Here is a 55975-nt window from a genome sequence, read left to right on the forward strand (position 1 = left end):
TAACAATCAGGGGAGCACGTCAGCGTTGTTCCGGCATATGGAGCGGCTTGTTGTAGCCGATCGCGTCAAAGATGGCTTTTTCGAAGGTGACAAGGCTGACGTTGACGGATTTCTGTCCTTCTCGCTGAGCGTTCAAAATCGCCGTAAGTCGCGGGCGGGATATGCCTTCGCCCACCATGTAGAAGCTCTGCTTGTCGCATGTGACGTTCGCTACAAGCGCGAAGCGACCACTGAAAAGCGCAATGCAGCGGACTTTTTGTTTCCTGGCGAAGCCGAATATGCCGACCTTGCTTTCGCTCCCGAGAAACTCCGTATGCTCGCGGTGAAAACCACCTGCAAAGACCGGTGGCGTCAGGTGCTTGCCGAAGCGGACCGCATCCCCCTGAAGCATCTGCTTACGCTTGAGCCGTCAATATCGCGGGCGCAGACGGACGAGATGAAATCTCAGCTGTTGCAGCTCGTAGTGCCGGCCGGCATCCACGAATCCTATCATGCTGAACAGCGTGAATGGCTCATGGCAGTGCGTGATTTCGTAGATCTGATAAAAGAACGATCCTGATTGGATCCTATTTGTCTTGCCAGTTACCACTACTGAATAAAGACGGATTCACGTAAACTCGAGAGACCGGAGATTTTAATGGCCAAACGGCTCGTTATGGACGCAATGATTCTTCGTGCTGATTTCTGGCAGAAGGGTACAGATCAAAACGTCGGAAATTCGGCGAGCGCCCGGCTCGCAAGCTCGATCACCTTTGAAAATCTGAGATCAGAGTCGGCATTTGTTCTCTCGCTACGCAAGCCTGATTTCCAGCGTGAGACTAATCAGTGGTCGCCTGCGCAGGCCGTGACCTTCATCCAGAGCTTCATCGACGGGGACCTGGTCCCGTCAGTGATTTTGTGGCAGTCTGACGAAGGCTACATTTTCGCAATCGACGGCGCACACCGGCTTAGCGCCCTGCGCGCTTGGATCGAAGATGACTATGGTGATGGTGCGCGATCGATTTCCTTCTTTGCGGGAGAAATCCCGGAGGAACAGAAAAAGACGGCCAAAGCGATGCGTACCGCCGTCGAGAAACAGGTGGGCAGTTACAAGTCGCTCATGGACAAACTCGCCGCCCGCGCAAATCAGCCTGATATCGAGTACGATGTGAAGACTACCAAGCGGTTGAAACATTTGGGTTCGCGCCAGCTCGATCTGCAATGGGTCACCGGTGATGCTGAAGTTGCTGAAGCATCGTTCTTTAAAATCAACACGCAAGGAACCCCGCTCGACAAAACCGAAGAGGAATTGCTTCGCAACAGGAGCCGCGCGCCTGCAATTGCAGCCCGGTCCATCGTGCGCGCTGCGACCGGTCATAAATATTGGTCTAAGTTCGACGAACCGACGAGGAAGCGCATTGAAAAGCTCGCTTCGGAGGCCAATCAGCTCCTATTTCAGCCCGAACTGAGCACCCCCATAGACAACGCTCGGACGCCGTTTCTTCTCTCTGGCCTGATTGATGACGAGATTGCGGGCAGCGCGGAACAAGTAGGCTTCGGGGTTTTCCACTCTCTCGAATGCTCCGCAGCGCAGCATCCCGGTAAAGGCTTGCTGGACGAGATCGGGCGCTTCCTCGCGACCGACCCTCCTCCTGAAATAGTGGAACAGACGGCGGTTCTGGGACCGATAGAATTCGTCGAATGAGGCGAACGAACCGGTGCTGGTCATGGCCGCGCCTCCCGACGATCTCGGGTGGGGAGGGGCGTTGGAAGCTATTCAGTTCCACATTCACGGAAATTCATGCATCGGCAGGGTGCGCAGGAAATTGTTGAATGCGGGATATATCCCGGCATGTATTTTCTCGATGCGGCTCTCGCCGAAGCCCTCGCCGCTGAGCAGTTCCTTCTTCCTTTCGAATGTCAGCCCGTCGAACTCGGGACGTCGCAACGCGACGATAATCTGGACCGCCTCGCAAAACGAACGGGCTCGGGGAGTGGGCTGCTGGGCGTGCGAGAGCAACCACTCGATGCGTCGGTCGAACAGTTCCGGGTCGGGCGTGTCCAGCAAAACGCGTGAAGTGACCAAGGCCGGGGCTACCCGTCCGCCCATGCGAACCCATAAGGAACTCATCGGGATCGGTCGGCGCGGGATGCATTGCCAGAGGGTTTGGTCACGGCTCAAGATGAGGAGCGTGCCGTGGTCGGCGGCAAAGGCGCTAAGAGCCGTTGGCGCGACGGGTTTGAGAGTGCCATCGGGCAATCGCTCCGCGCACGGAATGTCGCCGCTGGCGATCAGATTGCGGAAATCGTCGAGAGCACGCAAATTGCGTTCGAGGGTCGCGTCCGGCCCAGCAACGACTTCGTCGATCTCCGGTTCGTCTCTTATTTTGGACCGGTTGTGCGCTCCGATAAATCCCACACCACCGATCAACAACATGCCAATGCCGATGATCATGGGGTTCACTGCCACGCTGACGATCGCGCCAACCGAGGCGACGATGGCCGAAGCGATCCGTAAGACATTGAGCAACCTGCGGCGCTTGCGGCCCCTGCGCGCTGCATCTGTCATCGCCGCCAACGCGTGGGGCGGGATCACCGCGTCGATTGCGGTTCCGGCAGGCTGCTTCAGGAACGCGATATAGCCGTCCCAAACTCTGACCAGATCGGACGGGCGGAGAGGCAATTGCTGCTGCATGCCAACCGAATCTTAGGTGCGGTGACGCGCCTCTGCAATTCGGAATGACGCCTCCTGCACGTTCAAAATGGATGCGTTCTGTCGCTTTTGTTCCCAGAAAGTTCTGGCTTGCTTGCACCACCAGTGCACCACCAGAGGGCAAAAAGGGGCTTGACCCCTTATCGACCGACCCGCAGGCGCCTCGTAAGTATCTGAAAATACTTGATAAATTGGTCGGGACGAGAGGATTCGAACCTCCGACCCCCACACCCCCAGTGTGATGCGCTACCAGGCTGCGCTACGTCCCGACCGGCCCTCTCGGGCAGGCGAGGCCCCTAGCGCGGCTTTGCTGGCGATGCAAGCGGCGATGGCCATTTGGCGGTGTTTCTTTCGGCGGGCTTGATCGCGCCGTCGTCGACCCCATCTGGCGGGGGCTTGCCGTGGGGGAGGGGCGCAGCGACGGTTGCGCGGGACGCCCCTGCGTGATAGGCGCCGCGCTTATTTTTGCGTGGTCCTTCCATGGGGAAAGGCCGCGCCACGGTAACGGAAAGTCTTTCATTCATGTCGACCCAATTGCTTCTGACCCAGGCGGCCGGATCGGGGGGCGGGGCAGCCGGCTTCATCATGCTGGTGCCCTATCTGTTGATCTTCGTCGTATTCTGGTTCTTCCTCATCCGCCCGCAACAGGTGCGCATGAAGGAGCATCGCGCCAAGATCGCATCGGTGAAGCCGCGCGATCAGGTCGTCACCGGCGGCGGGATCGTCGGCAAGGTGACGCGCGTCGACGATGATTTCGCCGATGTCGAAATCGCCCAGGGCGTGAAGATCAAGATCGTGAAGTCGACGATCTCCGACGTCCTCCAGCCGGGCGCCAAGCCCGCCAACGACTGACGCGCCGGCGTCGGGGAACCGGCGCCGCCCAGACCATCGGAACCCCGTCATGCTCGATTTCCCGCGCTGGAAAGTCATCGGCATCAGCGTCATCCTGGCGCTTGGTGTCATCTTTTCCATTCCCAGCTTCCTTCCCCAAAAGCAGTTCGAAAGCCTGCCGTCCTTCGCGCAGATGAAGGTCAATCTGGGCCTCGACCTTGCCGGGGGCAGCCACTTGCTGCTCGAGGCCGATCTTGGCGACCTCCAGAAGACGCAGCTTGCCAATATGGAAAAGACCGTGCGCACCGCGATGCGCGGCGAGCGCGGATCCGATGACGATATCGCGATCGGCGAATTGTCGACCGCGGGCGGCAAGATCAGCTTTCTGGTCCGCGATCAGGCGCAGCTCGACGAAGCGCGCGAGCGGCTATTCCGCGAGACGCAGGGTGCGGGGCTGACCGGCCAGCGCGACTGGACGATCGATGTCGTCGATACGACGCGCATCGTGATGACGCCGACCAAGGCGGGGCAGGCGCAGGCGATCAGCCGTGCGATGGATACCGCCCGCGACATCATCGACAAGCGCGTCAACGCGCTCGGCACACGCGAGCCGACGATCATCCGTCAGGGCGACGACCGCATCGTCGTGCAGGTGCCGGGCCTTCAGGACCCGCAGCAATTGAAGGATCTGATCGGCAAGACCGCGCGGCTCGAATTCCGCATGGTCGATACCAATGCCGATCCCAACCAAGTCGCCGCGGGCCGCGTCCCGGTCGGCAGCGAGGTCGTTCCCTATTCGCCTGACGCCGGCAATGGTGTGCCGTTCGAAGTGTTGCGCCGCCAGGTCATGATCAGCGGCGACCAGCTTATCGACGCCAAACAGAGCTATGATCCGCAGAGCGGTCTGCCGGTCGTCACCATCCGCTTCGATTCGGGCGGGTCGGCGACCTTTGCCAAGGTGACGGCGCAGAATGTCGGCAAGCGCTTTGCCATGGTGCTCGACGGCCGGGTGCTGTCGGCGCCGTCGATCAACGAGCCGATCCTGGGCGGTAGCGCGCAGATTTCGGGCAATTTCACTGTCGCAAGCGCAAATGCGCTGGCGATTTCGCTGCGATCGGGCGCGCTGCCCGTCAAGATGGCGGTCGTCGAAGAGCGGACGGTGACGCCCGAGCTCGGCGCCGATTCGATCCGCAAGGGCGCGATCGCCGGGATCATCGCGACGGTCGCGGTGCTGGCGTTCATGATCGTCGTCTATGGCCGCTTCGGCATCTACGCGAACGTCGCGCTCTTCTTTAACATCTTCCTCATCGTTGCGATCATGGCCGCCTTCAACGCGACGCTGACGTTGCCCGGTATCGCGGGTTTCGTGCTCACGATCGGCGCCGCGGTCGACGCCAACGTGCTGATCAACGAACGTATCCGCGAAGAGTTGAAACGCGGTCGACGCGTCTTTCAGGCGGTCGAGCTGGGCTACAAGGAAGCCAGCCGCGCGATTTTCGACGCCAATATCACCAACGTCATTGCCGCCGCGCTGATGTTCTGGTTCGGCACCGGGCCGATCAAGGGCTTCGCGGTCGTGCTGACCATCGGCATCGTGACCAGCGTCTTCACCGCGGTTACCGTGACCCGCATGTTCGCCGCGCACTGGCTGCACAAGACGCGTCCGGCGTCGCTGAATATTTGATAGAGGGACCGAACCCATGCGTCTGCTGAAACTCGTCCCCGAAGACACCAACATCCATTTCCTCAAGTGGCGCAACATCGCCATGGGGATCAGCTTTCTGATGATCGTCGCGTCGATCGTGCTGGTCGCGGTGCGCGGGCTGAACCTCGGCGTCGACTTCGTCGGCGGCCAGTCGGTGCGCGTCGAATTTTCCGGCACCATGCCCAAGATCGACGAGATCCGCGAAAAGGTCGACAATATCGGCCTCGGCGAAGCGACGATCCAGCAATTCGGGTCCGACCAGGCGGTGTCGATCCGTACCGCGCTGCCCGAAGGCGACAAGGCGGCCGCCGACCGTGCGGGCAAGCAGCTTGTCGACGGCATCCACAAGGCGTTTCCGACCGCCAAGACCGGGTCGGTCGAAACCGTGTCGGGCAAGGTATCGGGCGAGTTGCTGCGCACCGGTGCACTCAGCCTCGCGCTCGCGATGATCGCGATTTCGATCTACATCTGGATCCGCTTCGAATGGCAGTTCGGGGTCGGGGCGCTGTTCGCGCTGTTCCACGACGTCATGCTGACCTTCGGTTTCTTCGCGCTGACGCAGATGCAGTTCGACCTTAACATCGTGGCCGCGCTGCTGACGATCATCGGCTATTCGCTGAACGATACGATCGTGGTCTATGACCGCATCCGCGAAAATCTGAAGAAATATCGCAAGATGGAGATCATCCCGCTGCTCGACCTCAGCATCAACGAGACGCTGGCGCGCACGGTGATGACCAGCTTCACGATGCTGATCGCGCTCGCGGTGCTGCTGTGGGTCGGGCCGGACGTGATCTTCGGCTTTACCGCTGCAATGCTGCTCGGCATTTTCGTCGGCACCTATTCGTCGATCTATATGTCGGCGCCGATCCTGGTGTGGCTGAAGGTCGGTCCCGACAGTTTCGTGCCGCGGACCAGCGCCGCGACGCAGGGCGCCGAGCGCGTGACCAGCAAAGAGGACGACGACGGCGCTGTCGTCTGATCGCTCAGCAGCCCGCGCAGCGACGGAGATGTTCCGCCAGCTCGCGGCCGTTGCGGTCCCAGTCGAAGCGGCCGGCAAGGCTCGCCGCGACCGCATCCGGCGCAGCGGGCGCCGCCAATAGCGCGCGCACCGCATCGGCGATCGCCGCTGGTGTGCGCTCGACGATCCGTCCTGCCGCCGGCGACGTCACCAGTTCGGCCGCGCCGCCGGCATCGCTGATGACGATCGGGGTGCCGCAGGCAAGCGCCTCGACCCACGCATTGGCGAGCCCCTCGCTGACCGACGGCATGACCACGGCATCGACCGCGCGGTAGAGCTGCGGCAAGTCGGCGTTGGCGACGGGCCCCATCAGGTGAACCCGGTCGGCGACGCCGAGCCGCTGCGCCAGGGCGCGATATCGCGCTTCCTCTTCGCCCGCACCCGCCAGCCAATAGTGGACTCCCGGCAGGGCAGGCAGCGCTTCGATGACGAGCGCCTGGCCCTTGCGGGGGATCAGCGCGCCGACGGTCGCGATCGCGGGCGCGTCCCCCATGCCGAGCGCCGCGCGGGCCGCGGTGCGGTCGCCGGGATGAAAGCGCATGGTGTCGATGCCCGTATAGTGGACCATCGTCTTGCCCGCATCGATGCCGATCGCCGCCATGTCGCCGCGCATCGCCTCCGACACGGCGAGCAATCCGGCGGCGCGCTCGGCGGCGGCGAGCAGTTGCGGGCGAGTCGCCGGATCGTGGCCGAAATGGCTGATGTCGGCGCCGCGCGCCTTGATCGAAAAGGGAAGGCCGAAGGCGTCCGCGATACGCATTGCGGCGGGACCGTCGGGATAGAAGAATTGGGCATCGACGACATCGAAGTCGCCTTGCCGCGCAATCGGCAACACGGCGCGCGCGATCGCCGCCGGATTGCGCGCTGCGCCGAATTTCGGAATCAGCGTGAAGCGCGGCCGATGGACGGTAAGGCCCCGCCACGCCTCGCGCTGTGGCAATCGGCGCAGCGCCCGATATCGTGGATGGAGCGAAAGCGGGAAGGGCGGAAGGCCGACGGGAGCGACGACGGTCAGCATGACGCCCGGCTGCGCGGCGAGCGCAAGCAGGCTCTTTTCGACGAAAAGGCCGAAATTGGGGCGCGCCGCATCGGGAAAGAGCGTGGCGATCGACAGGATGCGAAGGGGCTTCATTTCCGCCTCATCGCGCCATCAAAGCGTCCGGATGAGGCGGACCGCGACCGCGGCCCATGACGGGTTGCTCACGACCTGCTGGCGCTGACCGGCTCCAAGCGGCAGCAGGTGCAGCTTTTCGCCATCGATGTTGAGCAGCCGCGCAAAGATGAAGCGACCGGCGGGGCGCGGCACAAGCAGGTCGCGATTGAGCGCGCTGGTCCAGTCGCCCTCGACCTTGCGGCACCATATCTCGTCGCCCGCGCGATAGTCGCCGATCGACGAGGTGACGCGCATGGCGATCATGTCCTCGGTCGGACGCGCGGTCAGCGCCTGTTCGACGCGCGTCGGCGCATGGGCGCCATCGGCGCCGAGCAGCGCGGTAATCGCAAGCTGGGTATCCTGGGGTAGTTGGACGAGATCCGCGGCATCGACGCCGAGCGCCTTGGCGATGCGGTTCATCCAGCCGAGCGACAGGTTGCGCGTTCCCGTTTCGAGGCGTCCGATCGTCTGGGCGGTCGTCGGCGGGTCGCAGCGCTGCGCAACCTCTTCGAGCGTCAGTCCCTTGGCGCGGCGCACGGCGCGGATGCTGTTGATCATGACGAACCTCCGATAACCAAATCGGTTTCTTCTTTCCTACAAAATATTCCAATGTCAAGCCGACACTCCCAGCAAGGAGAATCGCATGACGACGCGCCATTTCGTAACCCGCCTGCATCCTGACGATCGGGTTGATCCCGGCAGGGCGGGGCCGCAGGTGATGCGGCATGTCACCGTCAATGTCGCGGAAAGTCCGCTGGCATGGCTCGCGGCGCGCAGGATGGTCTCGGACGCGCAGTATCGCGCCGGCGAGCGGCTGCGGACCGATTATGAGCGAGCGGGGCTGGCGGGACGGGTGACGATGCGCTGGGACGCGGCGCCGCCGTCGAAAAGCCGCGGAGGCGGCCGCGCTGCCGATGCCTCGCTGGCGCGCATCGACGCGCATCGGCGTTTCCACGCTGCGGTGGAGCATGTCGGGCCGGGATTGGCCGACATCTGCTGGCGCGTGATTTGTGCGGGTGAGGGGATCGGCGGCGCCGAAAAGGCGCTGGGATGGCCGTCGCGATCGGGCAAGCTGGTTTTGACGCTGGCGCTCGATCGGCTGGCGCGCTTCTATGGAACCGGCTGAACGGGGCGGCGCAACTTCTCGCTGGACCCTCGCGCACCGCACCGCCTATAGGCTTCGCCGATGTTTTCGCCCGAACGGGCAGGGGAAGGACAAGAGCATGAGCGTAACGACGGTTCCATTGCGCCCGGTGAGCAAGGGCGGGCTGTGGCTGCTGTGGATCGGCCTGATCGCGCTGTTGGGCATCGGCGTCGCGTTCGCCCTGACGCACACGCCGCGGATCGGCTTCGAGGTCGTCAAGGAAGGCAGCGGGCCGAGCCCGACCAAAGCCGACATCGTCCTCATCAAATATGAAGGCAAGCTCGACGACGGCACCGTGTTCGATTCGAACGAACAGGCGCCGCTCCAGGTATCGCAGGTCGTCCCCGGCTTTGCCGATGCGCTGACCCGCATGAAGAAGGGCGGTAAGTACAAGGTCGTGATTCCGCCGGCGCTGGGCTATGGCGACCGCGCCGCCGGGCCGATCCCCGCGAACAGCACCTTGCACTTCGATATCGAACTGATCGACTTCCGCAGCGAAGCCGAAGTGCGCGCGATGCAGCAGATGATGCAGCAGCAACAGATGATGCAGGGCGCCCCAGGCGGCGCACCCGCAGCGCCGGGCGCCGCGCCGCAGCCCTGATCGGGATTTTCCGTTTTGAAGAAGCGGCGGTGAGCTAGGCGCTTGCCGCCGCTTTTTTCTTGGGGGCGGCGCCCGCGTTCCGCTCGGCCTCGCGCTCCAGAGCGACCTTGATCATCGCGACGATCGGGTCGGCGAGGAACAGCCCCATGATACCGAGCAAGGTGCCGAGCAGGATCTGCGCGCCGAGGACGAGCGCCGGGGCAAGGTCGACCGTCTGCTTCGCGACCATCGGGACGATGAGATAGCCGTCGACGGTCTGCACGAAAAAATAGATGCCGATCGCCCACAGGCCGGTATCGGTGCCCGCCGAAAAGCCCACGAGAACGAGCAGCACGCCCGACACGATCGCGCCGATGTTGGGGATGAAGGCAAGCAGGCCGGTGAGCAGCCCCATGAGTGCCGCCATCGGTATTCCCACCGCCATACAAGCGAGCCAGGTGCCGACCCCCTCGACCGCCATGCCGAGCAGGCGCCCCGCCATCAGGCGGCGCAGCGTGAAGGCCATGCGCGCGGTCGTCACGTAGAAATCGTCGCGGTTCTTCATCGGCAACAGCCAGGCGATGCCGCGTTCATAGAGTCGCGGTTCGATCGCAATGAAGATGCCGAGCACGACGACCATGACGAGGCTGGTGAGCGCGCCGAGCACCGACCCGACCGCCGCGGTGACGCGCCCGACGGTGCCTGCGAGATTCTCGGTGATCGTCTTGGTGTCGATGTCGATCGTGCCCATGCCATGCTCGCTCGCCCAGTTGGCGGCGCGCTCGACCTGGCTCATGATCACCTTTTGCAGTGTCGCCGCCTGATCGGCGATCTGTGAACCTGCGAACATCACGGTCCAGGCAAGAAAGGCGACGAGCGACAAGCAGATGATCAGCAGGCGCCAGCCGCGTCCGATCGGCAGCACGCGGCCAAGGAGGCGGGTGCCGCCATCGAGCATCGCCGCCATCACGATACCGGCAAAGATCAGCAGAATGGGCTGGATCAGGATGACGCAAACGCCGACGAGCAGCGCGACGCCGAGCCACACGCTGGCCTTGAGCAGTTCGGTGCGAACGAGCTGGCTGCGGATCTCGGTCGGGCCGGGGGCTTCGATCCGCGTTTCCATGTCGGCCATCGCTTCGCTTCCCCGCTCTTGCGCCTCAGTTCTTGCTGGCCTGACGCTCCGGTCGGAGATTGGTTCCGGCGCGGCCGGGGCGCAGCGCCTCGAACCAGCTCAGCGGATTATACCATTCGGCGGTGCCGTCGGTCGAAAAGCTGATGATCTCGGCCCGGCCGGCAATGGCGTCGAAAGGTACCGGGCCGCCCAGGCCCTTGCGGTCGACCGGCACCCGGCTGTCGGCGCTGCCGTCGCGATTGTCGCCCATCAGGAACAGGTGGTCGGCGGGCACCGTGATCGGCCCGTAATCGTCGGTCAGATAGCCCGGCCCCATGTCGATCGTGTCGAAGGTCGCTCCGCCGGGCAGCGTCTCGCGCACGATCGGCAGTTCGAGAACTGCCTTGCCGACCGCGTCGCGGGTGACGAAGCGGCCGAGGCTGCTGTCCGAACCCGGCATATTGGCATCGACGGGCACCGACAGCATCGGCTGCACCTCGCGCTTGATCGGCTTGCCGTTGATGATCAGCGCGCCGCCACGCAGTTCGATCGTGTCGCCGGGCAGCCCGATGACGCGCTTGATATAGTCGACGCGCGTCACGGGATGTTCGAGCACGACGATGTCGCCGCGTTCGGGCAGCTTGCCGAACCAGCGCCCCGGCTTCTTGGGTGCGAGGTGAAAGCTGACCGAGGCGTAGGACCAGCCATAGGGATATTTGCTGACGATCAGCCGGTCGCCGTTGCGCAGGATCGGCATCATCGAATCGGACGGGATGTAAAAGGGCTTGGCGACGCAGCTATGGATGCCGAGCACCAGAATCAGGATCACCACGATGTCGCGCAGCAGTTTGAGCATGCTGCCTTCGTCCGCGGCCTTGGTCTTTGCCGCCTTGTTCTTTGCCATGGTCAATCCTTGATGGCTTCGATGATGACGAACGCCTGCGCCCAGGGATGGTCATCGGTGAGCGTGAGGTGGATGCGTGCGCTATGACCGTCGGGCAGCATCGCGGCGAGCCGCTCGGCGGCGCCGCCGGTGAGGGCCAGTGTCGGTGCGCCCGAAGGGGCATTGACGACGCCGATGTCCTTCATGAACACGCCGCGCTTGAAGCCGGTGCCGACCGCTTTGGAGAAAGCCTCCTTGGCGGCGAAGCGTTTGGCGTAGGTGCCGGCGCGGGTGAAAGGCCGCCGCGCCGCCTTGGCCCGCTCGACCTCGGTGAAGACGCGCAGTTCGAAACGCTCGCCGAAACGGTCGAGCGAAGCCTGGATGCGTTCGATGCTGCAGAGATCGGAGCCCAGGCCGATGATCATGACGACCCCGAAAAGCCGTCATCGCGTGGAGCCGAAGGCGACGCGGCGATCTCCAGCCATCGGCCTCGCGCAAGGCGGAGGGCTCGAGATTGCTTCGCTTCGCTCGCAATGACGAAATTCTTCATCCCCGCGCCTCGTCCATCAGGTCGCGCATGCGGCGCACCGCAGTTTCGAGTCCGGTGAAGATCGCCTCGCCGATCAGATAATGGCCGATGTTGAGCTCGGCGAGTTGCGGGATGGCGGCGACAGGGATGACATTGTCATAAGTCAGGCCATGGCCGGCGTGCGGCTCGATCCCGTTCTTCCACGCCAGCGCGGCGGCGTCGGCGAGGCGGCGGAGTTCGGCGGCGCGTTCCTCGCCCTCCACATGCGCATAGCGGCCGGTGTGGAATTCGACGACGGGAGCCTTCAGCCGCATCGCCGCCTCGATCTGGCGCGCGTCGGGTTCGATGAACAGGCTGACGCGGATGCCCGCGTCGGACAGGCGCGCCACGATCGGGGCAAGATGGTTGTGCTGGCCGGCGGCGTCGAGCCCGCCCTCGGTCGTGCGCTCCTCGCGCTTTTCGGGGACGATGCAGGCGGCGTGCGGCGCATGGCGCAGCGCAATCGCCAGCATCTCGTCGGTCGCCGCCATTTCGAGGTTGAGCGGCAGGTCGGTCGCGGCCTGGATGCGGGCGAGGTCGTCATCGCGGATGTGGCGGCGGTCTTCGCGCAGATGCGCGGTGATGCCGTCTCCGCCGACCGACGCGACAATCTCGGCCGCGCGTACCGGATCAGGATGATCGCCGCCGCGCGCGTTGCGGATCGTCGCGACATGGTCGATGTTGACGCCCAGGCGCAGCCGCCGAGGGGAGGGCGCGCTCAATTCGCGCGGCTCCCCGGCTTCATCGCTGGCGTCGCGGCGAGTTCGGGCGGCAGTTCGTCTTCGGCATAGGTCGGAAAATTGATCGCGACGAGCGGGTAGAAGGGAACGCCGAGGTCCACGCTGCCCGCCGAACGATCGACAAGGGCGGCTTCGGCGATAACGTCGCCACCCGCGGCACGGACCGCCTCCATCGCTTCGCGCGACGACAGGCCGGTGGTGACGACATCCTCGACCATCAGGATTTTGGCGCCGGCCGGGATCGCGAAGCCGCGGCGCAATTCGAAGGTGCCGGTCGGTCGTTCGACGAAGATCGCGGGCTTGCCGAGCGCGCGGCCCATTTCATGGCCGATGATGACGCCGCCCATCGCGGGCGAAACGACCATGTCGATCGCCGCGCGCAGGTCGCGCGGCAGCTTGGCGGCGAGGGCGATCGCCAGCCGTCCGGCGCGTTCGGTGTCCATCAAAACGCGCGCGCATTGCAGATAATATTCGCTGTGGCGCCCCGAAGAGAGCAGGAAATGCCCCTGCAACAGCGCGTCTGCGGCGCGGAATTCGGCCAGAATTTCGTCGTCAGTCATGGGAGGTTCGGTCTTTTGTCCATCAAGTCGCCCGCGTCGGATGAGCGGGTTTCGGGCACGAAGATTATCGTGCTGCAAAATAGTGTTAGAGATGCTTGAGGCAAGCGGCAAGCGGGTCTATAGCCCCGGCGAGTTTCAGCCTGTTCGCGGGCTGTCCGGGCCTGTGCCCGGCTGCCGAGACGGAGAGGTTGGGGGATCGAGAACAGCAACAGGCAACGGGCGGCACTATCCTTATGAAGAGCTTGAAAACCCTTGTAATTGCGGCGGCTTTGTCGCTCGGCACCGTGGGCGCGGTGCAGGCGCAGGCCCCGGCGGCAGCTCCCGCTGCGGCGCCGGCCGCGACGACGAACGCGACTCCGGCCGCGGCGACCAGCGATGCGGCGGCTCCCGCCGGCGACAAGGCTGCGGTGCCGGCCGGCGATGCGACCTATGTGCCGATGAAGCCGACCGCAGGCATCGGTCAGCCGGTCGAGGGCGGATGGAACTTCCAGGAACAGGAAAGCCCGATCGGCAAGCGCGCTTATTGGTTCAACCATTATATGCTGCTGCCCGTCATCACCTTCATCTCGCTGCTGGTGCTTGGCCTGCTGCTGTGGGTCGTCGTGCGCTACCGCGCTTCGGCCAATCCGGTGCCGTCGAAGACGACGCACAACACCTTCATCGAAATCATCTGGACCGCGATCCCGGTCCTGATCCTTGCGGTGATCGCGGTTCCGTCGATCCGCCTGCTCGCGGCGCAATATGAGCCGCCGAAGAAGGATGCGCTGACGATCAAGGTCACCGGCTATCAATGGTATTGGGGCTATGCCTATCCCGACCAGGGTATCGGCGAATATGTCTCGAAGATGCTGCCCGAGGACAAGGCCGTCGCCGCTGGCGAGCCTTATCACCTCGCGGTGGACAATCGCATGGTCGTCCCCGTCGGCAAGCAGGTGAAGCTGATCATCACCGGCGCCGACGTGATCCACAGCTTCGCGGTTCCCGCGCTGTGGACCAAGATGGACGCGGTTCCGGGCCGCGCCAACGAAACGACGTTCACCGTCGACAAGCCCGGCGTCTATTACGGCCAGTGTTCGGAACTGTGCGGCGTCGACCACGGCTTCATGCCGATCGCGGTCGAAGCGCTGCCGATGGACAAGTGGAAGGCGTGGGTCCGCTCGAAGGGCGGCAATCCCGACGGCGCCCAGGCCGCCGCCGCGGCAGCGCCCGCCGCGGCCGCCCCGGCGCCGACCGGCCCGATCCCGGCGACGACCGTCCCCGCCGCCGACACGACCACAGCGGCTCCGGCTGCGGCGCCTGCCGCCGCGCCGGCCGCCAAGAATTAATCAGGGGGTCCGACAGATGACCGATATCGCAGCGACTGCACCGGCGCATGGCCACGACCATGCGCACGACCACGACCATGACACGCCCAGCTTCTTTGTCCGCTGGTTCATGTCGACGAACCACAAGGACATCGGCACGCTTTACCTGATCTTCGCGATCATCGCCGGCATCGTCGGCGGTGCGCTTTCGGGGATGATGCGTCTCGAACTCGCCGAACCCGGCATCCAGTATCTTCCGGGCTGGGCGCATATGCTCGGTGGCGCGGCGGACGCGACCGCGGGCAAGCATTTCTGGAACGTCATGATCACCGCGCACGGCCTGATCATGGTCTTCTTCATGGTCATGCCCGCGATGATCGGCGGCTTCGGCAACTGGTTCGTCCCGCTGATGATCGGTGCGCCGGACATGGCCTTTCCGCGCATGAACAACGTGTCCTTCTGGCTGACGGCGGTTGCGTTCGTCATGCTGTGCGGATCGATGTTCGTTCCGGGCGGCAGCGGCCTCGGCGCCGGCACCGGCTGGACCGTCTATGCCCCGCTGTCGACCAGCGGGTCGGTCGGCCCGGCGGTCGACATGGCGATCTTCTCGCTCCACCTTGCCGGTGCGGCGTCGATCCTCGGTGCGATCAACTTCATCACCACGATCTTCAACATGCGTGCGCCGGGCATGACCCTGCACAAGATGCCGCTGTTCGTCTGGTCGGTGCTCGTCACCGCCTTCCTGCTGCTGCTCGCGCTGCCGGTCCTTGCCGCCGCGATCACCATGCTGCTGACCGACCGTAACTTCGGCACCACCTTCTATGACGCCACGGGCGGCGGCGATCCGCTGCTCTATCAGCACCTCTTCTGGTTCTTCGGCCACCCCGAAGTGTACATCATGATCCTGCCGGGCTTCGGCATCGTCAGCCAGATCATCTCGACCTTTAGCCGCAAGCCGGTGTTCGGCTATCTCGGCATGGCCTACGCCATGGTCGCGATCGGTGTCGTCGGCTTCATCGTGTGGGCGCACCACATGTTCACCGTCGGCATGAGCGTGAACCTGAAGATGTACTTCACTGCCGCGACGATGGTCATCGCGGTCCCGACCGGCATCAAGATCTTTTCGTGGATCGCGACGATGTGGGGCGGTTCGATCAGCTTCAAGACCCCGATGGTCTGGGCGATCGGTTTCATCTTCATGTTCACCGTGGGCGGCGTGACCGGCGTCGTGCTCGCCAATGGCGGCGTCGACACCAACCTGCACGACACCTATTATGTCGTCGCGCACTTCCACTATGTGTTGTCGCTCGGCGCGGTTTTCTCGCTGTTCGCGGGCTTCTATTACTGGTTCCCGAAGATGTCGGGCCGGATGTACAACGAGTTCCTCGGACAGCTGCACTTCTGGATCTTCTTCATCGGCGTGAACGTCCTGTTCTTCCCCCAGCACTTCCTGGGCCAGCAGGGCATGCCGCGCCGCTATCCCGACTATGCGGAAGCCTTCGCCTATTGGCACTATATCTCGTCGTTCGGCTATGTGATCATGGCCGTGGGCATGATCTTCTTCTTCGTGAACATCGCCTGGTCGCTGTTCGCGGGCAAGAAGGCCGCCGACAACCCGTGGGGCGAAGGTGCGACGACGCTCGAATGGACGCTGTCGAGCCCGCCGCCGTTCCACCAGTTCAACGAACTGCCGCGTATCGCCTGATTACGCTGTGCCCCCTGCTAAGAGCCTTGGCAGGGGGCGCCCCGCTTTCCGGCCTGGAGTTAGCATGGCGCAGAGCCTGACCCACGGCGAGATGTCGCTTCCTGCAGATTGGCGCGACCTGTTCGCGCTGACCAAGCCGCGCGTGATGTCGCTCGTCGTCTTTACCGCGCTGTGCGGTTTGCTCGCGGCACCGGGCAGCGTTCATCCCGTGCTTGCCTTTTCGTCGATCCTCGCGATCGCGCTCGGGGCAGGCGCATCGGGGGCGCTCAACCAATGGTATGAAGCAACGATCGACGCGAAAATGAAGCGGACGGCGAACCGCCCGCTGCCCGCCGGTCGTCTCGACCGCCAGACGGCGTTGCAGTTCGGGGTCGGACTCGCTGCCTTTTCGGTCTTTCTCATGCTGTTCGCCGCCAATTGGCAGGCGGCGGTACTGCTGACCGTTTCGATCCTGTTCTACGTCTTCATCTACACAATGTGGCTCAAGCCGCGGACGCCGCAGAATATCGTGATTGGCGGCGCGGCGGGGGCATTCCCGCCGCTGATCGGCTGGGTCGCGGCGACGGGCAGCGTCGCACCACTGCCGATCGCGCTGTTCCTGCTGATTTTCCTCTGGACCCCGCCGCATTTCTGGGCGCTCGCGCTGTTCGTGCGCTCGGACTATGCCGCAGCGGGAATTCCGATGATGCCGGTGGTCGCGGGCGAGCGCGCGACGCGCCACCAGATCCTGCTCTATGCTGTGTTGATGGCGGTGGCGGCGATCGCGCCGTGGCCGCTCGGCTACACCGGCGCGCTCTATGGCTGGACCGCGACGATCCTGTCGGCGCTGTTCGTGCTGCTGTCGGCGCAGGTCGGCTTGCGCAGCGCGGGCTCGGACGACCGGATGCAGCCCGAAAAGCGCCTCTTCGCCTTTTCCATCGCCTATCTTTTCATCCTCTTCGGCGCGGTGGTCGCCGATCACTGGTTGCCACTATGACCGACGAAAATCCGCAACAGCCGTTCGACGAAGCCGAGTATCGCCGCCGCCAGCGCGTGCGCGCCAACCTGATGGGCTGGATCCTCGGCGGGCTCGCTTTCCTCTTTTTCTTCATTACGATGGCGCGCATGGTGGTGCCGACATGACGGACGAAGCGACACGCCGGAAAAATGGCCGCACTGCGGCGCTCGCGGCCTTGCTCGCGGCGGCGATGGTCGGGCTGGGTTTCGCGGCGGTGCCGCTCTACAATCTTTTCTGCCGCGTCACCGGTTTCGGCGGCACGACACAGCGTTACGACCCGGTCGCTGCGGCCGAGACCCCGAAGGTATTGAGCGATACCGTCTCGGTGCGCTTCGATGCCAATGTGTCGCCCAAGCTGCCGTGGAAATTCTATCCCGAACATCCCACCGATACGGTCAGCATCGGCGCACGCGACATGGCAATCTTCATCGCGCAGAATAATTCGCCGCACCCGATCACCGGCACCGCGACCTTCAACGTGACCCCCGACCAGGCGGGGAAATATTTTACCAAGATCCAGTGCTTCTGCTTCACCCAGCAGACGCTGAAGCCGGGCGAACAGATCCGCATGCCGGTGCTGTTCTTCGTCGATCCCAAGATCAAGGACGATCCCGACGCGCGCGACATTCAGGAAATCACCCTCAGCTACACCTTCTACCCAGTGGACGAGGGCAAAAAGGCGAGCTAAGGCCGCAACCAATAGAGTCTTACCAAGGACCGGCAGATGATGGGGATCATCGCGCTGGGGCAAAAAACGGGAACTGTGACATGGCCGGTGCCAAACATCATGATTATCACCTCGTAAATCCCAGCGTCTGGCCGCTTTTCGGCTCGGTCGCCGCGCTGGTGATGTTCTTTGGCCTCGTCATGGCGATGCACGCCGACCATTTCGGCGGTGCCGGCAAGTGGGTGCTCGGCCTCGGTTTCATGGGTGTGATCGCCACCTTCTTCAGCTGGTGGGGCGAGGTCATCAAGGAAGCGCATGCCGGCGATCATACGCCGGTGGTTCAGCTGCACCTGCGCTATGGCATGATCCTGTTCATCGCATCGGAAGTCATGTTCTTCGTTGGCTGGTTCTGGGCCTGGTTCGATTTCTCGCTGTTCCCGGCGCCGGTCGAGATCGTCGACGGTGCGGTGACCTCGCTGTTCGGGCAGGAAGGTGCCGTGGCCGCGTCGATCTGGCCGCCGAAGGGCATCCATGTCATCGACGCCTTCTCGCTGCCGCTGCTCAATACGCTGATCCTGCTCTGCTCGGGCACGACGATCACCTGGGCGCACCATGCGCTGATCCATGGCGATCGCGAAGGGCTCAAGAAGGGTCTGTGGCTGACCATCATCCTGGGCCTGACCTTCAGCTGCATTCAGGCTTATGAATATGCCGAAGCGCCGTTCCCCTTCGGCACGATTAACTATACCTCGGCCTTCTTCATGGCGACCGGCTTCCACGGTTTCCACGTTCTGGTCGGCACGATCTTCCTGATCGTGAACCTCGTCCGCGTCTACAAGGGCCATTTCACGCCGACGCAGCACTTCGGTTTCGAAGCCGCCGCTTGGTACTGGCACTTCGTCGACGTGGTGTGGCTGTTCCTCTTCATCATCGTCTATGTCTGGGGTGGCTGGGGCGCACCGGTCGCCGCGCACTAAATTGCCGGACAGCGAACAGCATCAAAAGGGGCAGCCGCCGGTCTGGCGCGCTGCCCTTTTCGGTCTCTGCCCCGAATGCGGCGCGCCAACGCTGTTCGACGGGCCGACCAAATTCGCGCCGCGCTGCCGCGCCTGCGGGCTGGACTACTCGACCTACAATGTCGGCGACGGGCCGGCGGCGTTTCTGACCATGATTATCGGTGCGCTGATCGTTGCCGCGGCGATTGCCGTCGATTTCGCATTCGAGCCGCCGTTGTGGGTGCATGTGCTATTGTGGGTGCCGATCACGGCCGCCGCGGTCGTCTACGGCCTGCGGGTTGGCAAGGCCGCGCTGCTCGCGAGCGAACATCAGCGCAAGGCGGCGGAAGGGCGCCTGGTGGATCGGCATGACGACGACGCCTGACGCTCCTTCGCCCGGCGAAGCCGTCGCGCCGCCGCGCGGCTGGCCGGTGATTCCGACGATCCTGGTTCTCGCCGCCGTGGCGACGATGATTGCGCTTGGCATCTGGCAGTTGCAGCGCAAGGGCGAGAAGGAAGCGCTGATCGCGCTTTACGAACGCAACGGGGCGATGTCGGCGACGGTGACCTATCCGAAGCTGCCGCCGGTTCCCGACGCGATGCTCTATCGCAAAAGCAGCGTTATCTGTCTCGAACCGGTGCGCTGGGATCCGCGCAGCGGCACCGATCGCAAGGGCGGAGGCGGTATTCGCATGATTGCGGATTGCCGCACCGGCGCCGAGGGACCGGGCGTGCTGGTCGACATCGGTATCGCCGACGATTTCACGCCGCCCAAATGGACGGGCGGCACGGTTCAGGGTACGATCGTACCGGGGCCCGAGCAGCCGAGCCTGATCGAGCGGCTGACCGGCCGTGCCGTGCCGGCGCGCGCGATGCTGGTCGCCGACCAGCCCGCCGCGGGACTACGGCCCAGCGCGGTGCCATCGGCGGCGGACATGCCCAACAACCACCTCGCTTACGCCGTGCAATGGTTCCTGTTCGCGGCGATCGCGCTGATTATCTATATCATCGCGGTGCGCCGCCGCTTGCAGCGGTGACGGTGCGCCGCTAGGCGCTTTTCCGTCATGGACTATATCAGCACCCGCGGCTCCGCGCCGACCCTCGACTTCCGTGCCGCCACGCTCGCCGGCCTTGCGAGCGACGGGGGGCTCTACGTCCCGGCCGCCTGGCCGCAGATGTCGGCGCAGGATATTCGCGCGCTCGCGGGGCTCGACTATGCCGAAACCGCGGTGCGCGTGATGATGCCCTTCGTCGCCGGCGTGCTCGACGAGGCCGAACTGCGCGAATTGTGCCGGGCCGCCTACGGCCGCTTCAGTCATGATGCGGTGACGCCGCTCGTCCAGCTTGACCATCGCCACTGGCTGCTCGAGCTGTTTCACGGTCCGACCCTGGCGTTCAAGGATGTCGCGCTGCAACTGCTCGGCCAGCTGTTCGAAAAATTCCTGAGCGGCGGCGATACCGATCTGACCATCGTCGGCGCGACGTCGGGCGATACCGGATCGGCGGCGATCGAGGCGGTCGCGGGGCGCGAGCATATCCGTATCTTCATGCTCCACCCCGAAGGGCGGGTCAGCGACGTGCAGCGCCGCCAGATGACGACCGTGTTGGCGCCCAACGTCCACAACATCGCGATCGACGGCAGCTTCGACGACGCGCAGGCGATGGTGAAGCGGCTGTTCGGCGATGCCGAGGCGCGCAGCGCGCTGACGCTGTCGGCGGTCAACAGCATCAATTGGGCGCGCCTGATGGCGCAGGTAGTCTATTATTTCTATGCCGCAGTCCGCCTCGGCGCCCCCGACCGCGCGATCGCGTTCAGCGTGCCGACGGGCAATTTCGGCGACGTGTTCGCGGGCTATGTCGCGGCGCGCATGGGGCTGCCGGTGGCGCGGCTGGTCGTCGCCACCAACGTCAACGATATCTTGCACCGCGCGCTGTCGAGCGGCGATTACAGTGCGGGCAGCGTGACCGCGACTGCTACGCCGTCGATGGACATTCAGGTGAGCAGCAATTTCGAGCGGCTGCTGTTCGACCTCGCGGGTCGCGACGGGGCTGCGATCGATGCGATGATGGCCGAATTCGACCGCAGCCGCGCGATGACGATTCCCGAGGATATGCTTGCCGGCGCCCGCGACCTGTTTTCGAGCGCGCGCGTCGATGCCGACGGCATGACGCTCGCGCTGCGCTGGGCGCAGGAACATGGCGGGCAGATCATCGATCCGCACAGTGCGGTCGGGCTGGCCGCCGCGCGCGCGCTCGATATCGATGCCGACGTGCCGGTGGTGACGCTCGCGACTGCGCATCCCGCCAAGTTCCGCGATGCGGTCGAACGCGCGACAGGCGTCCGCCCGGCGCTGCCCGCCCGCCTCGGCAATCTGTTCGACCGCGAGGAGCGCTATGAAAAGCTGCCAGGCGACTATGACGCGGTAAAGGCCCATATCCTGCGCGAGGCGGCCCGTGGCTGATCTGCTGCCGCTCGCGACGCTCGTCGGCGAGGGGTGGGACGATTACGGGTTGGTCGACAGCGGCGGCGCGCGCAAGCTTGAACGCTATGGCCCCTATCGTTTCATCCGTCCCGAACCGCAGGCGATGTGGCAGCCTGCGTTGGCCGAAAGCGAATGGGATGCCGCCGACGGCGAATTCATCCCCGCGTCGGACGAAGATGGCGGCGGCCGCTGGTATTTTCATCGCCCCGTGCCAGCCGAAGGGTGGCCGCTCGCATGGCGCGAAGCGCGCTTCACCGCGTCCTGCACCCCGTTCCGCCATCTCGGCTTCTTTCCCGACATGGCGCCGGTGTGGGACTGGCTGCGCGGCTGCGTTGCCGACAGGGCCGATCCCGCGTTCCTGAATCTGTTCGGCTATACCGGCGTCGGCAGCCAGGCGCTCGCCGCGGCGGGCGCGGCCGTCACGCATGTCGATGCGTCGAAGAAATCGGTGGCGCAGGCGCGCGACAATGCCGCACTCGCGGGCATGAGCGACCGGCCGATCCGCTGGATCGTCGACGATGCCGGCAAGTTCACCGCGCGCGAGGTGCGGCGCGAGCGGCGCTACGATGCGATCCTGCTCGACCCGCCGAAGTTCGGACGCGGTCCCGGCGGCGAACGCTGGCAGATCGAGGAGGGGCTGGCGCCGTTGCTCGCCGATTGCCGCCAGCTCCTCGATGCCGACAGCCGCGCCCTGTTCCTCACCGTTTATGCGGTGCGCATGTCGGCGCTGGCGATCGGCGAACTGCTGGCGCAGATTTTGGCCGATTTGCCGGGCAAGGTCGAATGCGGCGAGCTTGCGGTGCGCGAAGAGGCGCGGGGGCTACTGCTGCCCACGGCCATTTTCGCGCGCTGGAGTCGCTGACTCTCGATTGGTGATCGATGGGCAGGGGGCGTCAGATCCCCGCCAGCTCGATCCGGTTGCGGCCGCTTTCCTTGGCGCGGTAGAGCGCGTCGTCGGCGGCTTTCAGCGCGTCGCGCGCATTATTGTAACCGAAAACGTCGGCGACCCCGCCCGAGAAGGTGATCTGGCCGAAGGGCTCGTCGGTCTTGCGGTTTATCAGGCGGCGGCCTGCGAGTTGTTCGCGTGCTTCGTCGAGACGCGCGGCGGCTTCGCTGGGCGGCAGGCCGCGGAACAGCATGACGAATTCCTCGCCGCCGTGCCGCGCGACATGGCAATGGTCGTTCGAGATATGCGCCAGCGTATCGGCGATCAGCTTGATGACGCGGTCGCCCGCCTCATGGCCGTGGGTGTCGTTGACCAGCTTGAAATTGTCGATGTCGCAAAAGGCAACACTCAGCGGCTCGCAGCTCGCGCGCGCTTCTTCATAATGGCGCTCGAGCAGCACCTCGAAGGCGCGGCGGTTCGGCAGGCCGGTCAGATAGTCGACCTCGGCATCGCGCTTGGCGCGGGCGAGGCTGCGGCGCAGCGATTTCGCTTCATCCTCGCTGCGGCGCATTTCTTCTTCGGCATGGCGCGTGCGGTCGAGCATCGCCTTGGCGAGATCGGCGAGATGGGTGACGAGTTCGCCGGTGACCTGCACCTGCTGAAGGTCGGTCACATGTTTTTCGAGTTTGACGCCATAATCGCTCGTCGCGTTGCGCGCGGCCTTGGTGTTGGTCTGGAAGGTGTCGAGGTTGGTTTCGAGGCGGGTGACGAGGCGATCGAGTTCGGCGCGGTCGGGCTGGATCGGTTCCTGCTGCGCCAGTTCGTCGAGCCACTGCTGGGTGATTCCGTCGGCGGTCTGCGATCGCGTCGCGATCTGCCGCGCAAGCCTTGGATTGATCCCCGAAAAGGCACTGTGCGCGATCAGGAGATTGGCCGCCGATACATCGAGATCATGGTCGAGCAGGAAGGAAGCGATCGCGCCGACGAGCTGCTGACGGGCTTCCGTCACCATGTCGCGCGGGGTACGCCCCCCGGGCGATGCCGCGTCTCCTGCCTGGGCGCCGGTTTTTCCGTGGCGGAGCCCCAGCCAACCAAGGAGCCGCCCTACCGGCTCGTTCGATGATGTAGCATGTGTGGTCATACCCGCTTTAACGGGCGCCGGCGTCGGCCTTTAAGGTGGCACGGCGCGTCTTTTGTACCGGTACGGACAAAAAATTTCAGGGGATCACGCGGCCGTCGTCGCGGCGCGGCATCGGGGCGATGAGCGGGAGCAAAAGACCGGTAAAAGTCAGCCATCCGGCCGCGGTAAAAAGCGCCGTCGGCAGGTCGGTCAGATCGGCGAGCGTCCCGAGCAGCCAGGCGCCAAGCGCCATCGCGCCGAAGGTGACTGCCTGATAGATCGACAGGCAGCGGCCCAAAATCTCTTCGGGCGAGCGGAGTTGCATGGCCACGTTGAGCGTGGTCAGTGTCGAAACCCAGGCCGCCCCGGCGACAAAGGCGGTCGCCAGCAGCGGCGGCAGCGTCAGCGCCGTGGCCGCCGGCACCATCGCGGCGGCAAAGACCAAGGACGCGATGCTGACAACCCGGTCGCTGCCCCAGCGTTTCCGGGCTTCGCCGACCCAGAGCGCCGCGAAGATCGATCCTGCGCCGAACGCGGCGAGGCAGAGGCCGTAGATGATCTCGGTTCCGTGCAGCCGATCGCGGACGAGCGAGGGCAGCAGCGCCGAAAAGGCAGCGCCGGCGATGCCGAAGGCAAAGCCGCGCGTCAGCACGCGGCGCAGCGGGCTCGAGCGGGCGCAATAGCCGATGCCGATCGCGATCGCGCCCAATATGGGGGTGCGCCGCGGCGGCGTGACTTCGGGGTGCCAGCGCAGCAGGACGACGATCAGCGCCAGATAACTGAGCGCATTGATCCCGAAGGCGGTGGCGGGGCCGGTCAGCGAGATGAGCAAGCCGCCAAGCGCCGGGCCGGCGCTGCGCGCGAGGTTGAAAGCGACGCTGTTGAGCGTGATCGCCTGTGGTAGATCCTTCGGCCCGACCTGCAATCGCACCGATGCCTGCCATGCAGGGCCGTTGAGCGCGGTACCGCACCCGACCGCGAGCGTGAAGCCGAGCAGCAGCAGCGGCGTCAGCGCCCCCATCCAGGCCGTGACGGTCAGCGCCGCCGACACGATCAGCATCGCGCTTTGCGCCGCCAGCATGATCCGGCGGCGATCGAAATTGTCGGCGATTGCCCCGGCAAAGACGCCGAGCAGCATGATCGGGATCGTCGCGCTCGCCTGCACCAGCGCGATGAGCAGGTGCGAACCGGTGAGTTCGGTCATCAGCCAGGCGGCGCCGACCGATTGGATCATCGACCCGATATTGGACGCCAGATTGGCGATCCAGATCGCGCGGAACGCAGGATAGCGAAAAGGCGCGAAGGGAGAGGATGCCCGGGGTGTCGTTGGCGCGTTCACCCCTCCGCGCTAGCTTTTGCGGCCGCGAGACGCAATATGGAGGCGATGCGGATGTTCGATTCCGACCTGCGCCGCCGTGTTGGCGTCTTTCTGGCGTGGCTGGCGCTCGTTGCGCTCGGCGCGGGCGGCCTCGTGCGTGATGCCTCAGCCCCGGCCCGGCTGGTCGATCAAACCGCCGCCGCCATCGCGGGAGCGCCCTATGATGGCGGGCATCCTTTCGTCCGTGCCGGCGGCCTTACGCTCAGCGCGCATTATCGCGCCGGCGACGATGACCGGCATCCGGTGGGCGGCGATCCCGCCACGCTGTCCGCCGCGCCGCCAGCATTGCCCGCCGTCGGACTGTTCCGGCCCGACTTCGGCCGGGTCGCCGCCGGCTGGACGCGCAGTGCTGCTGCTACGCCCTATTCGGCGCGCGCACCGCCTATGTTCGCCATCTGATCGACGGGCCGTGCGCCGCCGTGCGCCGGCCGATCCTTGCCCCCAGTGCGGAGGGCGATCATCGATGGAATTTGAACATGACCGAACCAATTGCCGCTGGGCCTCCGCTCGGCGCCGACGCGCTGCGCGCCGAGGATATATTTCGCCGTTATCCCGATGTGTCCGAAGAGGAGGTCGCGCACGCGCTCGCCTTTCTCAAGACCGGACGTCATCTCGAGGTCGGACGCGTCACCGGAACCCCTGATCTGCGCGCCAATGTCGCGGCCTTTCGCGCCCGGTACGGTGCGAAGCTCACATTGGGCGTTGCCGACTATCTGAAGTTCGCGGTCGGCGTGACGCTGTTTATCGGCGGGCTCTTCCTCGTGCTCGGGCGCTGGTAGGGGTAGGGCGGCGGGGGTGCGGACTGTCAGCCGCAATCCCGCCGCCTTTTCGCGCCGCTGACCGGCGCAAATATTCCTGCGCCGCCCACTGGCGCGCCGGGAATTGACTGGTTACATGGGCCGCCACCGAACGAATCGCGTGTGCCGCCCGCCGCCGCGGGGTCAGGCGCCGCCCGCACCAGAAAGTGGCACCCATGGAAATCTTCACCGGCCTGACCTTCGACGATGTGCTGCTGGTGCCGGGCCCGTCGGACATTCTGCCCTCCGACGCCAATCTGTCGACCCGGCTGACCAGCGAGATCAGCCTCAACATTCCGATCCTGTCGTCGGCGATGGACACGGTTACCGAGGCCGACATGGCGATCCTGATGGCGCAGATCGGCGGCATCGGCGTCCTCCACCGCAATCTGACCGTCGAGGAACAGGCCGCGGCGGTGCGCCAGGTGAAGCGCTTTGAAAGCGGGATGATCGTCAATCCCATCACCATCACGCCCGACGCCCCCTTGTCCTATGCCACCGCGCTGATGGCGCAGCACCGTATTTCGGGGATTCCGGTGGTCGAGACCGGCGGGAAGCTGGTCGGCATCCTCACGCACCGCGACGTGCGCTTTGCCGATAATCCGGGCCAGCCGGTGCGCGAATTGATGACCGCGGAGAATCTGGCGACGGTCCGTGCGGGCGTCAGTCAGGAAGAGGCGCGCAAGCTGCTCCACCAGCGGCGCATCGAAAAGCTACTCGTCGTCGACGAGGATTATCGCTGCATCGGCCTGATCACCGTCAAGGATATGGAAAAGGCAGTCAACTTCCCCGATGCGACCAAGGACGAGAGCGGCCGGTTGCGCGTTGCCGCGGCGACCAACACCGGCGACACCGGGGTCGAACGGGCCGAGGCGCTACTCGATGCCGAATGCGATCTGATCGTCGTCGATACCGCGCATGGTCACAGCAAGATGGTTGGCGCGACGGTCGAGAAAATCAAGAAGCTGTCGAACCGGGTCCAAGTGCTGGCCGGCAACGTCGCGACCGGTGAAGCGACGCGGGCGCTGATCGACGCCGGCGCTGACGGGGTGAAGGTCGGCATTGGTCCGGGATCGATATGCACGACGCGGATCGTCGCCGGGGTCGGCGTGCCGCAGCTCACCGCGATCCTCGACAGTGTCGAAGTGGCCTCCAAACATGGCGTTCCGGTCATCGCCGACGGCGGTCTGCGCACCTCGGGCGACATAGCCAAGGCGCTGGCGGCCGGGGCGTCGAGCGTCATGGTCGGATCGCTGCTCGCCGGCACGGCCGAGGCGCCGGGCGAAACCTTCCTTTACCAAGGACGCACCTACAAGAGCTACCGCGGCATGGGCAGCGTCGGGGCGATGGCACGCGGCAGCGCCGACCGCTATTTCCAGCAGGACATCAAGGACCAGATGAAGCTGGTTCCCGAAGGCATCGAAGGCCAGGTACCGTTCAAGGGCGCGGCGAAAGATGTCATCCACCAGCTCGTCGGCGGCGTGAAGGCGGCGATGGGTTATACGGGCAGCCGCACGCTGCCCGATTTCCGCGAGCGCGCCAAATTCGTGCGCATCACCAATGCGGGCCTGCGCGAAAGCCATGTCCATGATGTGTCGATCACGCGCGAGGCACCGAATTATCCGGCGGGCTGAGGCCATCGCATGACCCCCGCCGCGCGCGTCCAGACCGCGATCGAGATTCTCGATACCATCGCTGCCGCGGCGCGCGAGGGCGGGGCGCCCGCCGACGCCCTGTTTGCCGAGGCTATGCGGGCACGGCGCTATGCGGGATCGAAGGACCGGCGCGCGATCCGCGGCCACGTCTATGACGCGATCCGCGCGGTGCGGTCGGTGCCGGTGTCGGGGCGCGCGGCGATGCTCGCGCTCGCCGACCGCGATCCGGCGCTCGCGGCGCTGTTCGACGGATCACCTTACGGGCCCGCGTCGATAGCCAGCGACGAGCCGCGCGCCGAAACCGGCCTCGCCGCGCCGGCGCTCGCCGAATTGTTCGATCCGCTGATCGATGATGCGGAAGAGGCGGCGATGCTCGAACGCGCGCCGCTCGACTTGCGCGCCAACCGCCTGAAGGCGTCGCGCGACGGGCTTGCCGACCTTTTCCCCGAAGGGGCCGCCATCGACGGCACGCCCGACGGCTGGCGTCTGCCGCCCGAAACCGCGGCGATCCAGCATCCCGCCTACGAAGGTGGCACGTTCGAGGTGCAGGATGCGGCGAGCCAATATGCGGCGGCGGCGCTGGGTGCCGAAGCGGGCGCACGCATCGTCGACCTGTGCGCCGGGGGCGGCGGCAAGGCGCTCGCTATTGCGTCGTTGACCGGCGATGCCGCCGACATATTGGCATGCGACGTCAATCGCGCGCGGCTCCAGCAATTGCCGCCCCGTGCGGAGCGGGCGGGGGCAACGCGGATCGAGACGCGCCTGCTCGATCCGGGGAAGGAAGCGGCGATGCTGGCCGATTGGTGCGGCAAGGCGACGCATGTTTTCGTCGATGCACCCTGTTCGGGCAGCGGCACCTGGCGGCGCAGCCCCGAACTGCGCTGGCGGCTGACGCCGGCGCGCCTCGACCGCCATATGGCCGATCAGGCGAACCTGCTCGCCATCGGTGCCGATCTGGTGGCGCCGGGCGGCAAACTCCTTTATGCTGTCTGCTCGATCATCGCGCGCGAGGGGCGGGCACAGGTGCAAGCGTTTCTGGACGGACATCGGGGCTGGACCGCCGACAGTGGCTATTTGCCGGACGGCATCGCGCGCGCCGCGGGCGCGGGCTATCTGTTCACCCCGGCGCACGACCGATGCGACGGCTTTTTCCTCGCACGGCTGACCGCGCCATGTTAGCGTCGCCGCAAATGAAGCGATGGGAGAATGCGATGCGCATCAGTTTACTGGCCCTTGGCGCCGGTCTCGTTCTGGCCAGCCTGCCTGTAGCCTCCGATGCGCAGCGTGCCGACAATGATATCCTGCCCCAATCCGTCGCGCTGATGAACCAGGGCCAGGCGGCGCAGGCGAAGGGCGATCTCGACGCCGCGATCGACGCCTATGAATCGGCGCTTGCCGCCGACCCGCGCAACCGCTCGGCGATCATAGCGCTTGCGCAGGTCGCGCGCGCGCAGGGCCTGCCGGGCAAGGCCATCGGTCTTTATCGCGAGGCGCTGCTGCTTGAACCCAACGACATCGCCGCGCTGGCGGGGCAGGGCGAAGCGCTCGCCGACAAGGGCGCGATCGAACTGGCGCGCGAAAAGCTCGCCGACGTCCAGCGGCTGTGCAAGGATAAATGCCCGCAGGTCGCGGCGCTCGAAAAGGCGATCGCCAATGGCGACACGAAGCGCGTCGTCGCGGCAGAGGCGATCACGCCCAAACCCGTCGTGGCAACAGTGACGCCCAGCCAAAACTAAGGCAGCCAGAACTGGGCGCGGCGCGCCGCTTGCGCTCCCCTATTTATAGATGCACGCGTCCAGGCCATCGCGCCGGACCTGACCGATGCGCGCCGCGATCATATTGCCGTAACGGCGCGTGAAGCCCGACGGACTGATTGCCTCGCGCTTTTTGGGGAGCGGCAGGATCGCGGCAATGCGCGCAGCCTCGGCCGGGCTGAGGCGGTTCGCACCATGGTTGAAATAGCGCCGGGCGCCCGCTTCGACGCCATAAGTGCCGATCCCCGTCTCGGCGACGTTCAGATAGACTTCCATGATCCGCCGCTTGCTCCAGAAGGTTTCGATCAGGAAAGTGAACCACACTTCCGGCACCTTGCGCAGATAGCGGGTCCAGCCGCTGCCCTGCCACAGAAAGACATTTTTTGCCGCCTGCTGGCTGATCGTCGACCCGCCGCGCAGCCGCTTGCCCTTGGCGTTGCGCTCGATCGCATCTTCGATGGCTTCGGTGTCGAAGCCGTTGTGGGTGCAGAATTTTCCATCCTCGGCGGCGATGGCGGCGCGGACCATGTTGCGGTCGATCGCCGAAAGGCTCGTCCAGTCCTTGGTGATGCCGTTGCTGTCGGCGAGCATGGTGAAGGTGACGGGCGGCGGCACCACCGCATAGACGAGCACCCACGCTGCCGACACTAGGGCGAACCATAGGAGCCATTTGAAGGGCCGGAGATACCAGGGGAGCGTGCGCTTTCTTGCGCGGGATCGGGATGCCATGCCGGGCAAATTAACCGCTCGCGCGCCTGAGGCAAGCGCGCGATGGGAACAAAACCGCTAACCTCGCCCCCACCGGGGCGGGAGCAAGGAAAAGCGTTCAGGCGCCGATAAGGCGGCGTTCGCCGGCAAGCTTGAGCATCGCCTTTTGCAGCTTTTCGAAGGCGCGGACCTCGATCTGGCGGACACGTTCGCGGCTGACGTCATAGACCTGGCTCAGATCCTCGAGCGTTTTCGGGTCGTCGGTCAGGCGCCGTTCGGTCAGGATGTGACGTTCGCGCTCGTTGAGCGTCGCGAGCGCTTCGGTGAGCAGCTCGTGCCGCACGTCGCGTTCTTCGGCCTCGGCCACGCGCTCGTCCTGAAGCGGACCTTCGTCGCCGAGCAGATCCTGCCACTGGCTGTCGCCATCCTCGCCCATCGGCACGTTGAGCGACGTGTCGCCGCCCATCGCCATGCGGCGGTTCATGCTGACCACCTCATCCTCGGTGACGCCCAGATCCTTTGCGATCTTGGCGACGTTTTCGGGGCTGAGATCGCCGTCCTCGAACGCTTCGAGATTATTCTTCATCCGGCGCAGGTTGAAGAACAGCTTCTTCTGGGCCGCGGTGGTGCCCATCTTGACAAGACTCCACGAGCGCAGGATGAATTCCTGAATCGAGGCGCGGATCCACCACATCGCATAGGTGGCGAGACGGAAGCCGCGTTCGGGATCAAATTTCTTCACGCCCTGCATCAGGCCGATATTGCCTTCGCTGATCAGCTCGCTGACCGGCAGGCCATAGCCGCGATAGCCCATCGCGATCTTTGCGACGAGACGCAGGTGCGAGGTGACGAGCTGCGCCGCAGCTTCGCTGTCGCCATGCTCCTGAAAGCGCTTGGCGAGCATATATTCCTGCTCGGGCGTCAGAAGCGGAAATTTGCGGATTTCGGCCAGATAGCGGTTCAGGCTCGCCTCACCGCCGAGCGCGGGCACCACTGCCGGAACATTGCTTTTGTTAGCCATGGAGAGTGTCTTCCCTAAAACCTGAAAATATCCTGCCGCGATTGCCTTTCGCGGTCAAAATAGATTTTCATTCGAAACCTAAACGCGCAGTTCATCGATCAGTTCCCGCATGTCCGCTGGGAGTTCGCTGTCGAGCGCGATGCTGTTACCGGTCACCGGATGAATAAAGCCCAAATGGGCTGCATGCAACGCCTGACGCGCAAAATGGCGGGCTTTAAGCAGATCCGAAAGCGGCTTTCGGGCGCGCCCATAGACCGGATCACCGACGAGCGGGTGGCCGATATGCGCCATATGGACGCGAACCTGATGCGTGCGGCCCGTTTCCAGCCGGCATTCCACCAAAGTTGCGTCTCGCAGCGGCTCGATCGTCCGGTAATGGGTGATCGCATGTTTGCCGCGGCCCGGCTCGACCACCGCCATCTTCTTGCGATTGACGCTCGACCGGCCGAGCGCGGCCTCTACCGTGCCGTTGGCGGGCATCGGGCGACCGGTCGCGATCGCGAGATAGCGGCGGTCGATGCTGTGCGCGGCGAATTGCTTCGCCAGCCCCTCATGCGCCTTGTCATGTTTCGCGGCGACGATCAGCCCGCTGGTATCCTTGTCGATGCGGTGGACGATGCCGGGGCGCGCGACGCCACCGATTCCCGACAATTGCCCGGCGCAATGATGGAGCAGCGCGTTGACCATCGTGCCGTCGAGATTGCCGGCGGCAGGATGAACGACCATCCCTGCGGGCTTGTCGACCACGATCAGATGCTCGTCCTCATAGGCGATGACGAGATTCATGTCCTGCGCCACATTATGCGCGGGGGCGGGGGCGGGCAGGCGCAGTTCGAGCTTCGCCGGTGCGGATGTCTTGGCGGCGGGATCCCACAGGATGCGCCCGCCGGCATCGGTAACGCGGCCGCCCTTGATCAGCGTCTTGACGCGCTCGCGCGACAGGCTGGGCAAAGCCTCGGCCAGCGCGCGGTCGAGCCGCAACCCGGCCGCGCTGTCGCCCAACGCCACGTTCAGAATGTCGTCGTCCCCCTTCATTGGTCGTCATGTGGCCCCGTTCGGGCAATATTCAAGGGGATGGCGCTTGCCCTGAAGGGGGCCGCTGCCCTAGGAGCGGCGGTGCCGGAAACTGCCGAGCTTGGGGAGCCACTGCATCCATGACCGACGATCGCGTCGATTTCGCCTCGATGATGGCCTCGCGCCTGTGTCACGACCTGCTGAGCCCCGTCGGGGCCTTTGCCAACGGCCTCGAGCTGCTGGCCGATGAAAAAGACCCCGAGATGCGGGCGCGGGTGCTCGACCTGCTCGAACAAAGCGCACGGACATCGGCGGCGAAGCTGAAATTCTTCCGGCTCGCCTTCGGATCGGCGGGCGGCTTCGGCGAAGCGGTGCCGCCGACCGAGGCCAAGGGCGCGATCGAAGGGATCATGGCCGACCGCCCGATCACGCTCAACTGGATGATCGGCGAGGACGCGCTGCCCAAACCGGCGGTCAAGATCATCCTCAACCTCGCGCTGATTCTGGTCGATGCGCTGGTCCGCGGCGGACGGCTCGACATCGGCTGCGAGCGGCAGGGCGAAAACATCGAGATCGCGTTGCATGCCGAGGCCGAGCGCATCCTGGTCGATGCCGACGTCGAACGCATCCTCGCGGAAGGCGAGGCGGCGGCCGCGATGACCTCACGAACCGCTCCCGCGGTGCTCGTTCAGGCGGTGGCGGCGCAGAATAACGGCACCGTGATGCTGGCGCGCGAAACGCCGACGTCGTTGCTCGTCGGCGCGGTGCTGCGGCCCGCCGGGTAAAGCGCTCCTTAACCATTGTCGGTCATGGTTGCGCCTCGATTTTGGGGCGCAGCGGAACCGCGATGGACGATCTTCTGAACGATTTTCTGGCTGAAACGTCGGAAATCCTTGCCGATGCCGGCGGGGCGCTGGTCGTGTGGGAGGCCGATCCCGCCGACCGGGCGCAGCTCGATTCCATCTTTCGGATGATGCACACGATCAAGGGAAGCTCGGGCTTTCTGGCTTTGCCGCGCGTGACCGCGCTTTCGCATGCCGCCGAAGAGGCGCTCGATCAGGTTCGCCGCGGTCATCGCGCGCCCGACGCCGCGCTCGTCACCGGCGTGCTCGCCATCGTCGATCGACTGTCGATGCTGTGCGAGCGGTTGGCGAGCGAAGGCGCCGAGCCGGCGGGTGAGGATGGCGACGTTATCGCCTCCCTGTCGGGCGATGCGCCTGATCCGGTGCAGGCGGACGCGGCACCCGCGGTTCCGGCGGCGATCCGGATGCGGCGCGACGACGATATCATCACCGAATTGCAGGGCTGGCGGTCGATCCGCGTGCCGCTGCCGCTGCTCGACAGCGTGATGACGGGGGTTACCGACATCGTGCTCGCACGCAATGAATTTGCGCGGATGCTGCGCGAGTCTGGAGCCGATGCGGCACTGATCGGCGCGTTCGACCGCCTTTCCGATTCGATCGCGGGGATGCGCCAGTCGGTCAGCCAGATGCGGATGCAGCGTATCGACAAGCTGTTCGCGCCGCTGCCGCGCATCGTGCGCGATCTGGCGCAGGAACTGGGCAAGAAGGTCCATTTCGATACGAGTGGCGGCGAGGTCGAGCTCGACCGCGAGATGATGGAGAATATCCGCGATCCGCTGATCCATATCGTCCGCAACGCCATCGATCACGGGATCGAGGGGCTCGACGAGCGGGTCGCAGCGGGGAAGGATATTACTGCCACCATCAGGGTTTCGGCGCGCCAGTCGGGCAATCAGATCGAAATCGAGGTGCGCGACGACGGGCGCGGCCTGTCGCCCGACGCGCTGGTTGCCAAGGCGATCGCCAACCGGCTGCTTTCGGCGGCCGACGCACGGACGCTGACGCCGGCCGAAAAACTGGAGCTGATCTTTCGTCCGGGCTTTTCGACCGCAGCGCAAATCACGGAAATTTCCGGCCGCGGCGTCGGCATGGACATCGTCAAGGCGAATGTCGAAAAGATCGGCGGCCTTGTCGAACTGCGCAATGAAGAGGGGCGCGGCCTGTCGGTGTTGCTGCGCGTTCCGATGACGCTGACGATCATTTCGGGGCTGATGGTGCGCGCCGCAGGGCAATATTTCGCCATTCCGCGCGGGTCGGTGCGCGAAATCCTGCTGGAGACGAACGACAGTGTTCGCATCGAGCGGCTCGGTGGCGGCGAAATCGCAACGGTGCGCGGCGAGCAATTCCCCTTGCTGCGGCTCGAGGATGTGCTGGCGCGTCAGCGCGGCGACGACGACGATGTCGACGACCGCGCGCTCGTCATCATCCGGCCGGGGCAGGGGCAGAGCTATGCGCTCAGCGTCGCGGCGATCCACGACCATGAGGAACTGGTCATCAAGCCCGCCGCGCCCATGATCATGGCGACCGGCCTTTATGCGGGCACCACGCTGCCCGACAACGGCCGGCCGGTGCTGTTGCTCGATGTTCAGGGGCTGCTCGCGGCGTCGGGCGTCGATGCCGGTGAAGCCGGCCGCAGTCAGGACCGCGCCGACGAACGCGAGGCGCAGGCCGAACGGGCGCGCAACGCGACGCAATTGCTGCTGTTCCGCGAGGCCGACGGCCGCACGCGCGGCGTCCGCCTGTCGGTGATCGAACGGGTCGAGGAAGTGCCCCAATCGGCGCTGTTCGAAAGCGGCGGCGCCGTTCGGGTGCAGGTTGGCGACGAGATATTCCCGGTCCACGCGGCAACGGTGCCGGCCGGCGAGGCGGCGGTGAAACTGCTGCGGCTGTATGATGGCGATACCGTGATCTGTTACCCGATCGCGGCAGTGATCGACATCGTGCGCCTGCCCGACGTGGTCGAACCCGCGTCCGCGCCGGGCCTGATCGCGGGTGTGGTGCTGGTCGGCGGCGAGCCGGTCGAACTCATCGATCCTTTCTGGATCATGGAGTGTCACGCCGGCGGCCGCACCGCTGTCGCGGGCCGCGCGCCGCTGTGCCGGCTCGTGGGCGATGCCGACGGGTGGGGCGAGAATTTCCTGGCGCCGCTGCTGCGCGGGGCGGGCTACCGCGTCGCCACCGCCGCCGACGCGGGCGAGGAGGCCGATGTGATGCTGTGCCTGACCGAAAGCGGACAGGGCTGCGGCCATGATGCGGGCGATCTTCCCGTCATCTGCTTGCGGTCGGCAGTGGTTTCGGCAAGCCCCGAGGGCGCGAGCGTCTATCGCTACGACCGTGCGGGCTTGCTCGCTGCGCTGCGCCGTAAGGTCGGAGGAGCGCGGTCATGATGGAAAAGCTGTATCTGATCGCGCGCATCGCCGACACGCGCGTCGCGCTGCGCTCGCGCTCGATCAACTCGGTGGTCACGGTCGGGGCGCCGGTCGAAGTGCCGGGCGCGCCGCCGCACGTCGCGGGCCTGTTCGCGCTGCGTAGCCGCGTCTTCACGCTGATCGACCCGCACGTCGTCGTCGGCCTGCCGCCGGTGGCGGTCGCGAGCGGGCAGCGGGTGATCGTCGTCGATGTCGCGGAACATGGCTACGCGCTGCTTGCCGACGAAATCGAGGATGTGTGCTTCATCGACGCGGCCGAGACGCGCCTGGCCGGCAAGTTGATGCCGGGATGGGCGCGCGTCGCCGAAGCGATGATCGAGCATGAGGGCGCGTCGCTGCTCGTGGTCGATCCGTCGCATTTTATCGTACCGCCCGCGCTTAAGGCAGCGTGATGCGGGCCGTATTAACATAGTGGACACCCCTTCGCCGTAACGTGGCGTAAATTCCGGGGTCGGAGGAATAAATGTCGAAATCCTGTCTGGTCGTCGATGACAGCAAAGTCATTCGCAAGGTCGCGCGACATATTCTTGAAAGCATGTCCTTTTCGGTCGACGAAGCGGCCGACGGGCAGGAGGCGCTGACCTTCTGCCGCGCCAATCGGCCCGACGTGATCCTGCTCGACTGGAACATGCCGGTGATGAGCGGGATGGAATTTCTCGGCGCCTTCAACGATCTCGATTTCGGGATCGAGGAGCGCCCGCGCGTCGTCTTTTGCACGACCGAAAACAGCATCGACCATATCCGCGCCGCGATCGAGGCCGGAGCCGACGAATATGTCATGAAGCCGTTCGATCGCGAGACGCTGGAAGGGAAATTGCAACTCGTCGGCGTTGCCTGAGCCCGGACGTGTCGCTGCCCCAATCTTCGCTGACTGATCCCAGGGTCGAAACCGACATACCGGCGGCGCGCACGGTTCGCGTGATGCTGGTCGACGACAGCCTGGTCGTCCGCAGCATCCTTGAGCGCATTGTCGACGGTACCCCGGGGCTGACGGTGTGTGCCTCGGTCGCATCGGCGCATGATGCGCTGGCCTTTCTGGCGACCGAGCCCGTCGATGTCGTGGTGCTCGATATCGAAATGCCGGGGATGAACGGGATCGACGCGCTGCCGCATATTCTGCGCAGCGCCGTGAACGCCCGTGTCCTGATCCTGTCGTCGAACTGCGTCGAGGGCGGCCCGGCCGCGATCGACGCGCTCTCGCTCGGCGCGAGCGATACGCTGGCGAAGCCGGGGCGGGGCAGCTTTTCGGGTCGCTTCGCCGAGATTCTGACCGACCGAATCCTGTCGCTCGGCCAGCGGCAGCCGATCCCGCCCGCGGCGCGGCTCGCCCGCCGCGAAATTCCGCCACCGGCCCCGGTGGCCTTCGATGCGGCGGCGCCGCTCGCCTGCATCGCGGTCGCGGCCTCGACCGGCGGCATTCCGGCCTTCACCAACTTCCTCGCCAATCTCGACCCGCGGATTTCGGCGCCGATCCTGCTGACCCAGCATCTGCCCGATGCCTTCATGGAATTTTACGCGCGCCAGATTGCAACGATGACGGCGCGCACCGTCCGCGTCGCGGCGGCGGGCATGCCGGTATTGCCGAACCATATCTATCTCGCCCCCGGCGATGCCCATCTGATGGTCGTCAATGCAGGGCGGCGGCAGGAAATTGCGCTCGATCGCCGTCCGGTCGACAATGGCTGTTGCCCCTCCGCCGACCCGATGCTGGCTTCGGTCGCCGACGTCTATGGCGCCGGCGGTGTGGCCGTCGTGCTGAGCGGCATGGGCCGCGACGGGGCGACCGGCGCGGCGCGACTGAAGGATGCGGGCGGGACCGTCCTCGCGCAGGCGCCCGAAAGCTGCGTCATCTGGGGGATGCCCGGTGCCGTTGCCAAGGCGGGGATTGCCGCGGCGACGCTCAACCCCGACGCGATCGCGCTGATGCTCGGCGCCTATCTTGGCGGCAGCAAAAAGTCATGATGGGCGGCGGCGCCAGCGAGTCCGCCTATCGCGTGCTGATGGGCGTGCTCGAATCGCGCACCGGCCAGACGCTGTCGCCGAACCGGATATGGCGGATCGAAATGTCGCTGAAGCCGGTGATGCAGCGTCACGGCATCGCCGATCTCGACGCGCTTGTCGCCGCGCTCGTCACCTCGACCAGCCGGCAACTGCTCGACGACACGGTCGATGCGATGCTCAACAACGAAACCTATTTCTACCGCGAACACAGTGTGTTCGATGACATAGCGAAGACCGCGCTTGAACATATTCGCGAAACCAATGCGGCCAAGCGGCGCGTGACGATCTGGCATTGCGGCGTGTCGACCGGCCAGGAAGCCTATTCGATGGCGATGCTGCTCGCCGAGCAGGGCGAGCAATGGGCGGGATGGCAGGTCGATGTCGTCGGCACCGACGTCAGCTATCATGCGATCAGCCGCGCGCGCGTCGGGCTGTACAGTCAGTTCGAGATTCAGCGCGGTCTCCCGGTGCAGCGCATGGTGCGATGGTTCGACCAGACCGAAGGCGGCTGGCTGGCCAAGGCCGACCTGAGGCGCCGGATCGACTTTTCGGTGCAGAATATGCTCGTCGATCGCCCGCCGCTTGCCAGCCCGGCCGATCTCATCTTTTGCCGCAACCTGTTGCTCTATTTCTCGCTGCCGATGCGGCAGAAGGCCTTCGCGCGGCTGCGTTCTGTCGCCGCGCCGCAAAGCTTTCTGGTGCTGGGGGCGGGCGAGACGGTGCTCGGCCAGACCGACCAGTTCGTGGCGAGCCGCCGCCTGCGCGGGCTTTACGAGCCCGCCGACCAGCAGGTGCGCGCGCCGGTCGCGGCCTGACCTTGCAATTTGCGCCCGACTGGCGCAAGCGAACACAAGGCAGGGCAGGAATGGGCCGCGACACGCATGAGCGACTTTATCGAACGCTGGTCACCCAATTTCGACGAGCGCGCGCTGCCCATCTCGATGATCGTGCTGCATTATACCGGCATGAAGACCGGCGCCGAAGCCCTTGATCGGCTTGCCGATCCCGAGGCGAAGGTGTCGGCGCATTATGTCGTCAGCGAGGACGGCCAGATCACCCATATGGTGCCCGATGACAAGCGCGCTTGGCACGCGGGCAAGTCCCACTGGCGCGGGATCAGCGACATCAATTCGGCGAGCGTCGGGATCGAGATCGTCAATCCCGGTCATGAATTCGGCTATGTTCCCTTTCCCGACCCGCAAGTCGCCTCGGTCGTGCGGCTCGTTCATCAGATCAAGGACCGCCACGCGATCACGCGCGGCAATGTCGTCGGCCATTCGGACATCGCGCCGACGCGCAAGCAGGATCCGGGCGAGCTTTTTCCGTGGGGCGAACTGGCGCGCCGGCGCTTGGCGCTGCCGCGGCCGACCAAGAAACTGACCGATCCGCTATGGACCGACGCCGGTTTCCTGCTCGCGCTCGAACGCTTCGGCTATGATGTCACCGACGGCTTTGCCGCGACCGTCGCATTCCAGCGCCGTTTCCGCCCCGAACTGATCGACGGGACGATCGACGGCGAATGCCGCGCGATCCTGCTCGCGCTGCTGCTGCCGCAGCCCGAGGGTGATTGATCGGCTAGGAGTGACCGGAAACGACCGATTGCGGACGCCTATTGCTCGCTATAGGCTATCTGCGACTAACTACTTGACGGGGAATTTTAAATGATCGGGCAGTACCGGCCGGTTTCAAAGCGCTTGCAGATCGCGCGTCGTTGGCAATGGGTCGCAGCCGCCACTTGCATACTCTTCGTTTTTTCCTGTCTAGTGGGATGGCCATTGGGTCATTTTTGGCCATCGGCGATCGGATTCGCCGCGTTCATACCCAGTGCGTGGGTTTTCTCCACCAAGTGCGGCAACTGCGGCTGGCCCGTGTTCACCGATTACGAGGCTGACGAGAGGTTTCGGCGGGACGAGCGATTTTGGACTCGGTTTTGGGGTAAGGAATATGGCGGCGTGAGCCTGCCGCTTCCACGTGCATGTACGAAATGTGGTACAAACTTAGTTTAGCCGGGGCCTTGTCCAGTAGGTCCGCTCCCCACCCCACTTCCGCCGCTCGCGCAATCGCTCGCAATCGGCGCTCGTTCGCGCTATAACCGCATAAGGCCAGAGGGTCGGGCGATCGCCGCCGCGCAAGCGGGGGAGGAAAGTCCGGGCTCCACGGAAACCACGGTGCCGGATAACGTCCGGCGGCTTCGGGCAACCGGAGCAAGGGAAAGTGCCACAGAGAGCAGACCGCCAACGGCTTCGGCCCGGCGAAAGGTGAAAGGGTGCGGTAAGAGCGCACCGCGCGGACGGTAACGGACGCGGCACGGCAAACCCCACCGGGAGCAAGGTCGAATAGGGATGGCACGAGGTGACTCAGGGCTGGTTCCGGCCCCGCCGTCCGGGTTGACTGCTTGAGCGTCCGGGCAACCGGCCGCCTAGAGGAATGATCGCCCATCCCCGGCAACGGGGTGGACAGAACCCGGCTTACAGACCCTCTGGCTTCACTCTCCCATCCCCGCGCGCCCCGCGCGCGGGAACCGCGCTGTCCAGCCCCGCGTTGGATGCAGACAGCCTGAAGGGAGACGAACCATGAAAGTCGTCGACGACCATGTCGAAGTGACCGACGAAGAAGCCAGCAGCGGCGTCAAAGGTCACGGCGTGCGCTATGTCCTTGCGATTTCGCTGTTTCTGGCGGTAATCGTGCTGTCGGTAGTGTGGATTATCCCGGCGCTGATGGGGCAGGGGCAATAGTCATTTCGCCGCCGCGCCGAACGCATCGTCGCCGATGGGCGCGTCTTCCATCCAATAGACGCGGATCGGGCGGCGAAAACGCTTGAGTCCCGTTTTTTGATAGGATGCATTTTCGCCTGACCCGCTTAGCTTGAGCGTGGAGGTGATGACGTCGCCGGTCAGCAGATTCCAGCTCAGTTCGCTGCCGTCGTGCGCGAAGGTGCGGCTATACATCGTCGCATCAAGGCCGATGAGCTTCATCCGCCCAGCCTCTGGGTCGAGCCGAAAGCGATAGGTCGCCATCGTCGCGGTCGTTCCGCCGGTCAGGTCCTTGACCACCAGAACGCCCTTCGCGACCAACATCTCCGCCGCGCCGAGCGGATAGGCGTCGAGGTCGAGCATGCCCAGCGGCGCATGGCCGAAATCGATCTTGCCCTTGTCGGCCAGGCGAACGCGCAATGTCCTTTTGTCGTCACCGCGAACGATATAGGCGATGTCGTCGACGCCATCGCTATTCAGGTCGCCCGCGATGCGCGTTTCAAGCTCTTCGCCGCGGCTTAGGTCAGCCTTGATCTGTGCATCGCCCGGCGGCTGCATCGCCTGGGTACCATTTGCCGCCAGCGACAATGCAACGACGATAATTCCCCGCATCGACCCATCTCCTTGCGTGACGATCGGATATCCTCGCACGATCTTTCGCGTGTCGCTGTGATCTGGCGCACAGACGGCGGGAGCCGCGATTACGGATAGGCGATGGCGACGATTTCCCATTCCTTGGGCCCGGCGGGGAGTTGGACTGTGCGCAAATCGCCGGTTGCGGCGCCGCGCAGCGCCCGGGCGAGCGGACTGTTCCAGCCGATCCGGCCGGCGCCCGCATCCGCCTCATCGTCGCCGACCAGCGTGACGGTGCGGCGCGCATCCTCCTCGTCCGCGAGTTCGACCGTGGCGCCGAACCAGATGCGGCCTTTGTCGGGCTGTTCCGCGGGATCGATGACGCGCGCTGCCTTCATTCGGCGCGCGAGGAAGGACAGCCGCCGGTCGATCTCGCGCAACCGTTTGCGGCCGTAGATATAGTCGCCATTCTCGCTGCGGTCGCCGTTGCCGGCGGCCCAGCTGATCGTTTCGACGAGCTTGGGACGTTCGGTTGCGAACAGCAGATCATATTCGGCGCGCAGCGCGGCGAAGCCCGACGGGCTGATGATATTGGTCTTGTCCCCCGCCATCGACCGATCAGCCGGGTGTACGCTTGCCGAGATAGAAGCTCAGCGGTGCATTGGGCAGCGACCGGTCGCCGTCGCGCAGCGTGTCGTAGACGACCGCATTTTCGAGCACGCGCTGCACATAGTTGCGCGTTTCGAAGATCGGAATCGCCTCGATCCAGTCGATCATGTCGACCGTGCCCGATCGCGGATCGCCATTGGCGCGCAGCCACTTGTTCACATTGCCGGGACCGGCGTTATAGGCCGCGACCGCGAGCGGATAGCTGCCGCCGAAATAGCTGAGCATCTGCTGAAAATAGGTCGATCCCAATGTCATATTATAATTGGTGTCGCTGGTCAGCGAGCTCGCGTCATAACCAAGGCCGAGCTTATTTGCGACTTCGCGCGCGGTTCCCGGCATCAGCTGCATCATCCCGCGCGCGCCGGCGTGACTGATCGCCTGGCGGTCGAACTGGCTTTCCTGACGGGTGATCGCGTGGATGAAGGTCCAGTTGCTTTCCTGCCCCGCCGGGACACGCACCGTGGGGAAGCCCGAAACCTCGACCGCGTCGAGGCTGTTCGCCTGCGCGCTGCGGCCGATCATGACGCCAAGGTCGGGACGGCCGATCGACGCGGCGAGCTGGCCCGCCAGAACATGGTCGGTCGGCGTCGTCGCGCGCTGCGCCAGCGCGCGGAGGAACAGCGACTGTTCACGCCAGGCGCCGATCTCGCCCAGCGCGCGCGCGGCGCGCACCAGCCGGTCGTCATCGAACGCCTCGCGCTCTGATGCGCTGACCCGGATCGTCGGGACGGGCGCCGGCTTGGGCTGGCGACGGCCAAGCCGTTCGAGCGAGAGCTGGCCGTAAAACTGGTCATAATGTTCGGCAGCGTCGGCGAAATGCGCGTTGGCCGCAGCCGTGTCGCCCGCTGCGAGCGCGGCGCGGCCGGCCCAGTAAAAGCCCTTGGTGCGCGTCTGCGCCGAGCGTGCGGCTTCGCCATAAGCGCGGAACAGTCGCACCGCTTCGCCCGGCCGGCCAAGGCTCTTGTAGGCGAGCTGGCCTGCGAGCCATGCCAGCGAGGTATAATCGTCGCGCACGCCGAGCGGCTGTTCGCGCACGACCGTCCCCGACGGCAGCGCGTCATCAAGCTGCCGCGCGATATTATAGGCGGTCGTCTTGTCGCCCGCGGCATCGGCCTGACGCGCATTGGTGAGCAGGGTTTCGAGCCATTCCTCGGCATCGGTGGGTGCCGAGGCCAGATTGCGCGGCCCCGCGAGCAGCGCGCGCGCTTCGCCGACGCGGCCCGCCTTGCGCAGCCACGTCGCCTTGTCGGCAATATAGCCGGGGTCGGTGCGGGTCAGCGACGGATATTGCGCTTCGATCGCCGACGCCTGCATCGCGGCGTCGACCGCGCCGCTGCGCATCGCCAGCCGCGCCGCGAAGATCGGCCGCCGGTCGGGCGAGGTGAAGGCGAGTTGGCGCGAGGCGGGGCCGGTCGCGCCCAGCCATAGCAGCTTGTCCATGCGGGCATCATGATCGGCGAGCGAGATCGCGCCGGGGAAGAGGCTCAGCACCCGGCTGACCTCTGCTTCATCGAGCGTGCCGCCGGTCCAGGCCCGGCGCACCGCGGCATAGGCTTCGTCGCGGCGGCCCGACGCATTGAGCGCCAGCGCCATGCGCAGTTCGCCGCTCGCAGTGCGCGGCGGAAAAGCCTGGAAATAGGCGAGGGTACGCGCAGGATCGAAGCTGTCGATCGCGATCGCCTTTTCGGCGCGGACGCGCATCTTGTCGGCATCGGGCCAGTCGCGATTGGCCATCAGGAACCGCGAAAGCCGGTCGAACGACGCAGTCTGGTCCTGCGTCAGTCGCCGCCATTCGAGCACCGCATCGCCGACGGTGTTGGTCGCGCTCGGCGGCGAGGTCGAGACCGACGCGAGCCCCATCTGGGCGCGATACCACGCCATCTGATCGGGCGTCAGTTCGCTCGCGGTGGCGACCGATGGGACAAGCAGCGCTGCGGCGAGCGCGAGGCGGGAAATTGGGGGCAGCGAAAACATGCCGGCCATGTTAGTGGCAAACTCCTTGCAGGGCGCTGAATAGGCGTTCATGACGCGGCGCGCTGACCGGATTCTATCGGTGAAAGCGGCTTTTTGTAAAGGAGCGGAGCATGTTCTCGGGGTCGATTCCCGCTTTGGTGACGCCATTTCGCGACGGTGCGTTGGATATGCAGGCCTTTGCCCGCCTCGTCGACTGGCAGATCAAAGAGGGGACGAGCGCGCTTGTGCCGTGCGGCACCACCGGCGAGAGCCCGACGCTGAGCTTCGACGAACATTATCGCATCATCGACGCGTGCATCGAGGCGGCGGCGGGACGGGTGCCGGTAATCGCTGGCTGCGGGTCGAACGACACCGCCACCGCGATCCGCCACATGCGTCATGCGCAGGCCGCTGGGGCGAGCGCCGCGCTGATCGTCGCGCCCTATTACAACCGGCCGACGCAGGAAGGCATGCTCGCCCATTTCAGGGCGCTCGCCGACGCGAGCGATCTGCCGATCGTCGTCTACAACGTCCCCGGCCGCACCGTCGCCGACATCAGCGCCGAAACCATGTGCAAGCTTGCCGAAATTCCGACGGTCGTCGCGACCAAGGACGCGAGCGGCGATCTTGCGCGCGTGACGATGCACCGCGCAGGGGCGGGCGCCGATTTTTGCCAGCTCAGCGGCAACGACGACTTGTGGTTGCCGCACGCCGTTCTGGGCGGGGCGGGCTGCATTTCGGTCAGCGCCAATGTCGCGCCGCGCCTGTGCGCCGATTTCGCCGCCGCCTGCGCCGCGGGCGACTGGGCGCGCGCGCTGGTCCTGCACGACCGGCTGTTTCCGCTGCACAAGGCGATGTTCACCGACGCGTCACCGGCGCCGGTCAAATATGCGCTGTCGCGGGTGCACGACTGGTTTTCGCCCGATGTGCGCCTACCTATCATTCCGGCGTCCGCTGCATCGCGCGCCGCCGTCGATGCCGCACTGGTTTCGGCGGGCGTTCTCTAGGTTTCAGGTTTTCTTCATTCATGGCCCGTCCGCAATCCGCCCCAGAATTCGACAAGAAGAAGGTCGTTGCCGAAAACCGGCGGGCGCGCTTCGACTATGCCATCGACCAGGTGTTCGAGGCGGGGATCGCGCTGCAGGGCACCGAGGTGAAATCGCTGCGCTTCGGCGAGGGGACGATCGCCGAAAGCTATGCCGAAGTCGCGGGCGGCGAGGTGTGGCTGATCAACGCCAACATCCCCGAATTCAGCCACGGAAACCGCTTCAATCACGAGCCGCGCCGGCCCCGCAAGCTGCTGCTCAACACGCGCGAGATCAATAAATTGCACGCGGCGGTGGCCCGGCAAGGGATGACGCTGGTGCCCTTGAGCGTATATTTCAACGGACGCGGGCGCGCGAAGGTCGAACTCGCGCTCGCCAAGGGCAAGAAGGCGCACGACAAACGCGAGTCGATCAAGGAACGCGACTGGAAGCGCGACAAGCAGCGATTGATGAAGGAACGGGGATGAGCGGGGGGAAGCCGCGCGACAAGGCGGCGGTGATGAACTGGATCAAGCGCCACTCGCCGTCGCGTGAGGAGCTGCTCGAAAGCCGGTTCGTCAAGCCCTTTGCCCATCGCGTCGCGCATAGCCATTTGTGGCGCTTCACCCGCACCTCTGTGCGCCGCGGCACCGCGCTCGGCCTGTTCGTCGGCATCTTTTTCCTGATTCCCGGCGCGCAGATACTGGGCGTGGCGCTGCTTGCGCTGCCTTTCCGCGCCAATATCCCGATCGGCGTCGCGATGACCTTCCTGTCCAACCCTGCAACGACGCCGCTGCTGATCGCCGCGGCGGTATGGCTCGGCAATGATCTGTTCGGGCTGCATGCCAATGTCGCAACCTTCTCGATCATGATCGACAAGGGCGCATCGGTCGGCGAATGGGCGCGCTGGCTGTTGTCCGACGCCGCGCCGGCTCTGATCGCGGGTCTCTTCGTGATCTCGGTCGTCACCGCGGTGGTCGGCTTCCTGCTCGCGGCGGTGATCTGGGACAATTGGATCCGCCTGCGCTGGCGGCGCAAATTGCGCCGCGCGCGCGACCAACGACTTGAGTCATCGACGAGCGACACGGCGGCCGGTTGATCGCCCGCCGTCAGCTTTTATAGCTGTCTCCATCGCAGGATCCGCGCCGTCCATGGCGCGGAGGATCATGTCCTGCCCGTCAACCTGGGGATAATCATGACACGTATGACGCATTCTTCGCGCCTGATGGCGACCGCCGCGCTGGGCGCGATGCTGTTCGGCATGGCGCCGGCGGTTTCGGTTTCGGCCAAGGAACAGGCTGCCGCCTCGGCCAAGGCCGACAAGCCCGAAATCGGCGACTTCGGCTTCGACACGACCGGTATGGACAAGAGCGTACTGCCCGGCAACGATTTCTACGCCTATGCCAATGGCACCTGGGCCAAGAACACCGCGATCCCGGCGGACAAGTCCAACTATGGCATGTTCACCGCGCTCGCCGACCTGTCGCAAAAACGCACGCAGGAGATTCTCGAGGCGGCGAAGGGCGATCCGAACAGCATGATCGGACGCGCCTATGCCTCCTATCTCGATTCGGCGTCGGTCGAGGCGAAGGGGCTTGCCCCGATCCAGCCGTGGCTTGCGAAGATCCGCGCCGTCGACAAACCGGGCCTCGCCGCGTTGCTCGCCGAAGCCGACCGCAACGGCGTCTCGCATTTCTTCGGCGGCTATGTCGGGCAGGACGACAAGAATCCCGACGTCTACATCTACACGATGTTCCAGGGCGGCCTCGGTATGCCCGATCGCGACTTCTACCTGAAAGACAATGAGCGCAACGCCAAGCTGCAGGCGGCCTACCTCAAGCATCTGGAAAATGTCCTGACGCTGGCGGGTGAACAGGACGCCGCGGCGCGGGCGCAGGCCATCTATGCCTTCGAAAAGCAGATCGCGACGGTCCATTGGGACAAGAATGACAGCAGCGACGCGACCAAGGTCTATAACAAGATGACGCTTGCCGAACTGGAAAAGGCGGCGCCGGGCTTCGACTGGACGACCTTTGTTCGCGGCATCGGCGTCAAGGAAGACGCGCTGCTCGTGTCGCAGCCGAGCGCTTTCACCGGCGAGGCGAAGCTGATTGCCGACGCGCCGATCGGCGTGCTGCGCGACGCGCTGCTCGTCCGCAGCCTCGACGGCTTTTCGGACGTGCTGCCCGATGCGGTCGCGCAGGAAGCCTTCTCCTTCTATGGCACCGCGCTGTCGGGAACGCCGCAGATGCAGGAGCGCTGGAAGCGCGCGGTCGATTTCACGACCGGCAATCTGGGTGAAGCGGTCGGCAAGGATTATGTCGCGAAATATTTCCCGCCCGAAACCAAGGCGGAAATGGACAAGCTGGTCAAGAATGTCATCGCGGCGCTCGGCCACCGCATCGACAATCTTGCGTGGATGCAGCCCGAAACCAAGGTGAAGGCGAAGAAGAAGCTGGCCAATTTCACCACCAAGATCGGCTATCCTGATCGCTGGAAGGATTATGGGTCGCTGGAAATCCGGGCCGACGACTTGTTCGGCAACGCGCTGCGCGCCAACCAGTGGCAACATGACGACAATATCAGCCGTCTCGGTGGTCCGATCCGGCGCTGGGAATGGGGCATGACCCCGATGACGGTCAATGCCTATGCCAATTTCGGGATGAACGAGATCGTCTTCCCGGCCGCAATCCTGCAGCCGCCCTTCTTCGATCCGAAGGCCGACCCGGCAATCAACTATGGCGGCATCGGCGCGGTGATCGGCCATGAGATCAGCCACCATTTCGACGACCAGGGTTCGAAATATGACGAAACCGGCAAGCTCGCCGACTGGTGGACGCCCGAGGATGTGAAGGCGTTCGAAGCGGCGAGCAAGGCGCTCGTCGCGCAATATGACGCCTATGAAGTGCTGCCGGGCGAGCATCTCGACGGCACCTTCACGCTGGGTGAGAATATCGGCGATCTCGCCGGCCTCAACATCGCCTATGACGCGTACAAGGCGTCGCTGGGCGGCAAGGAGGCGCCGGTGATCGACGGGCTGACCGGCGACCAGCGCTTCTTCCTCGGCTGGGCGCAGGTATGGCGGCGCAACTATCGCGAACAGAATCTGTCGCAGCGCATTTCGACCGATCCGCATTCGCCCTCGATCCAGCGGACTTGGGTCTCGCGCAATCTTGACCCTTGGTATAAGGCCTATCAGGTTAAGCCGGGCCAGAAGCTCTATCTGGATCCGAAGGATCGTGTTCGCATCTGGTGATGCGCTGACTGGGAAAGTGTGAATTGACCGCGCAGAGCCTGCCTTCCGCTGATACCGATTTCAGCAGGGGGGTGGGCGCTGCCGGTCCGCTTTCTGCAATTCAAGGACTTTCCCGGATCGACCTTGCGCTGCTCGGCGGTCTCGCGCTGGTGTCGGTCGGGCTGTTGTTCTGGGCCACCGGCGACGCGGTGCTTGCCGCCGGTTTCCTTGCCGGACTCGCGCTCGCGGCGGGCGGCATGATCCTCGCGCGGCGTCTGTTTCCGGCGGCCGCGGTGGGCGAGGCAGCGCCGACCGATTGGTCGATGCTGCGCGCCGCGGTCAATCATGACGATATTGCGATTGCGATCACCGACCGGGCCGGACGTCTCGTCTGTGCGAACGACCTGTTCGCGACATGGATGGGCGGCTTCGTCACGCCGCCGGGCCTGCCGCTCGAAGGGCGCGGCGCCGAGCTGCTCAAAAATGCGGGCCGGACCGCGTGGCGCGACGGTGAGGGTGGGGTCGACGAAATCGCGGTCGGGCCCTTGCAACTTCGCGCGCAAGTGCTGCGATCGGGGCAGGCCGAAGACTATCTGATCTGGCGCTTTTCGGCCCATGAACGGCTCGATCTGGCGGGAGAGATCGTCCGCCACCTCGACGGACCCGCGGGGCGCACGCTGGCACAGGCGGGGGTGATGGCGGCGCTGGTCAGTGCCGAGGGCCGGTTGCGCGTTGCCAATCAGGCGTTTCTTTTGCGCGCGCTCGGCGAGGAGGATGCGCTGCATTATGCGGGGCGCGATGTCGCCGGCATGTTGCGGCTCGATGATGCCGGCGCGCTCTATTTTGCGCGTGAGGGCGATCGGGCAACGCCGGTGCGGATGCTGCAAATCCCGCTGACGCCGGCCGACACGCACGGGCCGATGCTGCTCGCCATGCTCGACGAGGAGATCGGACCCGCCGATCGCGGCACCGCGCAAAGCTATATCGAAACGCTGCTGTCGCTGCTGCCCTTCGGGCTTGCGCTCGTCGATCGCGACGGCCGCTTTCTTTACATGAACCGCGCTTTCATGCGCGCCGCGGGGGTCGCCGATGGCAAGAAGCCGCGCTATCCCGGCGATCTTGTGGTCGGCGAGGACAAGGGGCCACTCGCCGACATGATCCGCCGTCACAGCAGCGGGCAACAGGTCGGCGGCGATCTCTCGATCCGGCTGGCCGGACAAGGCGACGAGCCGGTGTCGATGCGCGTCGTCGGCGTGCGCGGGCTGGGCGAGGCGGCGGTTCTGCTCAGCCTCAAGGATTCGAGCGAGGAGTCGCGCCTCAAGCGGCAGGTGGCGCAGGCATCGAAGATGCAGGCAGTCGGCCAGCTTGCGGGCGGCGTCGCGCATGATTTCAACAATATCCTGACCGCGGTGCTCGGAAGCTGCGATCTGATGCTGATGCGGCACACGCCGGGCGACAGCGACTATGACGATATTCAGCAGATCCGCAGCAACGCCAACCGCGCGGCGAGCCTGACGCGGCAGTTGCTCGCCTTTTCGCGCCAGCAGACGTTGCGGCCGCAGATATTGCAGCTTCCCGACGTGATTTCGGAAGTATCGCATCTGCTCAAGCGATTGATCGGCGATACGGTGCAATTGTCGGTGCATCACGGTCGCGGGCTGGGTGCGGTGCGCGCCGACCCCGGGCAGCTCGAACAGGTCATCATCAACCTTGCGGTCAATGCGCGCGACGCGATGCCCGGCGGCGGGACGCTGACGATCGAAACCTATCCCGTTTCGGCCGCTGACGTGCGCCAGATGGGCAATGAATTCATGCCGCCCGCCGATTACAGCGCCCTGAAGGTCAGCGACACGGGCACCGGCATTCCCGCAGAAGTGCTGCCCAAAATCTTCGAACCCTTTTTCACGACCAAGGATGTCGGCAAGGGGACAGGGCTGGGACTGTCGACGGTCTATGGAATCATCAAACAATCGGCGGGCTTTATCTTTGCCGACAGCAAACCGGGCGCGGGGACAAACTTCACCATCTACCTGCCGGTCCACCGGGCCGAAAGCGGCGTGCCGGCGACGCCGCCGCCGGCCGCGAAGGCGAAGAAAAGCCAGTGGGGCACCGGCACCATCCTGCTCGTCGAGGACGAGGATATGGTGCGGGCGGTCGCCGAACGGGCGCTGACCCGCGCGGGTTACACGGTCGTCACCGCGTCGCAGGGCGAAGAGGGGCTTGAACGCTTCGCCGCGATGGACAAGATTGACCTGGTGATCAGCGACGTTGTGATGCCGACGATGGACGGGCCGACGATGGTCCGTGCGATGCGCGTCAAGCGGGCGAGCCTGCCGGTGCTGTTCATGTCGGGCTATGCCGAGGAGCAGTTGCGCCAGTCGATCAACATCGACGACGTCGCCTTCCTGCCCAAGCCCTTCTCGGTCGCGCAGCTTGCAGAAGCAGTGTCGATGGCGCTCGACGATGCGGCGCACAGGGTGGGCCATGGCTGAAGACCGGTTGATCCTGCTTGTAGAAGACGATGTCCTGATCGGCATGATGCTCGTCGATATGTTCGACGCGCTCGGCTATCCCGAACCGGCGCAGGCGACGACCAACGAAGAAGCGCTCGCGGCAATCGCGTCGCAGCCAGTGGCGGGCGCACTCGTCGATATCAACTTGGGCGACGAAAAGGGCTGGCCGGTCGCCGATGCGCTGGCGGAGCGGGGGATTCCCTTTGCCTTCACCTCGGGCGGCGGGGACGTGATTCCCGCGCCGCATGCGAACCGCAAGCTGGTGACGAAGCCGTTCCGCATCGTCGAAATCGAGGCCGTTCTGGACGGGTTTTTCGCGGAATAGCGCGCGCCTTGCGGATAGCGCGCAAAAATATCTGTTCTCCACTTGTTCCAATAGAACAAATGACGTACACAGCTCTGGCGTTGCGGTGGTTCTGCCTTCGCTCTAGAGCTGGAAAGGAACGGTCATGGCCGGACAATTATCACTCGTCGAATCGGGGAAATCAGTGAACAGCACAGACAGGCAGAAGGCGCTCGACGCCGCACTCGCGCAGATCGATCGCGCGTTCGGCAAGGGCTCGGTGATGAAGCTCGGATCGAAGGAAGCGATGCAGGTCGAGGCGGTCTCGACCGGATCGCTCGGGCTCGACATCGCGCTCGGCGTGGGCGGTCTGCCGCGCGGCCGCGTCATCGAAATCTACGGTCCCGAAAGCTCGGGCAAGACCACTCTCGCGCTGCATTGCATCGCCGAAGCGCAGAAGACCGGCGGAACCGCGGCTTTCGTCGACGCCGAGCATGCGCTCGATCCCGTCTATGCGAAGAAGCTGGGCGTCAATATCGACGAACTGATCGTGTCGCAGCCCGATACGGGCGAACAGGCGCTTGAAATTGTCGATACGCTGGTGCGCTCGAACGCGATCGACGTGCTTGTCGTCGACTCGGTCGCCGCGCTCGTCCCGCGCGCCGAAATCGAAGGCGAGATGGGCGACAGCCACGTCGGCCTGCAGGCGCGCCTGATGTCGCAGAGCCTGCGCAAACTCACCGGCTCGATCAGCCGTTCGCGCTGCATGGTGATCTTCATCAACCAGCTGCGCATGAAGATCGGCGTGATGTACGGCAATCCCGAGACGACGACGGGCGGCAATGCGCTCAAATTCTACGCCTCGGTCCGCCTCGATATCCGCCGCACCGGCCAGATCAAGGACCGTGACGAAATCGTCGGCAACACTACGCGGGTCAAAGTCGTCAAGAACAAGGTCGCGCCCCCGTTCAAACAGGTCGAGTTCGACATCATGTATGGGCAGGGCATTTCGAAGATCGGCGAAATCCTCGACCTGGGGGTCAAGGCCGGTCTGGTCGAAAAATCGGGCGCCTGGTTCAGCTATGATTCGATCCGCATCGGTCAGGGTCGCGAAAATGCGAAAAATTTCCTGACCGAAAATCCCGAACTGATGGAGCGGCTCGAAAAGGCGATCCGCAGCCGCACCGATGCGGTGGCCGAAGAGATGATGACCGGCCCCGACGCGGACGACGACGATATCTAATCCGGATCCGGCGAGCCGTCGCAATACGGCTCGCCGGCGAACGGCGGCGGGCCCGTGCCTTCTCCGGCACGCCTCCTTGGATCTGCCCGACCCCTCTCTTGGCAGGTCGGCCCGGCCGCCGTTGACCATGCCGCCGCTGACCATGCTGGCGGGGGCATGTACCGCATCCCGGCTTGCGTGTTCAGGGGCAAGGACTACACAGGCTCGATGCCCGCGATCCGCCTTTTCGGTTTGCCGACCGACGTCAACAGCAGTTTCGAACGCGGCGCGGCGGGGGGTCCTGCCGCGATCCGTGCGGCGCTGCGCAGCGATCGCGGCAATATGGCAAGCGAACTCGGTCCCGAAATCGGCACGGATATCGCCTTCACCGACGATGGCGACCTGCCGCTGACCGAGCATGTCGCACACGACGATGCCGCGATCCGGCGCCATGTCGCGATGCTGAACGAGGATGGCGAAATTCCCGTCGCGCTTGGCGGCGATCATGCGGTGACATTCCCGCTCGTCGAAGCCGCCGCCGCTTGTTTCGGCCCGCTCAACATCCTGCACATCGACGCGCATCCCGACTTGTACGACGACTTCGGCGGCAATCCGCGCAGCCATGCGTCGCCCTTTGCCCGGATATGCGAAGCGGGCCATGCCGCGCGGCTGGTCCAGGTCGGTATCCGCACGTTGAATCGTCATTGCGCCACGCAAGCCGATCGCTTCGGCGTCGAGATCGTCCCGATGGCGGGCTTCGTTCCCGAAGCGGTTCCGGTGCTGAGCGGCCCGCTCTATATCTCGATCGACCTCGACGGGCTCGATCCGACGGCGGCGCCCGGCGTCGCGCATCCCGAGCCCGGCGGGCTGACGGTGCGCGAACTGCTTGCAGTGCTGCACCGGCAGCGCGCGCCGATCGTCGGCGCGGACATCGTCGAACATCATCCGGGCCGCGATATCGGCGGCGTGACCGCGATTGTCGGCGCCAAGCTGGTACGCGAGCTGGCGGCGTTGATCGATCGTAACGGATATTGGCGCGGATAAGAGGAGAATGCGATGAGCTTGATCGTCCACCATCTGAACAACAGCCGCTCGCAGCGCATATTGTGGCTGCTTGAGGAAATCGGCGCTCCATACGAAATCCGCCACTATCAGCGCGACGCCGTGACCAATCTCGCGCCGCCCGAGCTGAAAGCCGTCCATCCGCTCGGCAAATCGCCGCTGCTCGAGGACGATGGACGGGTGATCCAGGAATCGGGCGCGATCGTCGAATATCTGTGCGAGCGCCATGGCGGTGACGCCCTGATCCCGCCGCGCGGCACCGACGATCATGTCCGGCACCTCGAGCTGCTGCACTTTGCCGAGGGTTCGGCCATGACTCCTGTTCTCCTCAATCTCTACGTCGCCCGCCTCGGCGACGCTGCGGCGCCGCTGCGGCCGCGGATCGACGAACAGCTCGGCGCGCATTTCGCCTATCTCGAAGGCGAGATCGGCGACGCCGGGCATTTCATCGGCGATCGCCTGTCGGCTGCCGACATCATGCTGAGCTTCCCGGCCGAGGTTGCGGCGATGAACGGTGCCGATCGCTATCCGCGCCTCGCCGCCTTCGTCGCGGCGTGCCACGCGCGCCCCGCTTGGCAACGCGCGCGCGAACGCGGGGGCGATTATTTTGTCTTTTGATCGCCGGTTCGGCGTGCTGATGCTGGTCGCGCTGTTCGCTGCGGCGAGTCCAGCGGCGGCCGCGCCGCCCGTTCTGGGGCCCGAGGTCGAACGCGACGTCGTGGCACCCGAGGGCAAGAGCTTCGAGCCCGCCCCAGCCGACGAGGTGGGCGCGATGGACCGCTTCGCCGGGTTCACGATGGCGTTGGCGAAGCGCGACTATGAGGCGGCCTATGCGATGCTGCGCCTCTCGTTTCAGGCGTCGAACCCGCGGCTGGAATGGGAGATGAACCTGCGCAAGCGAACCGCGCTGTGGGCCGACGGCACGCTGCGCATCCTGCGCCTGACCTGGTATGCCGACCCGGCGGGGCAGCCGCCCGGCCTGTATGCCGCTTTCGATTTTCGCGGCGATCGCAAGGATGGTACGATGGATTGCGGCTATGTCGTCGTCCATCGCAGCGCCCCCGGTGCCGCCTTTACGGTCGTCCGCGTCGATACCTCCGAAGTGCCCCCCGACTTGATCGAGGACAGGGTGCCCAAGGCCGACGTGCTGCATCAGCTTCCCTGCTATCTGGGCAAGGGCCTCGCGACCGCCTTTTGAGCGCAGCGGCGCTGAGCCAGCCGACATCGGACTTGCGGCGCGCGTCCGTTGTCCGCAATATCGACCCGCTTTCATCCGGCCGACGGATGACGGGGGGAGTTCGGGGTTATGGCTGGTCTGGTATTGGCGCTGTTGCTTGCGGCGGCGGGAGAGCCCGCAATCCGCGTCGAGAAGCTGGCGGAGGGTGGTTTCAGCGCCGATGTCGCCGATATCGAGGCGGCGCGGCTGACGACGACGATGGAAGAGGTCCAGCGGATTGCGGCGCAGCGCTGCGGCAAGATGAAGGTGCGTTTCGGCCGGTATAATTTCGACAGCCGCGTCGATACGGCCCGCAATGTCATGATGATCGAAAACCTGCGGCAGAAATTCTTCTGCTACGACCCCGCGACCGATCCCTACAAGCCCGTTCCGGCGGACTGGAAGGCGAGCGACGCCGATACGGCGGCGGCGACCAGCTTCGTGACGCGCTTCCTTGACCGGCTCGATCGCGGTGATCAGGCCGGGATCGCGATGATGGACCCGCTGGCGGAAATAACGCCGAAGGACTGGGCAAACCTGCATGCCGGCGCCACGCAGTTCCAGACCGGCGACGGATCGATGACGCCGCAATTCGTCGCGTGGAGCAACAATCCGGACGGGGCGGCTTATCCGGGCGCCTATGTCCTGTTTTCGGTGATCGACGATCATCCGGGGATTGCCGGAACGTGCGGCGGGATATTGGTGCAGCGCGTTCGCGAAGGCGAATATCGCATCGCCCAATATGATGTGCAGTTCATCTCGCAGGCGCTGGTGAACCAGCAGGGGTTGACCGGGCAGCAGCTCGACGAGCTCTGCCAGCGCTGATGCTGCGCGTCTGTGCTTGAGTAACGGACGATCCGGCACTAGATCGCGCGCATGACATCGACCAACGACATCCGCCGCTCGTTCCTCGACTATTTTGCCGGGGCCGGCCACCACATCGAACCGTCGGCACCGCTGGTGCCGTTCAACGACCCGACGCTGATGTTCGTCAACGCGGGCATGGTGCCGTTCAAGAATGTCTTCACCGGGCTGGAGAAGCGTCCGTACGGCACGGCCGCGTCGTCGCAGAAATGCGTCCGCGCCGGCGGCAAGCACAACGACCTCGACAATGTCGGCTACACCGCGCGGCATCATACATTCTTTGAAATGCTGGGGAATTTCTCCTTCGGCGACTATTTCAAGGAACAGGCAATCGACCATGCCTGGACGCTGGTTCACAAGACCTGGGGCCTGCCCGCCGACAAGCTGACCGCGACCGTCTATCACACCGACGACGAGGCGTTCGACCTGTGGCGCAAGATTGCGGGCCTTCCCGAAGAGCGGATCATCCGCATCCCCACGAGCGACAATTTCTGGTCGATGGGCGACACCGGCCCGTGCGGGCCGTGCAGCGAAATCTTCTACGACCATGGCGACCATATCTGGGGCGGCCCGCCGGGATCGCCCGAAGAGGATGGCGACCGCTTCATCGAGATCTGGAATCTGGTGTTCATGCAATATGAGCAGATGCCGGATGGGCAGCGGGTCGACCTGCCGCGCCCGAGCATCGACACGGGCATGGGGCTGGAACGCATCGCGGCGGTGATGCAGGGCGTCCACGACAATTACGACATCGACACGTTCAAGGCGCTGATCGCCGCGTCGGTCGACCTGACCGGCGTTGCCGCCGCGGGCGGAAGCCAGGCAAGTCACCGTGTCATCGCCGACCATCTGCGCGCATCGAGCTTCCTGATCGCCGACGGTGTGCTGCCGTCGAACGAAGGGCGCGGTTATGTGCTGCGCCGGATCATGCGGCGCGCGATGCGCCACGCGCACCTGCTCGGCGCCAAGGATCCGCTGATGTACCGGCTGCTCCCGGCGCTGACGACCGAGATGGGCGCGGCCTATCCCGAGCTGATCCGCGCGCAGGCGCTGATTGCCGAGACGCTGGAGCGTGAGGAGGTCAAGTTCCGCCAGACGCTCGACAAGGGGCTGCGGCTGCTCGACGAGGCGACCGTGGGCATGGGCCAGGGCGCGACGCTGCCCGGCGATGTCGCGTTCAAGCTCTATGACACCTTCGGCTTTCCCTATGACCTGACCGAAGACGCGCTGCGCGCGCAGGGCATCGCGGTCGACCGATCGGGCTTCGATGCGGCGATGGCGCAGCAGAAGGCGGCGGCGCGCGCGGCATGGAAGGGCAGCGGCGAAAAGGCGTCGGACGAAATCTGGTTCGACCTTGCCGAAGCCAACGGCAGCACCGAATTCACCGGCTACACCTCGACCGAGGGTGAGGGTGAGGTGATCGCGATCGTCAAGGACGGCCAGCCGGTCGAGGCCGCCGAAGCCGGCGACACGGTCGTCGTGCTGACCAACCAGACGCCCTTCTATGGCGAAAGCGGCGGCCAGATGGGCGATGCGGGAACGATCACGACGCTGGAAGGCGCCAAGGCCAATGTCGAGGACACCGGCAAGCCGCTCGGCCGGCTGCACACGCATCAGGCGACGCTGGAGGCGGGCAGGCTGAAGGTCGGCGACACGGTGCACCTGTCGGTCGATGCCGCGCGCCGCGATCGCATCCGCGCCAATCATAGCGCGACGCACCTTGTCCACGCCGCGCTGCGCAATCGGCTCGGCGCGCATGTCACGCAGAAGGGCAGCCTGGTTGCCGAAGACCGATTCCGGTTCGACTTTTCGCACCCCAAGGCACTGACACCGGAGGAA

Annotated in this window: 58 protein-coding genes, 1 tRNA gene, 1 other RNA gene and 1 pseudogene (1 of these 61 cut by a window edge); 43 read left to right on the top strand and 18 right to left on the bottom strand. The window is 65.0% G+C overall.

Translation table 11 applies throughout. The features are described 5' to 3' along the window. A partial coding sequence (locus EBMC1_RS14965) for a type II restriction endonuclease (RefSeq protein WP_003050192.1) occupies positions 1 to 559 on the top strand: 559 nt, incomplete at its 5' end. Between the two features lie 105 nt (positions 560 to 664). Next, positions 665 to 1288 (top strand): annotated as a pseudogene (locus EBMC1_RS18995) (DUF262 domain-containing protein); the annotation flags it as partial. A gap of 141 nt (positions 1289 to 1429) precedes the next feature. On the opposite strand, the gene EBMC1_RS19000 reads toward EBMC1_RS18995, so the two are convergent. From EBMC1_RS19000 to EBMC1_RS14980, 3 genes are all read right to left on the bottom strand, one after another. Next, the gene (locus tag EBMC1_RS19000) at positions 1430 to 1708 is read right to left on the bottom strand and encodes an RNA polymerase sigma factor (RefSeq protein WP_442852389.1); all 279 of its coding nucleotides are present in this window, start codon (positions 1706 to 1708) and stop codon (positions 1430 to 1432) included. Positions 1709 to 1768: 60 nt separating this feature from the next. After that, a complete protein-coding gene (locus EBMC1_RS14975; protein ID WP_003050196.1) occupies positions 1769 to 2674 on the bottom strand; it encodes a hypothetical protein in 906 nt (301 codons plus the stop codon). Positions 2675 to 2884: 210 nt separating this feature from the next. Beyond that, positions 2885 to 2961 (bottom strand) — tRNA-Pro (locus EBMC1_RS14980). 253 nt (positions 2962 to 3214) lie between these two features. Here EBMC1_RS14980 and yajC point away from each other — a divergent pair. Genes yajC through secF form a run of 3 tightly spaced genes read left to right on the top strand, consistent with a single transcriptional unit; the run spans position 3215 to position 6210 of the window. After that, complete coding sequence (gene yajC, locus EBMC1_RS14985; RefSeq protein ID WP_003050198.1) at positions 3215 to 3544, top strand: preprotein translocase subunit YajC; 330 nt, start codon at positions 3215 to 3217, stop codon at positions 3542 to 3544. A gap of 49 nt (positions 3545 to 3593) precedes the next feature. Then, positions 3594 to 5207, top strand: a complete 1614-nt coding sequence (gene secD / locus EBMC1_RS14990; protein ID WP_003050200.1) for a protein translocase subunit SecD — start codon at positions 3594 to 3596, stop codon at positions 5205 to 5207. Between the two features lie 16 nt (positions 5208 to 5223). Beyond that, positions 5224 to 6210 (top strand): protein translocase subunit SecF, encoded by a 987-nt coding sequence (gene secF, locus EBMC1_RS14995; RefSeq protein ID WP_003050202.1) that lies wholly within the window; start codon positions 5224 to 5226, stop codon positions 6208 to 6210. 4 nt (positions 6211 to 6214) lie between these two features. Here secF and EBMC1_RS15000 read toward each other — a convergent pair whose 3' ends face one another. Then, complete coding sequence (locus tag EBMC1_RS15000; protein ID WP_003050204.1) at positions 6215 to 7381, bottom strand: glycosyltransferase; 1167 nt, start codon at positions 7379 to 7381, stop codon at positions 6215 to 6217. 18 nt (positions 7382 to 7399) lie between these two features. Then, positions 7400 to 7960: a helix-turn-helix domain-containing protein gene (locus EBMC1_RS15005; protein WP_003050205.1), complete on the bottom strand. Its 561-nt coding sequence runs from the start codon at positions 7958 to 7960 to the stop codon at positions 7400 to 7402. A gap of 85 nt (positions 7961 to 8045) precedes the next feature. Here EBMC1_RS15005 and EBMC1_RS15010 point away from each other — a divergent pair, with 85 nt between their 5' ends. Further along, positions 8046 to 8528 (top strand): DUF6456 domain-containing protein, encoded by a 483-nt coding sequence (locus EBMC1_RS15010; protein WP_003050207.1) that lies wholly within the window; start codon positions 8046 to 8048, stop codon positions 8526 to 8528. A 97-nt stretch (positions 8529 to 8625) separates the two neighbouring features. Then, positions 8626 to 9147 (top strand): FKBP-type peptidyl-prolyl cis-trans isomerase, encoded by a 522-nt coding sequence (locus EBMC1_RS15015; RefSeq protein ID WP_003050208.1) that lies wholly within the window; start codon positions 8626 to 8628, stop codon positions 9145 to 9147. A gap of 34 nt (positions 9148 to 9181) precedes the next feature. Here the strand turns inward: EBMC1_RS15015 and EBMC1_RS15020 are convergent, their stop codons facing one another. The 5 genes from EBMC1_RS15020 to pyrE all read right to left on the bottom strand — a co-directional run bounded on the left by EBMC1_RS15020 (position 9182) and on the right by pyrE (position 12991). Next, positions 9182 to 10261 (bottom strand): AI-2E family transporter, encoded by a 1080-nt coding sequence (locus EBMC1_RS15020; RefSeq protein WP_003050210.1) that lies wholly within the window; start codon positions 10259 to 10261, stop codon positions 9182 to 9184. Positions 10262 to 10286: 25 nt separating this feature from the next. Then, positions 10287 to 11144, bottom strand: a complete 858-nt coding sequence (gene lepB, locus EBMC1_RS15025; protein ID WP_003050212.1) for a signal peptidase I — start codon at positions 11142 to 11144, stop codon at positions 10287 to 10289. Positions 11145 to 11146: 2 nt separating this feature from the next. Beyond that, positions 11147 to 11548 carry a holo-ACP synthase gene (acpS, locus tag EBMC1_RS15030; RefSeq protein WP_003050214.1) on the bottom strand — a complete coding sequence of 134 codons (402 nt, stop codon included), beginning with the start codon at positions 11546 to 11548 and terminating at the stop codon, positions 11147 to 11149. A gap of 121 nt (positions 11549 to 11669) precedes the next feature. Then, positions 11670 to 12413 (bottom strand): pyridoxine 5'-phosphate synthase, encoded by a 744-nt coding sequence (locus EBMC1_RS15035; RefSeq protein ID WP_003050215.1) that lies wholly within the window; start codon positions 12411 to 12413, stop codon positions 11670 to 11672. Further along, a complete protein-coding gene (pyrE, locus tag EBMC1_RS15040; protein WP_003050216.1) occupies positions 12410 to 12991 on the bottom strand; it encodes an orotate phosphoribosyltransferase in 582 nt (193 codons plus the stop codon). The genes EBMC1_RS15035 and pyrE overlap by 4 nt, the downstream gene beginning before the upstream one ends. A 233-nt stretch (positions 12992 to 13224) precedes the next feature. Here pyrE and coxB point away from each other — a divergent pair, with 233 nt between their 5' ends. The 10 genes from coxB (at position 13225) to EBMC1_RS15085 (ending at position 22004) form a co-directional block, all read left to right on the top strand. After that, a complete protein-coding gene (gene coxB / locus EBMC1_RS15045; protein ID WP_003050218.1) occupies positions 13225 to 14316 on the top strand; it encodes a cytochrome c oxidase subunit II in 1092 nt (363 codons plus the stop codon). A gap of 16 nt (positions 14317 to 14332) precedes the next feature. Beyond that, positions 14333 to 16000 (top strand): cytochrome c oxidase subunit I, encoded by a 1668-nt coding sequence (gene ctaD, locus EBMC1_RS15050; RefSeq protein WP_003050220.1) that lies wholly within the window; start codon positions 14333 to 14335, stop codon positions 15998 to 16000. A 64-nt stretch (positions 16001 to 16064) separates the two neighbouring features. Further along, a complete protein-coding gene (locus EBMC1_RS15055; protein ID WP_003050222.1) occupies positions 16065 to 16976 on the top strand; it encodes a heme o synthase in 912 nt (303 codons plus the stop codon). Beyond that, positions 16973 to 17122, top strand: coding sequence for a hypothetical protein (locus tag EBMC1_RS18705; protein WP_162928272.1), 150 nt, complete (start codon positions 16973 to 16975; stop codon positions 17120 to 17122). Before EBMC1_RS15055 ends, EBMC1_RS18705 begins: the two co-directional genes overlap by 4 nt. Next, positions 17119 to 17685, top strand: a complete 567-nt coding sequence (locus EBMC1_RS15060) for a cytochrome c oxidase assembly protein (protein WP_003050226.1) — start codon at positions 17119 to 17121, stop codon at positions 17683 to 17685. The genes EBMC1_RS18705 and EBMC1_RS15060 overlap by 4 nt, the downstream gene beginning before the upstream one ends. Before the next feature lie 80 nt (positions 17686 to 17765). Then, the gene (locus tag EBMC1_RS15065) at positions 17766 to 18641 is read left to right on the top strand and encodes a cytochrome c oxidase subunit 3 (RefSeq protein ID WP_003050228.1); all 876 of its coding nucleotides are present in this window, start codon (positions 17766 to 17768) and stop codon (positions 18639 to 18641) included. 1 nt (position 18642) lies between these two features. Continuing rightward, positions 18643 to 19044: a DUF983 domain-containing protein gene (locus EBMC1_RS15070; protein ID WP_003050231.1), complete on the top strand. Its 402-nt coding sequence runs from the start codon at positions 18643 to 18645 to the stop codon at positions 19042 to 19044. Then, the gene (locus EBMC1_RS15075; protein WP_003050233.1) at positions 19028 to 19696 is read left to right on the top strand and encodes an SURF1 family protein; all 669 of its coding nucleotides are present in this window, start codon (positions 19028 to 19030) and stop codon (positions 19694 to 19696) included. Before EBMC1_RS15070 ends, EBMC1_RS15075 begins: the two co-directional genes overlap by 17 nt. A gap of 27 nt (positions 19697 to 19723) precedes the next feature. Beyond that, the gene (thrC, locus tag EBMC1_RS15080) at positions 19724 to 21121 is read left to right on the top strand and encodes a threonine synthase (protein WP_003050235.1); all 1398 of its coding nucleotides are present in this window, start codon (positions 19724 to 19726) and stop codon (positions 21119 to 21121) included. Between the two features lie 4 nt (positions 21122 to 21125). Further along, positions 21126 to 22004: a class I SAM-dependent methyltransferase gene (locus tag EBMC1_RS15085; protein ID WP_040590604.1), complete on the top strand. Its 879-nt coding sequence runs from the start codon at positions 21126 to 21128 to the stop codon at positions 22002 to 22004. A gap of 31 nt (positions 22005 to 22035) precedes the next feature. Here the strand turns inward: EBMC1_RS15085 and EBMC1_RS15090 are convergent, their stop codons facing one another. Continuing rightward, entirely contained in the window at positions 22036 to 23040 is a 1005-nt protein-coding gene (locus EBMC1_RS15090) for a GGDEF domain-containing protein (RefSeq protein ID WP_003050239.1), read from the bottom strand. Between the two features lie 205 nt (positions 23041 to 23245). Further along, positions 23246 to 24487 (bottom strand): MFS transporter, encoded by a 1242-nt coding sequence (locus EBMC1_RS15095; protein WP_003050241.1) that lies wholly within the window; start codon positions 24485 to 24487, stop codon positions 23246 to 23248. Positions 24488 to 24538: 51 nt separating this feature from the next. On the opposite strand from EBMC1_RS15095, the gene EBMC1_RS15100 reads away from it, so the two are divergent. From EBMC1_RS15100 to EBMC1_RS15120, 5 genes are all read left to right on the top strand, one after another. After that, positions 24539 to 24925 (top strand): hypothetical protein, encoded by a 387-nt coding sequence (locus tag EBMC1_RS15100; RefSeq protein ID WP_003050243.1) that lies wholly within the window; start codon positions 24539 to 24541, stop codon positions 24923 to 24925. A gap of 77 nt (positions 24926 to 25002) precedes the next feature. After that, the gene (locus EBMC1_RS15105; RefSeq protein WP_003050246.1) at positions 25003 to 25305 is read left to right on the top strand and encodes a hypothetical protein; all 303 of its coding nucleotides are present in this window, start codon (positions 25003 to 25005) and stop codon (positions 25303 to 25305) included. A 194-nt stretch (positions 25306 to 25499) separates the two neighbouring features. Next, on the top strand, positions 25500 to 26957 hold the full coding sequence (guaB, locus tag EBMC1_RS15110) for an IMP dehydrogenase (protein ID WP_003050249.1): 1458 nt from the start codon (positions 25500 to 25502) through the stop codon (positions 26955 to 26957). A gap of 9 nt (positions 26958 to 26966) precedes the next feature. Beyond that, a complete protein-coding gene (locus EBMC1_RS15115; RefSeq protein ID WP_003050251.1) occupies positions 26967 to 28157 on the top strand; it encodes an RsmB/NOP family class I SAM-dependent RNA methyltransferase in 1191 nt (396 codons plus the stop codon). 32 nt (positions 28158 to 28189) lie between these two features. Continuing rightward, entirely contained in the window at positions 28190 to 28714 is a 525-nt protein-coding gene (locus tag EBMC1_RS15120; RefSeq protein WP_003050253.1) for a tetratricopeptide repeat protein, read from the top strand. 39 nt (positions 28715 to 28753) lie between these two features. On the opposite strand, the gene mtgA is transcribed toward EBMC1_RS15120, so the two are convergent. From mtgA to EBMC1_RS15135, 3 genes are all read right to left on the bottom strand, one after another. Further along, positions 28754 to 29461, bottom strand: a complete 708-nt coding sequence (gene mtgA, locus EBMC1_RS15125) for a monofunctional biosynthetic peptidoglycan transglycosylase (protein WP_040590579.1) — start codon at positions 29459 to 29461, stop codon at positions 28754 to 28756. A gap of 97 nt (positions 29462 to 29558) precedes the next feature. Then, on the bottom strand, positions 29559 to 30461 hold the full coding sequence (gene rpoH / locus EBMC1_RS15130; RefSeq protein WP_003050258.1) for an RNA polymerase sigma factor RpoH: 903 nt from the start codon (positions 30459 to 30461) through the stop codon (positions 29559 to 29561). Between the two features lie 78 nt (positions 30462 to 30539). Beyond that, positions 30540 to 31496, bottom strand: a complete 957-nt coding sequence (locus tag EBMC1_RS15135) for an RluA family pseudouridine synthase (RefSeq protein ID WP_003050261.1) — start codon at positions 31494 to 31496, stop codon at positions 30540 to 30542. A 119-nt stretch (positions 31497 to 31615) separates the two neighbouring features. Between EBMC1_RS15135 and EBMC1_RS15140 the strand changes: the two genes are divergently transcribed. The 9 genes from EBMC1_RS15140 (at position 31616) to EBMC1_RS18710 (ending at position 39503) form a co-directional block, all read left to right on the top strand. Then, entirely contained in the window at positions 31616 to 32260 is a 645-nt protein-coding gene (locus EBMC1_RS15140) for a histidine phosphotransferase family protein (RefSeq protein ID WP_003050265.1), read from the top strand. 62 nt (positions 32261 to 32322) lie between these two features. Further along, positions 32323 to 34725, top strand: coding sequence for a chemotaxis protein CheA (locus tag EBMC1_RS15145; protein WP_003050266.1), 2403 nt, complete (start codon positions 32323 to 32325; stop codon positions 34723 to 34725). Continuing rightward, complete coding sequence (locus tag EBMC1_RS15150; RefSeq protein WP_120649320.1) at positions 34722 to 35159, top strand: chemotaxis protein CheW; 438 nt, start codon at positions 34722 to 34724, stop codon at positions 35157 to 35159. The genes EBMC1_RS15145 and EBMC1_RS15150 overlap by 4 nt, the downstream gene beginning before the upstream one ends. Before the next feature lie 71 nt (positions 35160 to 35230). Next, positions 35231 to 35605: a response regulator gene (locus tag EBMC1_RS15155; protein WP_003050271.1), complete on the top strand. Its 375-nt coding sequence runs from the start codon at positions 35231 to 35233 to the stop codon at positions 35603 to 35605. 8 nt (positions 35606 to 35613) lie between these two features. After that, positions 35614 to 36729, top strand: a complete 1116-nt coding sequence (gene cheB / locus EBMC1_RS15160; protein WP_003050274.1) for a chemotaxis-specific protein-glutamate methyltransferase CheB — start codon at positions 35614 to 35616, stop codon at positions 36727 to 36729. Further along, positions 36726 to 37583: a CheR family methyltransferase gene (locus EBMC1_RS15165; protein WP_120649319.1), complete on the top strand. Its 858-nt coding sequence runs from the start codon at positions 36726 to 36728 to the stop codon at positions 37581 to 37583. Before cheB ends, EBMC1_RS15165 begins: the two co-directional genes overlap by 4 nt. Positions 37584 to 37649: 66 nt before the next feature. Then, positions 37650 to 38339, top strand: coding sequence for an N-acetylmuramoyl-L-alanine amidase (locus tag EBMC1_RS15170; protein ID WP_003050281.1), 690 nt, complete (start codon positions 37650 to 37652; stop codon positions 38337 to 38339). Between the two features lie 531 nt (positions 38340 to 38870). Then, positions 38871 to 39255: RNase P RNA component class A (gene rnpB, locus EBMC1_RS17975), an RNA gene on the top strand. Between the two features lie 86 nt (positions 39256 to 39341). Continuing rightward, the gene (locus tag EBMC1_RS18710) at positions 39342 to 39503 is read left to right on the top strand and encodes a hypothetical protein (protein ID WP_165760533.1); all 162 of its coding nucleotides are present in this window, start codon (positions 39342 to 39344) and stop codon (positions 39501 to 39503) included. Here the strand turns inward: EBMC1_RS18710 and EBMC1_RS15175 are convergent, their stop codons facing one another. The 3 genes from EBMC1_RS15175 to EBMC1_RS15185 form a co-directional block, all read right to left on the bottom strand. Then, on the bottom strand, positions 39504 to 40133 hold the full coding sequence (locus EBMC1_RS15175; RefSeq protein ID WP_003050284.1) for a hypothetical protein: 630 nt from the start codon (positions 40131 to 40133) through the stop codon (positions 39504 to 39506). A gap of 89 nt (positions 40134 to 40222) precedes the next feature. Then, positions 40223 to 40705 (bottom strand): transcription elongation factor GreB, encoded by a 483-nt coding sequence (gene greB, locus EBMC1_RS15180; RefSeq protein WP_003050287.1) that lies wholly within the window; start codon positions 40703 to 40705, stop codon positions 40223 to 40225. A 7-nt stretch (positions 40706 to 40712) separates the two neighbouring features. After that, positions 40713 to 42746 (bottom strand): lytic transglycosylase domain-containing protein, encoded by a 2034-nt coding sequence (locus EBMC1_RS15185; protein WP_003050290.1) that lies wholly within the window; start codon positions 42744 to 42746, stop codon positions 40713 to 40715. A 101-nt stretch (positions 42747 to 42847) separates the two neighbouring features. Here EBMC1_RS15185 and dapA point away from each other — a divergent pair, with 101 nt between their 5' ends. The 12 genes from dapA to alaS form a co-directional block, all read left to right on the top strand. Beyond that, a complete protein-coding gene (dapA, locus tag EBMC1_RS15190; RefSeq protein ID WP_003050293.1) occupies positions 42848 to 43723 on the top strand; it encodes a 4-hydroxy-tetrahydrodipicolinate synthase in 876 nt (291 codons plus the stop codon). Between the two features lie 20 nt (positions 43724 to 43743). Beyond that, positions 43744 to 44229 carry an SsrA-binding protein SmpB gene (gene smpB / locus EBMC1_RS15195; RefSeq protein ID WP_003050298.1) on the top strand — a complete coding sequence of 162 codons (486 nt, stop codon included), beginning with the start codon at positions 43744 to 43746 and terminating at the stop codon, positions 44227 to 44229. Then, positions 44226 to 44840, top strand: coding sequence for a DUF2062 domain-containing protein (locus EBMC1_RS15200; RefSeq protein ID WP_003050300.1), 615 nt, complete (start codon positions 44226 to 44228; stop codon positions 44838 to 44840). The genes smpB and EBMC1_RS15200 overlap by 4 nt, the downstream gene beginning before the upstream one ends. A 96-nt stretch (positions 44841 to 44936) precedes the next feature. After that, positions 44937 to 46997: a M13 family metallopeptidase gene (locus tag EBMC1_RS15205; protein WP_156001377.1), complete on the top strand. Its 2061-nt coding sequence runs from the start codon at positions 44937 to 44939 to the stop codon at positions 46995 to 46997. 71 nt (positions 46998 to 47068) lie between these two features. Next, complete coding sequence (locus EBMC1_RS15210) at positions 47069 to 49468, top strand: hybrid sensor histidine kinase/response regulator (protein ID WP_003050306.1); 2400 nt, start codon at positions 47069 to 47071, stop codon at positions 49466 to 49468. Then, positions 49461 to 49814 (top strand): response regulator, encoded by a 354-nt coding sequence (locus tag EBMC1_RS15215; RefSeq protein ID WP_003050308.1) that lies wholly within the window; start codon positions 49461 to 49463, stop codon positions 49812 to 49814. The genes EBMC1_RS15210 and EBMC1_RS15215 overlap by 8 nt, the downstream gene beginning before the upstream one ends. 124 nt (positions 49815 to 49938) lie before the next feature. After that, positions 49939 to 51015, top strand: coding sequence for a recombinase RecA (gene recA / locus EBMC1_RS15220; RefSeq protein WP_003050311.1), 1077 nt, complete (start codon positions 49939 to 49941; stop codon positions 51013 to 51015). 156 nt (positions 51016 to 51171) lie between these two features. After that, positions 51172 to 52038, top strand: coding sequence for an agmatinase family protein (locus tag EBMC1_RS15225; protein WP_231292943.1), 867 nt, complete (start codon positions 51172 to 51174; stop codon positions 52036 to 52038). A 12-nt stretch (positions 52039 to 52050) separates the two neighbouring features. Then, positions 52051 to 52674, top strand: coding sequence for a glutathione S-transferase family protein (locus EBMC1_RS15230; RefSeq protein ID WP_003050317.1), 624 nt, complete (start codon positions 52051 to 52053; stop codon positions 52672 to 52674). Next, positions 52664 to 53254 (top strand): hypothetical protein, encoded by a 591-nt coding sequence (locus EBMC1_RS15235; protein WP_003050320.1) that lies wholly within the window; start codon positions 52664 to 52666, stop codon positions 53252 to 53254. The genes EBMC1_RS15230 and EBMC1_RS15235 overlap by 11 nt, the downstream gene beginning before the upstream one ends. Before the next feature lie 108 nt (positions 53255 to 53362). After that, positions 53363 to 54097: a hypothetical protein gene (locus EBMC1_RS15240; RefSeq protein WP_003050323.1), complete on the top strand. Its 735-nt coding sequence runs from the start codon at positions 53363 to 53365 to the stop codon at positions 54095 to 54097. A gap of 51 nt (positions 54098 to 54148) precedes the next feature. Next, positions 54149 to 55975, top strand: partial view of an alanine--tRNA ligase gene (alaS, locus tag EBMC1_RS15245; protein WP_003050325.1) — the 5' portion only. It continues 831 nt past the right edge of the window; only the first 1827 of its 2658 coding nucleotides appear in the window; the start codon lies at positions 54149 to 54151; the stop codon falls past the right edge of the window.

The sequence above is a fragment of the Sphingopyxis sp. MC1 genome (assembly GCF_000371385.1).
GTDB classification, from domain to species: Bacteria; Pseudomonadota; Alphaproteobacteria; order Sphingomonadales; family Sphingomonadaceae; genus Sphingopyxis; species Sphingopyxis terrae.

Coding starts and splice junctions, on each gene's coding strand:
- pyrE (WP_003050216.1), bottom strand. CDS start 12,991: ATGACTGACGACGAAATTCTGGCCGAATTCCGCGCCGCAGACGCGCTG.
- guaB (WP_003050249.1), top strand. CDS start 25,500: ATGGAAATCTTCACCGGCCTGACCTTCGACGATGTGCTGCTGGTGCCG.
- rpoH (WP_003050258.1), bottom strand. CDS start 30,461: ATGGCTAACAAAAGCAATGTTCCGGCAGTGGTGCCCGCGCTCGGCGGT.
- dapA (WP_003050293.1), top strand. CDS start 42,848: ATGTTCTCGGGGTCGATTCCCGCTTTGGTGACGCCATTTCGCGACGGT.
- EBMC1_RS15055 (WP_003050222.1), top strand. CDS start 16,065: ATGGCGCAGAGCCTGACCCACGGCGAGATGTCGCTTCCTGCAGATTGG.
- EBMC1_RS15240 (WP_003050323.1), top strand. CDS start 53,363: ATGGCTGGTCTGGTATTGGCGCTGTTGCTTGCGGCGGCGGGAGAGCCC.
- EBMC1_RS15215 (WP_003050308.1), top strand. CDS start 49,461: ATGGCTGAAGACCGGTTGATCCTGCTTGTAGAAGACGATGTCCTGATC.
- EBMC1_RS15165 (WP_120649319.1), top strand. CDS start 36,726: ATGATGGGCGGCGGCGCCAGCGAGTCCGCCTATCGCGTGCTGATGGGC.
- EBMC1_RS15005 (WP_003050205.1), bottom strand. CDS start 7,960: ATGATCAACAGCATCCGCGCCGTGCGCCGCGCCAAGGGACTGACGCTC.
- EBMC1_RS15010 (WP_003050207.1), top strand. CDS start 8,046: ATGACGACGCGCCATTTCGTAACCCGCCTGCATCCTGACGATCGGGTT.
- EBMC1_RS15120 (WP_003050253.1), top strand. CDS start 28,190: ATGCGCATCAGTTTACTGGCCCTTGGCGCCGGTCTCGTTCTGGCCAGC.
- greB (WP_003050287.1), bottom strand. CDS start 40,705: ATGGCGGGGGACAAGACCAATATCATCAGCCCGTCGGGCTTCGCCGCG.
- EBMC1_RS15015 (WP_003050208.1), top strand. CDS start 8,626: ATGAGCGTAACGACGGTTCCATTGCGCCCGGTGAGCAAGGGCGGGCTG.
- EBMC1_RS15185 (WP_003050290.1), bottom strand. CDS start 42,746: ATGGCCGGCATGTTTTCGCTGCCCCCAATTTCCCGCCTCGCGCTCGCC.
- lepB (WP_003050212.1), bottom strand. CDS start 11,144: ATGGCAAAGAACAAGGCGGCAAAGACCAAGGCCGCGGACGAAGGCAGC.
- EBMC1_RS15230 (WP_003050317.1), top strand. CDS start 52,051: ATGAGCTTGATCGTCCACCATCTGAACAACAGCCGCTCGCAGCGCATA.
- EBMC1_RS15205 (WP_156001377.1), top strand. CDS start 44,937: ATGACACGTATGACGCATTCTTCGCGCCTGATGGCGACCGCCGCGCTG.
- EBMC1_RS15200 (WP_003050300.1), top strand. CDS start 44,226: ATGAGCGGGGGGAAGCCGCGCGACAAGGCGGCGGTGATGAACTGGATC.
- EBMC1_RS15065 (WP_003050228.1), top strand. CDS start 17,766: ATGGCCGGTGCCAAACATCATGATTATCACCTCGTAAATCCCAGCGTC.
- EBMC1_RS15135 (WP_003050261.1), bottom strand. CDS start 31,496: ATGAAGGGGGACGACGACATTCTGAACGTGGCGTTGGGCGACAGCGCG.
- EBMC1_RS15155 (WP_003050271.1), top strand. CDS start 35,231: ATGTCGAAATCCTGTCTGGTCGTCGATGACAGCAAAGTCATTCGCAAG.
- EBMC1_RS15145 (WP_003050266.1), top strand. CDS start 32,323: ATGGACGATCTTCTGAACGATTTTCTGGCTGAAACGTCGGAAATCCTT.
- EBMC1_RS15105 (WP_003050246.1), top strand. CDS start 25,003: ATGACCGAACCAATTGCCGCTGGGCCTCCGCTCGGCGCCGACGCGCTG.
- EBMC1_RS15100 (WP_003050243.1), top strand. CDS start 24,539: ATGTTCGATTCCGACCTGCGCCGCCGTGTTGGCGTCTTTCTGGCGTGG.
- EBMC1_RS15175 (WP_003050284.1), bottom strand. CDS start 40,133: ATGCGGGGAATTATCGTCGTTGCATTGTCGCTGGCGGCAAATGGTACC.
- EBMC1_RS18705 (WP_162928272.1), top strand. CDS start 16,973: ATGACCGACGAAAATCCGCAACAGCCGTTCGACGAAGCCGAGTATCGC.
- smpB (WP_003050298.1), top strand. CDS start 43,744: ATGGCCCGTCCGCAATCCGCCCCAGAATTCGACAAGAAGAAGGTCGTT.
- EBMC1_RS15000 (WP_003050204.1), bottom strand. CDS start 7,381: ATGAAGCCCCTTCGCATCCTGTCGATCGCCACGCTCTTTCCCGATGCG.
- mtgA (WP_040590579.1), bottom strand. CDS start 29,461: ATGGCATCCCGATCCCGCGCAAGAAAGCGCACGCTCCCCTGGTATCTC.
- EBMC1_RS15170 (WP_003050281.1), top strand. CDS start 37,650: ATGAGCGACTTTATCGAACGCTGGTCACCCAATTTCGACGAGCGCGCG.
- EBMC1_RS15115 (WP_003050251.1), top strand. CDS start 26,967: ATGACCCCCGCCGCGCGCGTCCAGACCGCGATCGAGATTCTCGATACC.
- EBMC1_RS15140 (WP_003050265.1), top strand. CDS start 31,616: ATGACCGACGATCGCGTCGATTTCGCCTCGATGATGGCCTCGCGCCTG.
- EBMC1_RS18710 (WP_165760533.1), top strand. CDS start 39,342: ATGAAAGTCGTCGACGACCATGTCGAAGTGACCGACGAAGAAGCCAGC.
- EBMC1_RS15150 (WP_120649320.1), top strand. CDS start 34,722: ATGATGGAAAAGCTGTATCTGATCGCGCGCATCGCCGACACGCGCGTC.
- secF (WP_003050202.1), top strand. CDS start 5,224: ATGCGTCTGCTGAAACTCGTCCCCGAAGACACCAACATCCATTTCCTC.
- EBMC1_RS15075 (WP_003050233.1), top strand. CDS start 19,028: ATGACGACGACGCCTGACGCTCCTTCGCCCGGCGAAGCCGTCGCGCCG.
- EBMC1_RS14975 (WP_003050196.1), bottom strand. CDS start 2,674: ATGCAGCAGCAATTGCCTCTCCGCCCGTCCGATCTGGTCAGAGTTTGG.
- secD (WP_003050200.1), top strand. CDS start 3,594: ATGCTCGATTTCCCGCGCTGGAAAGTCATCGGCATCAGCGTCATCCTG.
- coxB (WP_003050218.1), top strand. CDS start 13,225: ATGAAGAGCTTGAAAACCCTTGTAATTGCGGCGGCTTTGTCGCTCGGC.
- EBMC1_RS15060 (WP_003050226.1), top strand. CDS start 17,119: ATGACGGACGAAGCGACACGCCGGAAAAATGGCCGCACTGCGGCGCTC.
- yajC (WP_003050198.1), top strand. CDS start 3,215: ATGTCGACCCAATTGCTTCTGACCCAGGCGGCCGGATCGGGGGGCGGG.
- EBMC1_RS15090 (WP_003050239.1), bottom strand. CDS start 23,040: ATGGTGACGGAAGCCCGTCAGCAGCTCGTCGGCGCGATCGCTTCCTTC.
- ctaD (WP_003050220.1), top strand. CDS start 14,333: ATGACCGATATCGCAGCGACTGCACCGGCGCATGGCCACGACCATGCG.
- acpS (WP_003050214.1), bottom strand. CDS start 11,548: ATGATCATCGGCCTGGGCTCCGATCTCTGCAGCATCGAACGCATCCAG.
- EBMC1_RS15020 (WP_003050210.1), bottom strand. CDS start 10,261: ATGGCCGACATGGAAACGCGGATCGAAGCCCCCGGCCCGACCGAGATC.
- thrC (WP_003050235.1), top strand. CDS start 19,724: ATGGACTATATCAGCACCCGCGGCTCCGCGCCGACCCTCGACTTCCGT.
- EBMC1_RS19000 (WP_442852389.1), bottom strand. CDS start 1,708: ATGACCAGCACCGGTTCGTTCGCCTCATTCGACGAATTCTATCGGTCC.
- recA (WP_003050311.1), top strand. CDS start 49,939: ATGGCCGGACAATTATCACTCGTCGAATCGGGGAAATCAGTGAACAGC.
- EBMC1_RS15225 (WP_231292943.1), top strand. CDS start 51,172: ATGTACCGCATCCCGGCTTGCGTGTTCAGGGGCAAGGACTACACAGGC.